Source organism: Vibrio sp. 10N.247.310.24 (assembly GCF_041467175.1).
Lineage (GTDB): Bacteria > Pseudomonadota > Gammaproteobacteria > Enterobacterales > Vibrionaceae > Vibrio > Vibrio tasmaniensis_A.
Map to the genome: position 1 here is coordinate 1 of NZ_JBFSUD010000023.1, position 57671 is coordinate 57671.

Annotated in this window: 52 protein-coding genes and 4 pseudogenes (1 of these 56 running past the window's edge); 16 read left to right on the forward strand and 40 right to left on the reverse strand. The window is 45.1% G+C overall.

Annotated features, from left to right (window positions below; all coding sequences use genetic code 11):
* Positions 1–484 precede the first annotated feature (484 nt).
* Both AB6E08_RS09470 and AB6E08_RS09475 read right to left on the reverse strand, forming a co-directional pair.
* Positions 485–1195 carry an alpha/beta hydrolase gene (locus AB6E08_RS09470; protein WP_065607929.1) on the reverse strand — a complete coding sequence of 237 codons (711 nt, stop codon included), beginning with the start codon at positions 1193–1195 and terminating at the stop codon, positions 485–487.
* A 223-nt stretch (positions 1196–1418) separates the two neighbouring features.
* Positions 1419–2282, reverse strand: a complete 864-nt coding sequence (locus AB6E08_RS09475; RefSeq protein ID WP_057623080.1) for a GyrI-like domain-containing protein — start codon at positions 2280–2282, stop codon at positions 1419–1421.
* 726 nt (positions 2283–3008) lie between these two features.
* Between AB6E08_RS09475 and AB6E08_RS09480 the strand changes: the two genes are divergently transcribed.
* The 6 genes from AB6E08_RS09480 to AB6E08_RS09505 all read left to right on the forward strand — a co-directional run bounded on the left by AB6E08_RS09480 (position 3009) and on the right by AB6E08_RS09505 (position 9829).
* Positions 3009–4190, forward strand: a complete 1182-nt coding sequence (locus tag AB6E08_RS09480; protein ID WP_372065212.1) for a cobalamin biosynthesis protein CobQ — start codon at positions 3009–3011, stop codon at positions 4188–4190.
* Positions 4183–5976 carry a ThiF family adenylyltransferase gene (locus tag AB6E08_RS09485; RefSeq protein WP_372065209.1) on the forward strand — a complete coding sequence of 598 codons (1794 nt, stop codon included), beginning with the start codon at positions 4183–4185 and terminating at the stop codon, positions 5974–5976. The genes AB6E08_RS09480 and AB6E08_RS09485 overlap by 8 nt, the downstream gene beginning before the upstream one ends.
* Positions 5966–6427: a Mov34/MPN/PAD-1 family protein gene (locus AB6E08_RS09490; protein WP_372065206.1), complete on the forward strand. Its 462-nt coding sequence runs from the start codon at positions 5966–5968 to the stop codon at positions 6425–6427. The genes AB6E08_RS09485 and AB6E08_RS09490 overlap by 11 nt, the downstream gene beginning before the upstream one ends.
* Complete coding sequence (locus AB6E08_RS09495) at positions 6417–6983, forward strand: hypothetical protein (RefSeq protein WP_372065204.1); 567 nt, start codon at positions 6417–6419, stop codon at positions 6981–6983. Before AB6E08_RS09490 ends, AB6E08_RS09495 begins: the two co-directional genes overlap by 11 nt.
* A 29-nt stretch (positions 6984–7012) precedes the next feature.
* Entirely contained in the window at positions 7013–7921 is a 909-nt protein-coding gene (locus AB6E08_RS09500; RefSeq protein WP_372065201.1) for an IS5 family transposase, read from the forward strand.
* A gap of 1548 nt (positions 7922–9469) precedes the next feature.
* The gene (locus AB6E08_RS09505) at positions 9470–9829 is read left to right on the forward strand and encodes a hypothetical protein (RefSeq protein WP_016790675.1); all 360 of its coding nucleotides are present in this window, start codon (positions 9470–9472) and stop codon (positions 9827–9829) included.
* A gap of 18 nt (positions 9830–9847) precedes the next feature.
* Here AB6E08_RS09505 and traI read toward each other — a convergent pair whose 3' ends face one another.
* The 3 genes from traI to AB6E08_RS23400 form a co-directional block, all read right to left on the reverse strand.
* Positions 9848–15625: a conjugative transfer relaxase/helicase TraI gene (gene traI, locus AB6E08_RS09510; protein ID WP_372065198.1), complete on the reverse strand. Its 5778-nt coding sequence runs from the start codon at positions 15623–15625 to the stop codon at positions 9848–9850.
* A gap of 93 nt (positions 15626–15718) precedes the next feature.
* Complete coding sequence (locus AB6E08_RS09515; RefSeq protein WP_305373652.1) at positions 15719–17242, reverse strand: hypothetical protein; 1524 nt, start codon at positions 17240–17242, stop codon at positions 15719–15721.
* A 616-nt stretch (positions 17243–17858) separates the two neighbouring features.
* Positions 17859–18032, reverse strand: coding sequence for a hypothetical protein (locus AB6E08_RS23400; RefSeq protein WP_231904586.1), 174 nt, complete (start codon positions 18030–18032; stop codon positions 17859–17861).
* Between the two features lie 77 nt (positions 18033–18109).
* On the opposite strand from AB6E08_RS23400, the gene AB6E08_RS23405 reads away from it, so the two are divergent.
* Positions 18110–18253, forward strand: coding sequence for a hypothetical protein (locus AB6E08_RS23405; RefSeq protein ID WP_372045998.1), 144 nt, complete (start codon positions 18110–18112; stop codon positions 18251–18253).
* A gap of 27 nt (positions 18254–18280) precedes the next feature.
* Here the strand turns inward: AB6E08_RS23405 and AB6E08_RS23410 are convergent, their stop codons facing one another.
* The 3 genes from AB6E08_RS23410 to AB6E08_RS23420 form a co-directional block, all read right to left on the reverse strand.
* Complete coding sequence (locus AB6E08_RS23410) at positions 18281–18676, reverse strand: type IV secretion system DNA-binding domain-containing protein (RefSeq protein WP_371692762.1); 396 nt, start codon at positions 18674–18676, stop codon at positions 18281–18283.
* A gap of 158 nt (positions 18677–18834) precedes the next feature.
* Positions 18835–19299, reverse strand: coding sequence for a type IV secretion system DNA-binding domain-containing protein (locus AB6E08_RS23415; protein ID WP_029225406.1), 465 nt, complete (start codon positions 19297–19299; stop codon positions 18835–18837).
* On the reverse strand, positions 19299–19622 hold the full coding sequence (locus AB6E08_RS23420) for a hypothetical protein (RefSeq protein WP_408059412.1): 324 nt from the start codon (positions 19620–19622) through the stop codon (positions 19299–19301). The genes AB6E08_RS23415 and AB6E08_RS23420 overlap by 1 nt, the downstream gene beginning before the upstream one ends.
* 344 nt (positions 19623–19966) lie before the next feature.
* Here AB6E08_RS23420 and AB6E08_RS09525 point away from each other — a divergent pair, with 344 nt between their 5' ends.
* Together AB6E08_RS09525 and AB6E08_RS09530 are read left to right on the forward strand one after the other, a co-directional pair.
* Entirely contained in the window at positions 19967–20584 is a 618-nt protein-coding gene (locus AB6E08_RS09525) for a DUF2913 family protein (RefSeq protein ID WP_017100254.1), read from the forward strand.
* Between the two features lie 157 nt (positions 20585–20741).
* The gene (locus AB6E08_RS09530; RefSeq protein WP_371705168.1) at positions 20742–21149 is read left to right on the forward strand and encodes an H-NS family nucleoid-associated regulatory protein; all 408 of its coding nucleotides are present in this window, start codon (positions 20742–20744) and stop codon (positions 21147–21149) included.
* A gap of 419 nt (positions 21150–21568) precedes the next feature.
* Here AB6E08_RS09530 and AB6E08_RS09535 read toward each other — a convergent pair whose 3' ends face one another.
* From AB6E08_RS09535 to traD, 5 genes and pseudogenes are all read right to left on the reverse strand, one after another.
* The gene (locus AB6E08_RS09535; RefSeq protein ID WP_102579742.1) at positions 21569–22138 is read right to left on the reverse strand and encodes a TfoX/Sxy family DNA transformation protein; all 570 of its coding nucleotides are present in this window, start codon (positions 22136–22138) and stop codon (positions 21569–21571) included.
* A gap of 604 nt (positions 22139–22742) precedes the next feature.
* Positions 22743–22928, reverse strand: coding sequence for a hypothetical protein (locus AB6E08_RS09540; RefSeq protein WP_198927411.1), 186 nt, complete (start codon positions 22926–22928; stop codon positions 22743–22745).
* A 184-nt stretch (positions 22929–23112) separates the two neighbouring features.
* Positions 23113–23655 (reverse strand): hypothetical protein, encoded by a 543-nt coding sequence (locus AB6E08_RS09545; RefSeq protein ID WP_017100250.1) that lies wholly within the window; start codon positions 23653–23655, stop codon positions 23113–23115.
* A 136-nt stretch (positions 23656–23791) separates the two neighbouring features.
* Positions 23792–24792, reverse strand: a pseudogene (locus AB6E08_RS09550) (IS3 family transposase); the annotation flags it as partial.
* A 123-nt stretch (positions 24793–24915) separates the two neighbouring features.
* The gene (traD, locus tag AB6E08_RS09555; protein ID WP_372065193.1) at positions 24916–27021 is read right to left on the reverse strand and encodes a type IV conjugative transfer system coupling protein TraD; all 2106 of its coding nucleotides are present in this window, start codon (positions 27019–27021) and stop codon (positions 24916–24918) included.
* Positions 27022–27105: 84 nt separating this feature from the next.
* Between traD and AB6E08_RS09560 the strand changes: the two are divergent.
* A pseudogene (locus AB6E08_RS09560) lies at positions 27106–27639 on the forward strand (integrase).
* Between the two features lie 187 nt (positions 27640–27826).
* Positions 27827–27901: pseudogene (locus AB6E08_RS09565) on the forward strand (S-adenosylhomocysteine hydrolase); the annotation flags it as partial.
* Here the strand turns inward: AB6E08_RS09565 and AB6E08_RS09570 are convergent.
* The 3 genes and pseudogenes from AB6E08_RS09570 to AB6E08_RS09580 form a co-directional block, all read right to left on the reverse strand.
* Positions 27893–28132: pseudogene (locus tag AB6E08_RS09570) on the reverse strand (IS6 family transposase); the annotation flags it as partial. The pseudogenes AB6E08_RS09565 and AB6E08_RS09570 overlap by 9 nt on opposite strands.
* Positions 28133–28249: 117 nt before the next feature.
* The gene (locus AB6E08_RS09575) at positions 28250–29512 is read right to left on the reverse strand and encodes a type II toxin-antitoxin system HipA family toxin (RefSeq protein ID WP_102421462.1); all 1263 of its coding nucleotides are present in this window, start codon (positions 29510–29512) and stop codon (positions 28250–28252) included.
* Complete coding sequence (locus AB6E08_RS09580) at positions 29499–29834, reverse strand: helix-turn-helix transcriptional regulator (RefSeq protein WP_017100095.1); 336 nt, start codon at positions 29832–29834, stop codon at positions 29499–29501. Before AB6E08_RS09580 ends, AB6E08_RS09575 begins: the two co-directional genes overlap by 14 nt.
* A gap of 426 nt (positions 29835–30260) precedes the next feature.
* Between AB6E08_RS09580 and AB6E08_RS09585 the strand changes: the two genes are divergently transcribed.
* Together AB6E08_RS09585 and AB6E08_RS09590 are read left to right on the forward strand one after the other, a co-directional pair.
* Complete coding sequence (locus tag AB6E08_RS09585; RefSeq protein ID WP_017100096.1) at positions 30261–30665, forward strand: nuclear transport factor 2 family protein; 405 nt, start codon at positions 30261–30263, stop codon at positions 30663–30665.
* A gap of 28 nt (positions 30666–30693) precedes the next feature.
* Positions 30694–31398: a TetR/AcrR family transcriptional regulator gene (locus tag AB6E08_RS09590; RefSeq protein ID WP_017103707.1), complete on the forward strand. Its 705-nt coding sequence runs from the start codon at positions 30694–30696 to the stop codon at positions 31396–31398.
* 713 nt (positions 31399–32111) lie between these two features.
* Here the strand turns inward: AB6E08_RS09590 and AB6E08_RS09595 are convergent.
* From AB6E08_RS09595 to yqfB, 3 genes are all read right to left on the reverse strand, one after another.
* Positions 32112–32501, reverse strand: coding sequence for an HIT family protein (locus AB6E08_RS09595; RefSeq protein ID WP_017100563.1), 390 nt, complete (start codon positions 32499–32501; stop codon positions 32112–32114).
* A gap of 445 nt (positions 32502–32946) precedes the next feature.
* Positions 32947–34097 (reverse strand): IS3 family transposase gene (locus tag AB6E08_RS09600; protein ID WP_371693082.1). Its coding sequence is split into 2 segments (ribosomal slippage): positions 32947–33854 and positions 33854–34097, totalling 1152 coding nucleotides; the frame shifts between segments, so codons are not numbered across the junction.
* An 84-nt stretch (positions 34098–34181) separates the two neighbouring features.
* Entirely contained in the window at positions 34182–34526 is a 345-nt protein-coding gene (gene yqfB / locus AB6E08_RS09605) for a N(4)-acetylcytidine aminohydrolase (protein ID WP_371693080.1), read from the reverse strand.
* A gap of 408 nt (positions 34527–34934) precedes the next feature.
* Between yqfB and AB6E08_RS09610 the strand changes: the two genes are divergently transcribed.
* Entirely contained in the window at positions 34935–35795 is an 861-nt protein-coding gene (locus tag AB6E08_RS09610) for a hypothetical protein (protein ID WP_016800229.1), read from the forward strand.
* Complete coding sequence (locus tag AB6E08_RS09615) at positions 35788–36498, forward strand: RES domain-containing protein (protein WP_016800228.1); 711 nt, start codon at positions 35788–35790, stop codon at positions 36496–36498. The genes AB6E08_RS09610 and AB6E08_RS09615 overlap by 8 nt, the downstream gene beginning before the upstream one ends.
* Positions 36499–36752: 254 nt before the next feature.
* Here the strand turns inward: AB6E08_RS09615 and AB6E08_RS09620 are convergent, their stop codons facing one another.
* The 21 genes from AB6E08_RS09620 to AB6E08_RS09720 form a co-directional block, all read right to left on the reverse strand.
* Positions 36753–37247: an NUDIX hydrolase gene (locus AB6E08_RS09620; RefSeq protein WP_241816736.1), complete on the reverse strand. Its 495-nt coding sequence runs from the start codon at positions 37245–37247 to the stop codon at positions 36753–36755.
* Between the two features lie 503 nt (positions 37248–37750).
* On the reverse strand, positions 37751–38281 hold the full coding sequence (locus AB6E08_RS09625; RefSeq protein WP_371708654.1) for a hypothetical protein: 531 nt from the start codon (positions 38279–38281) through the stop codon (positions 37751–37753).
* Between the two features lie 83 nt (positions 38282–38364).
* Positions 38365–41187, reverse strand: a complete 2823-nt coding sequence (gene traG, locus AB6E08_RS09630; RefSeq protein ID WP_372065184.1) for a conjugal transfer mating-pair stabilization protein TraG — start codon at positions 41185–41187, stop codon at positions 38365–38367.
* A 3-nt stretch (positions 41188–41190) separates the two neighbouring features.
* Positions 41191–42597 carry a conjugal transfer protein TraH gene (locus tag AB6E08_RS09635; protein WP_371714841.1) on the reverse strand — a complete coding sequence of 469 codons (1407 nt, stop codon included), beginning with the start codon at positions 42595–42597 and terminating at the stop codon, positions 41191–41193.
* The gene (trbB, locus tag AB6E08_RS09640; protein ID WP_372029375.1) at positions 42594–43007 is read right to left on the reverse strand and encodes a type-F conjugative transfer system pilin assembly thiol-disulfide isomerase TrbB; all 414 of its coding nucleotides are present in this window, start codon (positions 43005–43007) and stop codon (positions 42594–42596) included. Before trbB ends, AB6E08_RS09635 begins: the two co-directional genes overlap by 4 nt.
* 161 nt (positions 43008–43168) lie before the next feature.
* On the reverse strand, positions 43169–43954 hold the full coding sequence (gene traF, locus AB6E08_RS09645) for a type-F conjugative transfer system pilin assembly protein TraF (RefSeq protein ID WP_305373625.1): 786 nt from the start codon (positions 43952–43954) through the stop codon (positions 43169–43171).
* A gap of 153 nt (positions 43955–44107) precedes the next feature.
* A complete protein-coding gene (locus tag AB6E08_RS09650) occupies positions 44108–44290 on the reverse strand; it encodes a hypothetical protein (protein WP_017096425.1) in 183 nt (60 codons plus the stop codon).
* Positions 44291–44355: 65 nt separating this feature from the next.
* On the reverse strand, positions 44356–46083 hold the full coding sequence (traN, locus tag AB6E08_RS09655) for a type-F conjugative transfer system mating-pair stabilization protein TraN (RefSeq protein ID WP_372065179.1): 1728 nt from the start codon (positions 46081–46083) through the stop codon (positions 44356–44358).
* Between the two features lie 36 nt (positions 46084–46119).
* On the reverse strand, positions 46120–46833 hold the full coding sequence (gene trbC, locus AB6E08_RS09660; protein WP_305373620.1) for a type-F conjugative transfer system pilin assembly protein TrbC: 714 nt from the start codon (positions 46831–46833) through the stop codon (positions 46120–46122).
* A gap of 253 nt (positions 46834–47086) precedes the next feature.
* Entirely contained in the window at positions 47087–48097 is a 1011-nt protein-coding gene (traU, locus tag AB6E08_RS09665) for a conjugal transfer pilus assembly protein TraU (protein WP_016800096.1), read from the reverse strand.
* Positions 48098–48254: 157 nt separating this feature from the next.
* Positions 48255–48986 (reverse strand): type-F conjugative transfer system protein TraW, encoded by a 732-nt coding sequence (gene traW, locus AB6E08_RS09670; RefSeq protein WP_076647800.1) that lies wholly within the window; start codon positions 48984–48986, stop codon positions 48255–48257.
* Positions 48937–51486: a type IV secretion system protein TraC gene (traC, locus tag AB6E08_RS09675; protein ID WP_102488787.1), complete on the reverse strand. Its 2550-nt coding sequence runs from the start codon at positions 51484–51486 to the stop codon at positions 48937–48939. The genes traW and traC overlap by 50 nt, the downstream gene beginning before the upstream one ends.
* 23 nt (positions 51487–51509) lie before the next feature.
* A complete protein-coding gene (locus AB6E08_RS09680; RefSeq protein ID WP_017096872.1) occupies positions 51510–51881 on the reverse strand; it encodes a hypothetical protein in 372 nt (123 codons plus the stop codon).
* A gap of 13 nt (positions 51882–51894) precedes the next feature.
* Positions 51895–52290, reverse strand: a complete 396-nt coding sequence (gene traV / locus AB6E08_RS09685; protein ID WP_305373616.1) for a type IV conjugative transfer system lipoprotein TraV — start codon at positions 52288–52290, stop codon at positions 51895–51897.
* Positions 52287–53831, reverse strand: a complete 1545-nt coding sequence (locus AB6E08_RS09690) for a TrbI/VirB10 family protein (RefSeq protein WP_305373614.1) — start codon at positions 53829–53831, stop codon at positions 52287–52289. Before AB6E08_RS09690 ends, traV begins: the two co-directional genes overlap by 4 nt.
* Complete coding sequence (traK, locus tag AB6E08_RS09695) at positions 53821–54606, reverse strand: type-F conjugative transfer system secretin TraK (protein ID WP_017096434.1); 786 nt, start codon at positions 54604–54606, stop codon at positions 53821–53823. The genes AB6E08_RS09690 and traK overlap by 11 nt, the downstream gene beginning before the upstream one ends.
* Entirely contained in the window at positions 54593–55168 is a 576-nt protein-coding gene (gene traE / locus AB6E08_RS09700) for a type IV conjugative transfer system protein TraE (protein ID WP_016800090.1), read from the reverse strand. Before traE ends, traK begins: the two co-directional genes overlap by 14 nt.
* Positions 55169–55182: 14 nt before the next feature.
* A complete protein-coding gene (gene traL / locus AB6E08_RS09705) occupies positions 55183–55485 on the reverse strand; it encodes a type IV conjugative transfer system protein TraL (protein ID WP_372065171.1) in 303 nt (100 codons plus the stop codon).
* Between the two features lie 9 nt (positions 55486–55494).
* Entirely contained in the window at positions 55495–55782 is a 288-nt protein-coding gene (traA, locus tag AB6E08_RS09710) for a type IV conjugative transfer system pilin TraA (protein WP_102482413.1), read from the reverse strand.
* A gap of 78 nt (positions 55783–55860) precedes the next feature.
* Positions 55861–56226 carry a hypothetical protein gene (locus AB6E08_RS09715; protein WP_017098539.1) on the reverse strand — a complete coding sequence of 122 codons (366 nt, stop codon included), beginning with the start codon at positions 56224–56226 and terminating at the stop codon, positions 55861–55863.
* A 343-nt stretch (positions 56227–56569) separates the two neighbouring features.
* Positions 56570–56749, reverse strand: coding sequence for a TraY domain-containing protein (locus tag AB6E08_RS09720; protein ID WP_017097351.1), 180 nt, complete (start codon positions 56747–56749; stop codon positions 56570–56572).
* Between the two features lie 787 nt (positions 56750–57536).
* Between AB6E08_RS09720 and AB6E08_RS09725 the strand changes: the two genes are divergently transcribed.
* Positions 57537–57671, forward strand: partial view of a hypothetical protein gene (locus AB6E08_RS09725; protein WP_372065168.1) — the 5' portion only. The gene runs 699 nt beyond the window's last position; only the first 135 of its 834 coding nucleotides appear in the window; its start codon is at positions 57537–57539; its stop codon lies off the right edge, out of view.

Here is a 57671-nt window from a genome sequence, read left to right on the forward strand (position 1 = left end):
TTACGGGCACTTGTTGGAAGCTCAGGTATCATCAAGGTACGCAATGTAAACCTTTCAAACTTAGTTAGTAGTGATTATCCGAAATCTAACTATCTACTGAAGTTTGTCATTACGGGGGAGCTTAAAGTTTGTAACACGCCTCTGCCCCATTTTTAGTTTCGCCAAAAAGCCTACGTTCTCGGTCGGGTGGGTTTTGACCACATATAACTAATCTGACACCCAAAACTCACAAAGTCCGAAAAGTGGCCGTCATAGTGTTGTTCTTAGCTCAAATGAATTTGCTGATTTTTGCCCTGAAAATCGCACTGAAAGCGTTCCAAATATCCGCTTAGAGCGTTTTAGGCGGTCTGAGGGTTGTTTGGGATAGCAAAATCGCACATTTGTCATAATAGGAATAATGAACACTGAATTTAGAATTTGGTTTAAATATTATGTCGAAATTACGAATCCGTCTTAAACGTTGTTAGCCGTATTTTCACGGTGATTAATCCAAAACATATTTTTGACTTAAAGCAAACTTACTAATTTCTTCAGAATATTCCTGCAAAAATTTATTCTTATCGATCTGAGGCTCGGCGATATGTGGTGGTACTTGATCCATAAATGAGAAATGATCGCCACCTTCAATAACTCTCATTTCCACCATTTGCGGATTAGGAATGGTTTGAGCCAACCATTCCGTTTGGGCGCTCGGTGTAATCTCATCTTCTGAGCCAACCCACGCAAAAATGGGAATATTAACTGTGTCAAGCGAACCTGGAGCATAAAAAAACTTAGTTGGCGCAGCCAAAATTACCAAAGACACGAGTCTGTTGTCCGGTAAAATATCAACTATTTCTCTTGATCTCGTTTGCATCTCTGCGCCAGCTAAAGCGATAAGTGTAGCAGCACCAATCGAGTGCCCTATTCCTATCACTTTTGAATTAGGTTGTGTACATGCTTTTAGAGAGAGGGACAGTCGTCTTGCTCTAAGAGATAATTCAATTTTATTAGGAAAATGATTTGTAAGCATCTCAAAACATGGAGCAATTATTGTACACCCTGATTTTTTTAGTGTATCCAAAAGAGTTGAATATCGTTCAGGCATTCCACCTGCGCCGACAGAAAACAGTATAACTGGACTGTTTTGTTCACCAGACTCGTGTACCAAAACTTTAAATGGTTCACCGCCATCTTGTATTATCTTGGTTTGCATAAAATTTCTCCTAGGCTTTGCTATTGTGGATACACTTAGCTCTTTATATTCGGCGATGAGCCGTTCTTTCGTTTTGAGCTATTTTGGGACAGTCAACATGAATTTAAGGGCTTAAAAGACGGTTTAGTCTATTTAGATGGTAATATGACTCTTCCTTAATTGAGTGTAGATTTTACGTAACGCTCGTTGTGCGTAGGTGGTTGATTTACCATAATTGCATTTACTATTTAATTGGTAGGTAGATCTCTGTTAACAACCCACACTCATTAACTTCATGAGCAAAGTTTAAGTAACGGAAGAAACAAGGGGAGTCTCTTAATTCTTCGCCACTATCTGGCAGCCATTTATGGTACAAGTGATACACGGTGTTACTAATACTATCATGGCTTCCTTCATGGACAGCCATGGCGCATCTGCCACTTGGTATTGTTCCAGATTTTATTCCATAGGCGTTTGCTAGAACCTCTCCTCCGTGCAAGCCACAGATATCAAACTGAAACTCATCATCAGGCGTATCGTTTGGGTCAGAGTGAGGAATACCAAATGTTTCGCTGGTATTTATTGGAGATAAACCTGTTGATTTTCGCCAATTTATGAACTTGGCTACTGTCTCGTATACCAGTCTTGGGCTACCTTTATGTTCAATTAATGCAACTTCTCTTTTTTCGAAGTCTACGACTTGAACGTCCTTTACACTTTCTCCTGTTATCGGTGGATGATATTCATACTTTGAGTGCCAAGTACGCCACTCAGGCTGATTTCTAAATTGGGAAGGTGATTGTCCAAATATCCTAGAAAAAGCACGGCTAAAGGCTTCTAGGCTTGTGAAGTGAGCTTCAAAGGCAATATCAGTAACACTGTACTCTGACTCGAATGCTAACCTGAAAGAAGCGCGTTTCATTCGTGCCAACAACACATATTGCATAGCGCTAATCCCCATAAACGCTTTAAAGATACGATGAAAGTGGTACTTTGAACTGGCAGCTACAGAACTTAGCTGCTCAAGTGAGAACTCGCCATCTAGGTTACCATCTATAAAATCGCACACTTTTTTTATTTGTCGTTCATGATGTTTAATCACGCTCACTGCTTTTTATACTCCAACTTAAAAATCTTAGAAATGATAATACCCAAGAAGATTTTATTATGCCTGATTGAAATTGCTAGATGACGGGTAGTAGACAGTTTATGGAGGGCTAATACTTATGCTTAATTGCCATATCAACAAGCAATAACGTCATCTTAACTGCGTAGCACTCAGTGCTTACTTCTGTTTGTTTTCGTTGACGGTTAGCACCTCAGCAAAGAGTGTAATACAGCATTTTGCAGTACTAAAACTTATCCGTAGTTTTCTAATTTAAGTGGCTACTCTAACAAGGTTTTGTCCAAAAACCTCTCAGGTTGAATTTTTACCCGTGGCATTTTCTAACTAGAAAGTGCCCCAAAATCATTTTCGCACGCTTCATCTTCACTGGTTCTGTTGCTATCTCTTTAGCCCAATATCTTCTTACGAGTGTGAATATTTATTCAATTATAGACAAAGAGCAACCGTGATTGCATTTACGCTCGTTTGAATTGAGTTGCAAACACCACAAAACTGCCTTCATTCATTTACCTTAAATATGTAACTTATTTTTAAGTCATTTACAGGTATGCGTGAGTCATCTCACATTAATTTATTCAATGAAAACTTTTTCATATCCCACACTTTATTCGCGGAATTATCCTCCCCATATATTGTGATGCCGACTCAGAAAAAGTCCACATGGTGTGGACTCACATTAATATCATGCTGAGTGAAGGAGATTAGAATATGAGCACTCCATCTATTGAATTCTTTCCTGTAGATAACGGGGATATGACTTTAATAACAACAAAAAATAAAAAGCGAATTTTGATTGATTGCAACTATCGACAACCATCCGATGATGTCGTCGATGTTAAGTCAATGCTTAGAGAGCGACTAGATAGGAATGATGATAATCAGCTATTTATAGATGCATATCTGATTACTCATCCAGATCAGGACCACACTAGAGGCTTCAAGGAAATTTTCCATACAGGCTCCCCTGATGACTGGAAAGAAAAAGACGACAAAATAATTATCAATGAACTTTGGTCATCTCCAAGGGTGTTCCGTAGAGCAAGCCGAAAGCCCGAAAAGAATGGTAACGCAACCAATACTCTTACAGATGACGCTAAAGCAATTAACACCGAGGCTAAGCGTAGAGCCAACCTTTACAAAGCTAGTGGTACCGTTGGAGAGCTTGGGGACCGTATTGTTATACTGACTCATGATGAAGACGGCAAAACTGAAGGGTATGAAGGTATTGTTGCAGACCTTTACGATGAATTCATTGGGAAAAAATCCGGATTAGATGATGGTTCTATTGAAGGGGTGCTACTTGGTCCAGCAGACCGCCAAGATATTGATGATGAAGAGACAACTTTATCTAAAAATAACTCTAGTGCCATAGTTCGATTTACAATCTCAGACGAACAGGGATGTCCTAACTATTTCTTGAATGGCGGAGATGCTGAGGTTAAGTGCTGGGAGCGCCTCTACGACAACCTAAAAGAACAAGAGAACACTGACTTTCTTGAGTATGATGTTTTACAGGCTCCACATCACTGCTCATGGCACAGTCTGTCAGAAGACAGTGAATCAAAAGACACTGACCCTCAGCCAAGTAAAAAAGCTATCAATGCACTTGGTAATGCTTTATCAGATTCATTTATTGTTTCAAGTAGCCGTCAATTTGGAGAGAAAACCCCTCCTTCCCCTCTCGCAAGAAAAGAATATGAAAACATTTTGGATAATGTCGAAGGTCAATTCTTATGCGTCGCCGATGAGGAAGACGACTCTGGCAAACCTACATCGCTCCTCATCACATTTGAGAATGGCAAAGCTATTAAATCGGTCCCTCCTGTAGTTTTTTCGACCATGAGTGACCCAGAGACGGTGAAAAAGGAAGGCAAAAATACTTATGCGTAAACCGATCGGTGCTGCGCTGTTGTCGCTTGGGTCTGTACTGTTCAAGCGCTACAACGCACGGTTGCTGACCTCAAAGAAGGCAAAGGAGTGGAAACTTCCTTTGCCTCAAGAACACAGGGCATGGGTAATAAAAACGGATATAACTCTTGACGGTGAGCAACTCTCACTTGTTGTGCTAGCAAAAGAGACGTTCCCTTATGTGCCTCCGAAAATCTATGTTCGACCTCATACTTCCATTCTGAAGCACCCTCATATCGAAAATGGTGGGCGATTATGTATTTGGAGTAGTCAGGTAGCCTTTAATCCACATGACCATTCGTACATTCATACCCTAGTTAACGATGCTCATAAAATGGTTTCAAAAACAATCAAAGGTCAATTAGACGATGACTTTGAAAATGGATTCCTAAGTTACTGGACAAATGCAAACCCGCATACCATAAAAGTATCTAGTTTGAATAACTTACAGAGGACCCCATCTAGACAAATATATGTAGCTTATACCAAACAGAAAGGAGTTGTTTTTGCCGACAGTTCCCTAGAACTTAACTCATGGCTGGAAAGGGCTGGCGTCAAACCAAAGTACCGTAATATAACAACTAGCATTCTAATTAGTCTTGATAAACCTTGGAAACCATGCGAATACCCTAAAACATTGGGTGAAATCGAAGATATTCTAATAAAACAGGGATGGGCGTCTGATCCTTTAAATAAGTGTATAGCGGACTTATTATCAGTACCGAAACCTTTTCCGATATTTTTAGTGAGAGTTGAAACCACTAACGGTATAGCCTGCGTTGGGATGAGTCTTGAGACTAACGCTCTAGGTACAGGAAACCGAGGTAAAACATACAGGAAACCCATTTTAGGTAATGGTTATAGGCCTGGCAAGGTTTCTAATAAGGTTCTCTTAGGACGTAGTCGAAATATAAAACTGAATGGTGTCAATGTTGATCGTAAGGATATTAGTTGGATGCTGGGTAGAGATAGGAACAAAGCCTTAAAGGATTTAGGTGAAATCAAGATAGCAGTCCTTGGACTAGGTTCTGTTGGTTCAGGATTACTCCCTCTATTGGTTAGGTCCGGGTTTAAAAAATTTGTACTGGTAGATGGGGATATTCTGGAACCAGCAAACATCGGTCGTCATTGGTTAGGAGAGCAACATGTTGGCCAAAATAAAGCAAAAGCTTGTGAAGATGAACTTAATCGCATGTTTCCTTGGGTTGAAGTAGATTTATGCAGCCAGAGTGAATGGTTTAAAGATGAAGCAACTATTGAGGAAATAAAGGATTGTGATGTGATAGTGAGTGCTACTGGTGAGTGGGCTTCTGATTGTGCTATGAGAGATTTAACTGAAAAAGAAGATATAATCAGCCCTGTAGTTTTTTGCTTCACGGAAGCTCATGCTACCGCAACTCATTGCTTTGTAAACATGGATGGTAGCTTTGATTATTTTGATTTATTCGATAGTACCGGGATATTAAAGAGACCAGTAACGACTTACCAAGAGAGTACTGTTGAAGCGCTACCGTCTTGTGGAGGGTTTTATCAACCTTACGGGGCAATTGAATTGAGTTATGGACATGGAATGATCTGTGAAACGATCTGTAATATTGTCCACAGTGGAGAAGTAGATAGTAATTTGAAGCATACTGTTTGGGTTGGTCGAAAGTCTTTAGTAGAAAGTACCGGAGGTACTTGGAACAGCGATTGGGTTATGGCACATGGAGATCCAGAGCAAGGATCAAAAATTATCCGAGTCGAGGAGTTGGCAAATGGAGTTTAGTTCTCACCAACTAAGGGGGTTAAAAGTCGTCCTAACAGAACAAGCTGCTAAAGCACTGTGCGGCTATTTCCAAAAGAGGAGTGATAGTGAATCTGGTGGAATGCTTTTTGGTACCTTTAAGGACGGCTTAGTTGAGATTAAATCTATATCTGAGCCTAACTTTTTTGATCGGAGAGCTAAAACTCAATTTATCCTACACAAAGGCAAAGCAAACAAGACAATTGAAAGATTTCATAAAAAAGGGCTGCACTACCTTGGAGATTGGCATACTCATTCTGAAGAGTCACCAAGCCCATCAAGAGAAGATATCAATACAATAAGGAGCACGTTTAAAGAGTCTTCTCATCAATTAAGATTCTTTATAATAATGATCCTTAGCAACAAATCTCTAGACAATAGTTACTTATCACTTACAAACGGACATAGGGAATTTTTGTTTAATGCAACCTAGTAATGAGAACGAAGCACAACTGAGTGTCGATGTCGAACAAGGAGTGAAGGAAGATGGGTATTCCGTAGTCTGGGTAAGTCTATATTTGTTGGGGCTTCTTAGTGTTCCTTTTTCTTACTTTATTGCCTGCTCATACGCGGCATTACCAACTTGGCTCAGCAAGCATCAGTTGTTAGTTGAGTGTGTGCTTTTTGGCCTAATCGGTGGGTGTTTATATTGCTTGAGGGCCGTCTATCTGAATAGATGTGTTCGGAAAAGTTGGGATACAATTTGGTTGAGTTGGTATGTATTACGTCCCTTAGTCTCCTTAATTATGGGAGGAATGACATACTTCATGATCAACGTAGGCTTAATAGCTATTGGTGGAAAAGCCATTAGCTCACCCGAACACCTATTTTATATTCTCGCTTTTTTTTCAGGTTTGAACGTAGATGGATTTTTAAAGAAATTCGAAGGACAAATTTCGAAGACTACTGGCGTAAGGGAAAGTAAACAGAGCTCTTCAAGGGCGTTGTTGCCTAAATCAATTGAACCTTTTTCGAGTCCTGCGATCTGATCCTTTATGATGGTTAGAGCGGTGACAACATGGGTAAGGCGAAAAAGAAGATAACTAACTGGGCGGAGTACAATAAGGCTTTGTGCAAACGGGGCTCGGTTACGTTCTGGATAGATGATACAGCCGTAGATGCATGGCGATGCAAAACCCATCATGGTAAGCGTGGTAGAGGCTTTCAGTACTCTGATACAGCGATTGAAACTGCCTTGATGATTAAAGGAGTATTCTCATTACCATTACGTGCTCTTCAAGGCTTTATTGATTCTATCTTTGAGCTATTGGATGTTCCACTGACGTCCCCTGACTACACCTGTATCAGCAAACGCTCGAAGACAGTTCAGGTCAAATATCGCAATAAATCCAAAGGAGCTATTCGCCATATAGCCATTGACTCGACTGGTCTCAAAGTTTTTGGCGAGGGTGAATGGAAAGTGAAAAAGCACGGCGCCGAAAAACGCAGAACTTGGCGTAAACTGCACTTAGCTGTTGATGTAGAAACTCATGAGGCCATTAGTGCAGAAGTCAGTCTTGTAAGTGTTGGCGATAACGAAGTGCTGCCAACATTACTCAACCCTTTACGTAGAAAGATCCATACAGTATCTGCTGATGGAGCATATGACACAAAAAGTTGCCATGAGACTCTGAAAAATAAGGGCTGTACTCCGTTGATACCACCTCGAAAGAATGCGGCTCTTTGGGAAGATGGGCATCCCAGAAATGAAGCTGTAGAGGCTCTTAAAAACGGAACAATAACGGAGTGGAAATCTGAGTCTGGTTACCACTATCGCTCAATATCTGAGACCGCAATGTCTCGATATAAAGGACTAACCAGCGGTAAATTGAGCTTGAGATGTTACAACGCTCAAGTGGGAGAAATCATGGCGAATGTCAAAGCTATAAACAAAGTCATAGGACTAGGTATGCCTGTTAGAAGCTAACGATTAGTCAAATATGGCGTCGTTGAACCTCAAGCTGATTTGATCAACAACGCCCTCTTCAAGTAGCAATGGGTAACTTAATAACCACCTACTTTTAGCCGGTGGTTGTTATTTTATGTACATTAAGTGAGTATTAATTCAAGTTAATGGTATTGCGTGGATCTTTAGTAGGTTTTTTAATCTAACCAATAATTGTCCAACTCTGAGTCAGTATGTCGTCGCGACTCATTGGCGAGTGCCAATGATGTATTTTGTAACTGGAAGCAGTTAGCTTTGTCGACAAAAGCTGATAACAAAGAGAGCCAAAGCTGACTAAATTGATTAACCAATAACTTTCAATTTTTTTGGTTATAGTATGTGTAATATAAATCCCAATAATACTTGAGTTATTTTAAATGAAACAAGAAGTACATAGGTTTGAGCTATCAATAAATAGCACTATCTCTGAAGTCTATGGTCACTTTACTAAGGCAAATAGTGACCAAAGCCTCGATAGAATGTTTGAAGGTCTTCAAAAAAAACTCAGGAAAATTACCTGCTCAGTGAGAGAGAGGGAGTGTACTCTCATTAATGTGTACATTGCATACGGCAGAAGACAAGAGGACTTTGATGGTAAAGGGAAGACTTGTAAATCTTTTCCTACAAGGAGAATCGAAAGTATAATGAACACCCACTCTAACCTTTCGCCAGAAGACCTGCTAGGTGAGGCTTTACGATCTTTAGAGCATTGATCTGGAACTTTAACGCTTTCTAAATTAGCGCATGGTAGCTAAGAATATGAGCAGAAAAATTAAGAGTAATTAAACACCCTAGGTCAAAATAATGATAGATGTAGTTTACTCTCAAGAAAATGAATCTACGAAAGAGGTCAATGTGACCTCTTTTTTGTATTGATTTTAAAAATGATTAACTCGCTTATTGTCCAGAGGCGTTCTAGCGCTAATTTCAGTTAACTGTAATCTGTCATTTTTGGTCTGTATTTTGGGGGTTAAAGTGCCCCTGTATAAGAGAACTAGGCGTTAATGTAAAAACAGTGTGGTCAAATCTACACCCCAACCCCTTCCAATAGGGGCGTTTTTCATCGATAATTTAGTCTCTTAGCGAAAACAAAGACTAATTGGAAAGTGTTCCAAAAATGCCCCTGTATTTTCAATTCTTCACCACACACCACGCTAAATCGTAAACGATTTAAATGATTGTCTGTGATGAATTTAAAACCTATAAAAACAATGATTTATGCTTAATAGTGGAGGCGAAATAGAGCGTGAAAAAATTTTCAAAATCTCAACTAATTAGCCGCTGAAATCCCAGTGTGAAAATATGTAATTACATTGAATTATCATTGGCGCCTTTCTGTGTAAGGGATTGTGGTGATTTCAATCTAAATTCAATGGGATTTAATTAAATTGTTATTTATCCCTTTATCGGTAAGGTTGTAGCGGTTTTTTCAAAACTAAGTACAATGGGTTTACATTGAGAATTTATTGGATTTCATTGAGGCTTAAAGGTGGGCTTCATTGACATTCATTGAGGAGAAAAAGCTAAATTATGTCACGTTCTTACCCTTTACAAAGCTCCCTTCGAGGGAAGCTAGAGCAAGATTTTAAGAAGTTCAGAGACAGAGAAAAGTTAAGTGATGCCGAGGCAACTCGTCAGCTTTTTACCTTGGCGTTGCGTATCAAACTGAATGACAGTGACGATGAGCGGCCGTCGAACCGTGAGTTGATGGAAGAAACGTATCGTAGAGTTAGGCAGGTACAAGGCGTGCTAAATTTAAATTTGGCGCATAGCTTTGATGGGGAGGGGTATTATAAGAATAAAGCGGATTCGATTGAGCAAAGAAAATCCAACACCGCTTTGGTTGATAAAAGCGTCGATGAATATCTTGAAGGCGAAAAAAAAGGGTAGCCATTGGCTACCCTTTTATTATCGCTCTAACTCTCTGTCGATTTCTCTGTCTTCCCAATGGCTCTCTTTCTCTGATTGATTAAATTCCATCTCTTGCTGAGGGGAATATTCTTTTGGCTCAAAGTGTTCGAGTGATTGGCTGTCGGTTTCTTTTTTATCATTATAGTTGATGGTGTCTAATTCATTCTCTTGATGAGAAGAGTGTGCTTCACTTAATTCAATATCATGCGCGCTGTTATCCCTATCTAACTTATCAATGCACGATTTGATGTCATCTTTTAGGTTATCATCTGACATGAATTGAATGTCTCGGCCATGAAAGTTCTCGACGATTTTTTCAATGTTGTTCGGGTTTAAATCGTGATTGCCATGATTTAATACAATAATGATGTTCTGTCTCAGCTCATCGGTAGAGATGTTTTGAATGTCGTTCTTGTGATTGACATTAATAATATCAATCTGCCCTTGAGTTTGGTCTCGAATTAAGAATGAGTTTTCAATTGAGGTACTGATGATGGTGGTATTTAAATTCTCTCCTTGATGGAATTGGGTTAATTGTTTGGACTTTGTGCCTAGGGTTCTTGGGTTAATGTCTAGGGAGGTATCTTTATTTCCTTGAGTGTCTAAATAGGTCACTTCAATGGCTTTGGTTTCGCCTTCTTTATTGTGGATGTTGGTTAGCATTGCAGGGTGAAAGGATTTGTCTTCGGATGAATAGACCGCCGGGTGGAACTTAACCTGGTTATTTTCAATGTTATTGACACCGAGCTTGTTTAAGTACGTTTGGGCCAGTGTGTTATCCATCGGTAAGCTTTGATTGATATAATCTTTAGCCCGTTCTTCAAACTGCGCAATATGCCTTGGGGTGGTGCTCAGTAATTTGTCGTGTTTATTGTTTTCCTCCAATTGATATTTATCTGGCTCATTGAGCATCTTGTGCGCTTCATTCATCGCGGCTTTATAATTCATTTCCTTATGACTCATGATTAGGTTAATCAATGCGCCTTTTTCGCCTGTGGTGTAGTCTTTAAAATACCCGCGATATTCTCCGGTTAAGGTGACTTTAATGGCTGATTTACCAAGGCCAAAGGTTAAGTAATCACGGTCTGATTTAGATTGGTTAGGCTTGCCTAATAACTGAACGGCGAGACTTTCGGTGTATTTGGGTAGTTGCGTATTGATGTGCTCCCTAAATTTGTTGTAGTCAAAGTCACCGCTTTTATTTTGGAATCGGACGTCCTCATGAGGCAGAGCATTACGGTTAAAGTATGTGGTGTCTTTGGGTGGGATTTGGTTAAGGGTTTCTATTGCACTGGCTTTATGGCTCTCTTTAGAGAGCCAGCTTTTGACCAATTGTTTTGTGTTGTCGGTATAGAGCCGAATGTGCTGACTGGCACGAGTCACATCGATACCGGCGCGTCTTAAGTTGGTCAGTGCGCCTTTGCTTTGTATCGCGCTAATGACGTGTTGATAGGTGGATCCTTGCGCCATGTCTGCGGTTCGACTGTAGGCGTAGTCCCAGTGCCCGTCTTTAAGCGCATTAGGGTTAAGGCTGAGTGTTTGTCCTGTCTTAGATTGAGCGATAACACTGTCTGTATTCGCTTGCGTGATGCGGTACTCCACGTTGGCTTTAATGCCGCGCTCTTTATCGGTAAAACGGGTGATGATTTTATCGCCGGTTGAAAGTGGCTTTTCTGACGTAGAGAACAGGGTGGTGAAACGGTGATCACGGTTACGCGGTAAGAACGGCCTTGTCTTACCTGTACTTGCGTCTTGAAGTGTTACTACGCCATGCTCAGAGTCAACGTGAGTGATTGCCGCGTACTCACCGGGCTTGGTGCTCAGTATCAAGCCTTTTTGATACGGCATCATGGTGGTGAGCTCTTCCCCCGTCGCGCCGATTGAGCGTAGCCTCGTTGCGATGACGTTCTCTTTGCCTAACTCACTCTTTTTCATTAAACCGACACGGATGTGTTCGGTGATGGTGTCTCGCTCCTGGTTGGTGTACGCGATAATCAGTGTGTTGTCTCGCGTTTCGGGGGTGCGCTCTAAATAGTCTTTGGCGACCACATAAGGCAGCTTCTCTGTGGCGGTGAGCTGCGCTCTGAGTCGGTCTTTGTCGTTTTCATCCAGCGTAGAAATGACATGCTGGCTGTTGCCCTGGGTGTCAGGGGTTTGCTGCTGGAGTTTGTCTAGGGCGCTGAGCGGCTGTTTATCAATGGTGTTTTGCTGTGCATTGTGCAAGATGTCATTTTGTGGACGTACCATATCGGTCATGTAAGCGGTATCGATGCGACCTTGGCTCATGGCCAGCTCAAAGGGTTTACCGGCACTGAGTGACAATAACTGCTCTTTATCGCCCAATTTGACTGTTTTGGACTGACTGTCATTGACCAGCTTTGTGAACTCATCGGCTTGCTTGTTGCTGACCATGGAGCTTTCATCGAGAAAGAACAAGGTGTGTTGATAGTCACTGGCTTCTCGATTGCCTTGTCGGATGTCAGAAAGCAAACTGTCTAGCGTTTGCGCTTTCACGCCTTTGCTTTCTAGCTCTGCAACCGCGGCGTGCGTGGGCGCAAGACCGATGACGCTTTGCTCTGGCTGCTGGCTGGCTTCTTTGACTAACTGGATAAGTTCAATATTGGATTCAAGCATGGTGGACTTACCTGTACCGGCTAGCCCTTGGATGGCCACAAAGCTGTCCTTGGTGGTTGAGATAAGGGTGATGGCGTCCTTTTGCCCTTGGGTTAGGCGAGGCTTGGTATCGAGGAAGTCCTGCACCTGTTTGTGGGTAGCAAAAGGCTGATGTTGGTCTTTACCATCATCGATGTTTTGCAAGATGCGCTTTTCAGTCTCCAGCGCGGCGTGCGTCGTCCAGCGTGTGCCGTCACTGTACTCTGCAGAGAGGGTGTCGCTGCGTTTAGTCAGCTCTGTTTCAACCTGCTCTTTGGTAATAGAGCCTCCGGCTTCTTCAAAGGCGTAACGCACCGCTTCCACCACTAAGGCTTTTTGGCTAAACGCCGCTTCTCGCTCTGAGAGGTGGTTCAGGGCAAAGCTGACCGCTTTTTCGATGAGTGGGGCGTTTTGCGCTTTGGCGAGTGCTGACAGTGCCTGACTGACATCCTGCTTTAGCCAATCTTGGGTGGCGTCGTTTAGGTAGCGGTCGTTGACGTTTTGCGTCTGCAGTACACGCTCAATGGCTGACGGGGAGACCTGCTCTTTTTCAAGTGCGCTTTGGGCTTTGTCTGGTTTGTCGGTGAAGATATCAAGGCGCTCTGTTTTTTCAGTCAGGTCGTTTATCAGGGGCTTAGATAGGGTAAATGCTTTGCCTGACAGTAAAGTATGGGCTTTTGGCTCAATATGGTGGGCGCTATGAACGTAGTCGTATTGCAGCGGCGCGTCTTTTAAGCTCTCTAAGTTGACGCGCTGCGTTTCCCCTTTGCTCTCAAGCGTGAGGCTTTCTTTGTCAATGTGAGTGACAAGGTAGCTTTGGTTCGCGTCCAAGCCAGCAGGGAAGTGTTTGCCTAGCGTTCGAAGACGTTCGCCTTGGGCGATGTTGAGACTTTGCGGTTTATTGATTTGCATCTTCATGTGCTTAAAGGCGCGACTGGACGGGTCAAAGGTGTGTGATTGTCCATCGTGTTTGCTGAGTGCGGTCATGGTGTTGCTCTCTTTATCGATACTGGCGATGACAAAACTCTGAGGTTTGTTTTTCTCCCAATGGGTGAGTGTCATGCCTGGTTTGTAGTGTTGAACGAGGGGTTGTTGCGCTTTGGAGAGGGGGTGAGGGGTTTGAGTGAATAGGGTGGTTTCGTGTCTGGCGAGGGCGCCGGTATTTTTGAGCTGGCCCCGTATCGCTTCGGTTAACCGCCGCTGCTCGACGCTGGAAGTGGCAATCACTTGCGTGTTGGCTTTATCGGGGAGGTCGGCGTACACCCGCGCTATCCTATCGGTATCATTGTCATGCAGTTTTACGTTGGTGTTGCTGGCTCGCTTGCCAACCCAAGAATGACTCTCCACATTGCCTTTTTGATACAGCGAGATAGCGTTATTGGCTTTAAATCCCTGACGGCTTGATACGCGATTAAGCATCACCACTTTACTGCTCGATTGTTTGGCTTTATCGGTGAGGGCCAGCAACTCATTGGCACTCATCTTATTGGCGTCATCGATGAGCAAGATGTCTTTATTGGTCAGCGGCGTATCGCTTTGCAGTAAGCTATGGGTAGTGTGGCGCTGCTCTGGTGAAAAGAGCTGACCGACCCAGGCGCTGAGTGTTTGACTCTTGCGCTGTACGCTCTCCATGCCCTCAGTCTTGGCTTTCACGCTTTGGGAGACCAATTGGACACGCTTACCGCTGTGATTGCCTACATTGAGTAGCTGCTGCGCAATACCCTGTGATGAGCCGTGTACATTGACCACATGGAACTGTTTGGTGGAGTGGTACAGCTCGGTCAGTATACGCTGCTGGCTTTCAGGGATAGCGAGCTTGTTGAGCGTGTTCGATTCAACGTGGGTGCGCATGTGATGCGCACGACCTTGTGTGCTGTCGATAAGCGCTTGTTCGTTATCAATTAAGCCTTTGGTGGTGTATTGCCCTTTTTGACTGAGTCCTATCAAGTCGCCCTGTTTAATCATTGCATCCGCGACTTTTTTGATATCAAGGGCGTTGAGTTGCACGCCGCCTTTGGTGAACTCTGAGGCGGTGAGTTCAATGATTTTTTCAAGGTGTAACGCAGTGCTGTATTGCCCTAGATGGTCAATGGCTCTGCTGATCGCGGCTTGGGTTTCACCGAGTGGCGGGGTATTTTGCGCTTCCTTTACTTGTTGCGCCATGGTGACAAGCTCTGCGGGGTCATACCCTTGCTCTTTTACGGTGCTTTGCCACTGTTTGTTGAGGCTGTCACTGCTCTGGTAGGTTTTGCTTTTACGAGTATCGAGGTTTGCTACGTCTTTCGCCGCGCGCGAGTCAAAGCCTAAATCGAGTGTGCGTTGGTCAATTTGTTGTTTGCGAGTGGACGACGCATCAAGAATAGGCTGAGGGACACCGCTGATTTCGAACTGACCGTTGCCGACGCCTCGCGTGGAATAACCGAGGGTTTCTGCCTCTTTAGCTAATTGGCTCTGGTACAAGATACCGTAGTATTTTTGGAAGTTGTAAATGCGCTCGCCAGTCCCGTTAATCACGCCCCCTTTTTGTTTTAGGCTGGTTGATAAAGCGCGTAAATCTCCTTCTTTATCGCGCGTCATGTTAGCGGCTAGCGCGTGCGAATGCACTTGCATGTCATTTTCACGGCTGGTCTTATGGCGTACGACTGCAAATAGCATCGAATCCGTATTTTCGTATTCTTGAACGCCTTTCTCATGGGTGACTTTGACTTGTGCTACGTCTTTCTCCAGCTCTGTTAAGGCGAACTTCACGGCGTTATTGTGCGCTTCAATGAGGCGGCTATCTCCGCCAATAAGCGCAAGAACGCTGAGGGATTTGGGCGCAGAAAAGGTCAGGTCGAAGCCCGATTTATGATCATCTCGTTTTCCTTTAATGGTTTCACCGCCAAGACTGCCTGAGAGTACCGATTCTAGGGTGGCTTGCTCTACGGGTTTACCCGCCAGTCCCGCTTCGATGGCCAGCTTGCCATGCCAGAAGGTGTTTTCTTCTTGGTCTTTTTCCTTGAGGTAATAGTTATCGCCCGCGTTTTTTTCTAAAGAGACGTCAGGTAGGTCTTTGGGGTTTTCTTCGCTGAGATAATATTTGGCAGCGCCAGAAGCGGATTTTAATGGGCTAATAGAAAGCATGAGTATTTTCCTTATGCAACGCAAATTGCCGCTAGCAGCAAAACTGAGCGGTGAGTGGAGGTTAAGGGGGAAGTGGAATTAAAAGAGGTGTGGTTACAAAATGATCCCAACACAAGCAAAGGAATTGCTAGCGGTTAACGTTCGTTCTTCGTGAATGATGACGCCATTTTCATCAATGTGAATGGATGTAATGCCCGCTTTAAATCGGTCTAACGCTACAATTTCTTCATTGGTTAAATGCTTGCCATGAGTCAGGCATTCTAGATGGTTAAAGCTGTATTCATCGGCGGCCATCGCTAGTTTCGAAGAATCAGAATGCTTCATGCACTCATTGCCATACAGCCAATCTTGAGCACACTCTATATTTGGCTCTAACTGGTAAGTCATATGGTGGGTGACGCTTGCAAAAGAATGGGACTGGCTTGTCCATTTGTAGCTCACTTGAAAACAATCAACCTCATCGGGAATGACGGCATACCAACCTCGACTTTTGGGGGAGGTCTCTAAATAAACAGACACGTAGCGTTTGTTTGGCCAAAAGCGCTTTGTTTTTGGATTGCCGTTTGGTTTAGCCCAGTCGGGTCCTATAAATTCAAAATGAATGTCTGTTACCTTGTTGCTGGTCAGCTCAGGTGTCAGAAATATTCTAGGCGTAAATTGCAGGTATCGTTCCTTGGGGTATAGAGGCAGATGGATGTCGAGTTGGTGTTTAATGGCCGATTGGATCTCTGAGTGTGCTTGAGTGTAGCATTCTGACCATTCAAGACTTTTTGCCGCCTCAATGGGTGACATGCCCCGGGCATATAAATCGATATAGGGTGTCCAATCTATCTTGATGTATCGGTATGGGATTTTTTTGAGATGCGCTGCAAATGCCTTAAACCATTCTTTCCATTGGTCGTCATATTCGTGGGTCATTTTTCCGTTGAGATAATTAAGACCTTTGCGAGTAAAAGTGACGCACCTTTGATCATCGTTGAGTTCTAGGTAATTTTCTGAAATCAGTTGCTCTAAGATGTCTCTGATTAGCATGCCAGAGTGTGGGTAAACATCCAAAGCGCGCTCTTTTGCTTGAGACTTGCTCAAGCTCATTCGCTTTTCTTTCATGTGCGCTAGATACTGAGTGTTGATAGGGTCTACTTGGTAATTTTTTGTTCTTGGCCACAGCCAATCTAAAAGGTCGCGGGCATAGGCCGTATTCGGTCCTAATTCTAACGTATAGGACGTTGGCGCTTTGGGTAGGGGGGGAAGCTCTTCTTTATTGCCATTCATGGCGTTTAACTCTTCGGTAGTTAAGTTTCTTAGTATGACATGGGTAAAGCCTTCAATATTGTCGATGTGCTCCCCCAAGCTGACTCTGACACTTTGGATGAAAGGAATGATGGATGCTTGGTTAAATAGAATGTTGTGGGTTGGCTCGTGGTGCGTGACTGCTTGCGCTTTTAAGTCGTCCCAGTCGCCATAACCTACCGCTTGAGCGCAAATCGATAACCATGTGTTTTTTTCGGTGGCGTTGCCCTGAATGATTTCAGCGAAGGTAAGTTGATCGAATATAGTGTGTAATTGTTTCTTTAATATCGGTAGATGGTCAGAATTAAAGAGGGTCTTATTTGACATGGTAATTCCTTGATGAATGAACGTAAAAAAGCCTTGCCATTGCAAGGCTTGGAAGAGTGGTTGAGTGATTATTCGAGATGATGAGGCTCTAGGGTGTCGTCTCTATGGGGCGTTACGCTTTTCATCGATTTTCCTTTAATGAATCTCATCAATGATAGGGCTTACGTGCGCTTATGGTGCACTATAACTAAATATCTAGTCATGACTAAGATTGAGTCAGTGCACTTTTTGACACGCTGGGTGCCAAGTACATGAAAGTCAGGCCTATCGAATTCAATAAACCAAATAACGAGTACTTCATGCTGATGCTCAGGAGTAAAGCGAATACTGCAAAGGTGAGTACGATGTAGTGAGGAGTGTTGGGGCGTTTTTTAACAAAAAAACCACGATGCGCTTCAAACCATACAGTGATAAAAAGCCAGTGGACGCGATGAAAAGTTGCGTCCACTGAAATTGACTCTTGGTGATCTGCATAAGACAAAGTGCAAAAAATAAGAGTGAGACGACCAAGGTCTCGAAGATTAATCTAGACAAACTCGGTAACATAAAAATACCTAATACATTTGGTTTGCAATGACCTATTTCTGTCTTGTGTGGCTATCGACTATTTGATGCGCTATTCAACCATATCGCCCGCTTCCATCTCTATTTCCGGTGAGGTGGCTTGCTCTTCAATGGTTCGCTGCGCTTGCTCCTGGTACTCGAGATTGTCTTGATCCTTTGACTCGACCATCGCTTGCACGGTGTCACTTTGCATCGCTTCTTTCATTTGGCTTGCCTCGTTGAGCATTTATTCTTTTGAATCGAACTTGGCATGTTGTAGCTTGAGAAGTGGTTGCTGCGCTTCTTTGGATAGGTGAAGACTCGGTGCGACCTTTCGTAGTAAGTGGTTTGAACATGGGCTGTGACAATGTCACGCTACGTTTGTTGAAAGAAGGGCAGATGTCTTTCATGACATCGAACTCCAAATCCAGCTTAGTGATGAGATCAACACCTGGCGTACGTACGTAACACAGCAAATCATCCAAAGCTTGGATCTCACTCGGCGAGACCGCCGGGCCTTGTGACCGTTTGATGGCCCAATGACACACCGTCACGCAGCGTGTTCGCGCCGTACGACACGTTTTCTTTAGAAATATCGACTTCTTGCTCCCCCAAGTCTTTGGAAGAGATTTGCGCCATTTGTGCTGATGGCGCACGAAAGAAAAAGCGCGTGTTCAACAAATCAAACATCTCATCGGCGGCGTTCTTGCCATAGGTTTTCAGCAACTGCGCGTACGATTGGATACCAATTAAGTAACACCCGCCAAATTTTCGCACTTCGGCTGTGATGGAGCCGAGTTCAGGTAATTTATGCAGACTGGGCATTTCATCCATCAAGACCCAAATGCGGCGGTCTTCATCGGCTTCTAGCCCTAAAATGGCGTTGGACACGATAGCCAACCACATGGAGATGAGCGGTCGCAGTGACGCATGCTGCTGCGCGTTACTCTATAAGAACAAAAAGCCGGTCTGCTTATCGTCTTGTACCCAGTCTGTAATAGAAAACTTCTTCTGCAGCGCTTCGTCTCGATGCTCATCATCAAGGCCGTCTAAAAACGCATGCTTTTCATGTAGGTGGCCAATACCGATTTGATGGAAATCGCGGTTTTCTTGATGTCCTTCGATGCCAGGGCGGCGGCCTCGGTGCCTTCCAGAAAATTACCTAACGCTTCAAGCTCACTGGTCAAAATTAAACTCAATAGGCGTGCGGTCGTCGCGGGTTTATTGTCCTGGCTCATGCGAAAGGCGGTGGATGAAAAAATGGTGCGCGCTGAGTCAACCCAAAATGGATCGCCATCGCCGTGTTGTGGGATGAGGGCCGCGGCCATGTTCTCAAAGTCGGGGGCGTCTTTTGCGTCGCACCACACGTCCCAATTCGCGCATCGAGCATCAAACGGGTTCAATATGACGTCGGTCTCAGGGCGGTAGAATTTACAGGTGAACACACAACCTTTGTCGTAAATAATGGCCTTGTCGCCACGCTCTCGTATCCATCGCACCAGTTTGCGGATCATCACTGATTACCCGCCGCGCCCGTGGTGCCATCGCCATAACCGCGTTTACGGTTCACTTTAGCGCGCTTGATTTGCATCTTGGTTAATACTTGTAGCTCAACCAGACGAAAACCACGCACATGAAAGTCTTCACTCTGTTTCTCGCCTTGCTCTTTGAAAAAACGCTGCAGCAGATAAAAGATGAAGAATCCGACCAACATCGAAATGAGGTAGTAGACTTGGAAGTTTCGCCACTCCTCGGCGTGAATATCGAGAAGCACGACATTGTCAAGCTGAGACGCGAGCGTGGATTGGTAGCGCTCACCGTCCCACACTGGGTTCACCAAGTTGTCTAATAGCGTATAAAATATTCCGCCAGTAATAGAACTCCCCCAAAAGGCGTGACGCGAGGGTGGCCAATAACATCCCAAAACCAATGAACTTGATGATGGTGTTGTTGACTTGGAAGAACATTCGAATGGAATGGAAGATGACTTGGCCACCTCGGGTAAAATGATTGCTTTTCTTACGGGGACGCATCGTCGCTCCTTATTTAAGAGTTGGCGTTGAAGGTAAAGTGGTGAAATGAACGTATTCACTGCTATTCAAAGGAAAGGCGCGCTTACGCCATGATTTTCATTGGGGATTTGATACACTGTGCGACTGATTGGATAAACAGAGCGCTTTGATGAGTCAAAATTTAAAACACTACCTAGCTCTGGATGAGCTGGTTACCCATTCACTGCTGACGCTCTATTGCACTATGAGTCAGCAAGGTGGGTTTTGGACGGTAAAGAAACGCAATGCCTTCTTGGTGAAATACCTCAAACCGAAAGTAAAGCAGGCTCAATTCTCTGTGTGCAAAAACGACCTAAAAACCATGCTCACTATTGGTCGCCAAACCAGAGGCAATCTTGAGCAAAAGTTGTGGACGGTCAATCAACTGAACCTTGAGTATCAGGCTCGATTGTCACAGGCGGATGAACTCTATCTCATGCTGACAGACCTCAATGATCAGCACCAATTTCCTTCCGAGCTCGACCATCCCGACAAAGCGAGAGAGGAGGAGATCTTGTACATGACCCAGTCAGAAATTGAAGAAGGGTTTGATAAAGACAATAACCAAATCAAACCCTTGGTGATGACTGTCAAAACGACGCGCCTCAAAGCGCTGATTGAGGCCGTGCAAGCCCAAGGTGTCTATCGCGTAGAAATCGAGCATGTGGATGAGCATGAAGTGATTCACTTACTCTTGCATCGCATTTCCTCCCCAAAAGTGAGCGATAAGCACGTTGTTGGACAATGACCTCTTTATTTCTCCCCCTCTGTGCCATCTAAGCTTTTATATGAGACCCAGTTAACAAAGCATCACTACTTTCAAATGAATTTTGACACACACTTCGACAAGCATTATATATGCTGCCGCTTAGTCATATAAAAACTCAACAATAAATAGGCTTAACATGAACCCAATGATTAAAACGTTACTGAACATTCGCACTTTGCGAGCATTCTCTCGAGAATTAACTTTTGAGCAGCTTGAAGAAGCACTGGATAAATTAACAACCGTGTATCTGGAGCGCCAGGAAAGCGAAGAAGCTGAACGTGAAGCGCGCGCAGAAAAAGAGGCCAAAGTGGCTGAAATGGCAAAACAAATGTCAGAGAGTGGAATAGGGGTAGAGGACTTACTGGCAGAGCTCACTGGACAGCCAAAAACAAAAAAAATTCGTCAACCAAGACCCGCGAAATACCAATACACTGATGAGAGCGGCACTGAAAAAACATGGACAGGACAAGGTCGCACACCTGCGGCCATTCAAACGAAATTAGATGCGGGTCAATCCATTGATGATTTTTTGATTAAGCGCTAGTTTCTTTTACTCAAACAATGGCTTACTTATCATAGCCAGGCCTGCTGGGCTTATTTATCACGAGAGATAAGCCCACAATGACCCAACATTTCGACGAGAATGATACCTTACTGAAGTCAGAGACGGTATTTATGAAAGGGCTTGGAGACGCCAAAAAGCGCCCCTGCAGACGGCTATAACGGTCATACTTGACCCTTTGCTCAGCAAAAAGTCAGGGCAATGGACAGAGCCCCCATGACTTGGCGCTGGCAAACACATATCAATATTACAAAGCATTAAACGAAAGGTGGTTTAATGCTCTATTGCCCCTTTATATGGTAACAAGCCACGAAAGACTTACATCACCTTCAATTACAGTAATTATAAATAAAGAGGGCTTCAGAGCCTCGGCTCGTTGTTTGTCGTTTTTATAGATATAGTCACACAGTTTCAATCAAATGGATTAACTCATTGCGCCTTTGGTCAGAAACGACCGACCAGTGTACACCTTGTATCGCTCCCTCTAGAATCCAAAGCAGTTCAAGTTTAACGGGAACATTATGCGAAGCTCGAATGGCGAGGAAAGCGTTGGCTGCGCCAACACGATATAAACACTCAACAGAATCAATACCAGCCTTCCTGAGCATCCGTTCTGTGCTTGCTTGAAAGTTCGGTAATACTCTCAATTTAACGGGGAAAGATAAACGTTTTGATAACCCTCTATTCTGGGAATCGTTCAGTGCACATTTAGCTAATTGAAGCACCTGGTTACGATCCTTCAATACATCATTAGGTAGGATGTAATAAGAGGTGACAACCCGACCCGTCCGTTTTGTATAAGAAAAGGGCTGAAATCCACGCTTTTCAAACACTTTTTTTTGGCTTTCATTCGCTCTTATGCATAATCGCTCTTTCGCAACGAAAGCAAAAACTGTCTTATCTGAAAATAAACCAAATCCGCCGAACATAGAGTGCGATGTTATGCTTCCTAATGGTGATAATAGATCCATGTAATGTTTCAAAAAATTGTTAGGCATACTGATGAATACTGTAATGTTTAACCTCATTTTTAGAGGAGGTATGATTTAACTATTTTATGGGCTAATGCAAAGTAAAAGCATGATCGAGTTCTCATATTAACCGCCCATTTGGAACGCCGTATAACATGACCATAATACGGATAAAATACCGTTAACAAGCTTCTAGCATTTCAACTAATACGGTGCTTCGCGTCTCACCTCAATAACAGGAAAAGGGCTCAGAAGTAGAGGGTAAGTGAGAGACAAATATAAAATAACGTCAAAACCCGTCCGGTTCTTACTATCAATAAAGTAGCCCACTGAGACGGTCCACTAAAATTTCCTGAGACGAAATTAAAAAATAGGGGTTGGTCGCGCTCAGTGAGCTAGGGTTATCGATTAAAAACGAAAATACTTCTGACGTACTGCGTTTGTCTGGCTCACTCTACCTACTACATGCAGGCATATAGCAGGTGGAGCGAACCTTGATTTATTCCATAACACGAAAGTGGGGTGGGTAAATTCGTCCAACGTTTGGAAAGTGAATCCATTGAATGTTCTGCTTGTTCAGGGCTCTCACAAGGGTTGAGCGTTTTTATAACTCAGGAACAAATTTCTTAAGATCACGATGGAGATTAGCTGGGCAATCTCCAATTGCGCTCCAATAGTCAACAATACCTTTGATTTTGCCGATATCTGCATGACCGTTGTCATGCATAATTTTCATTAACTCTAAAGTCGGAATAGACTTCACTTCAAACGTTTCGGCTAACTCAGCCATGTCTTGATCATCTGTCACCACAGGAATATCTAACTCTAGCGCATACGCAATGTAGAGGGCATCAACCTTTTAGCGTCTTCTATAAGTAAGCACGAAATGTCGCCAGTCGTTGCCGTCGAGCATATCGAGAACAATGAGTGGTTCAGGTTGTTTTAACATGTCAGGGCCGCATCGTATTTTTTCATCATAGGTTATTGTATTCGATGATGGAGGGATAAATTGAGTGGCGAGTATGATGACCGTGATCATGACCATGTGTCGTGTTTGTTTGAGTAATCACGATGGTTTCAATTGTTGTGTTTTGTTGTGTCGTTGCCAGCGTCACTGTGCCAAAACCAAGATTTGGTAAACTATTATCCCATAAAAGAGAGCCTGAAAAGGGGCATAGCGCAAATACGCATCCGTTAGAGCCGCAAATCAACATACCTTTTTCTAGCAAGAGCGTAGTGGTTCCTAATGCCTGGTACTCTTTTCCTTGTGGCCGATTTCTCCACACTTCTTGTCCTGTTAATTGGTGAATGGCGATAATGTGACCATTGGTTGCGCAAAATAATAACTCTTTAAGGTATAGCGTTTTCGCGGTTTCTTTCTCTTCTGCCTCGATGGGGGAGTGTATGAAACAAGTAAATCCTTGCTGCGTCAGTTGACTTGCCTCCTCTTTTAATGTGCCATCTTCATTACTCAATAAAAGATATTCATTTTCTTTGTGTAGGAAAAGATAACGCATTAATCGCATTTCCATACAGGCAGTTGATGTGCTTTAGGGATAGGTTGGTTGTAAGGGTATTTCATTTGCAGTCCGTATTGGGCTTTTGGGTTCATAATTATTTTCCATTGTTGAGGTGTCTCGTCCTAAAATACGTTGACGGTGTTATGTCATGCTTTTTAAGCTTCTCTTGATAAAAACTAGAACAATACTGAAGCCCTCTCTCTTAGTGATGGATTGTCGCATGACGATAACATCGAGTTTTTACCGTCATATCTAAGGCCTTCACAACATCGCTCGCTTTCATTTCATTGCTGACTTCATAACCCATGATTTTAAGACTGAAGGCATCGGTAACCAATGACAAGTAATGAAAGCCCTCGATCGACTGAACATAAGTGATGTCGCTCACCAGAACCTCTCTGGTTTTGACGGAACGACTTCTTTTAGCAAGTTCGGATGTTTTTTCATCCAGTGCCTGCTGTTCGTTGTTTTGGTGTAACTCCGTTTCGGCTTAACGAGTAAGCGCTCTTCCCTGAGGTAATCAAACAAAGCATCACGCCCAAGTTTTACTCCCTTAGCTATCAGCCTAGGTTTCAATAAGAAATAGAGCTTACGAGTTCCTAGCCGAGGCATGAAGCGTCTTAGTTCAAGGACCATTCCTTTAACAGGAGCAAGCTCAGCCTGACGAGTTGCCTCACGCTTTTCTCTCTGTGACGGGATATATCGAGCAATGAGCAAGCTTTACTTAAGCTTAATTTCCTCTCCTTTTGAAGGCTTCTTGCTCCTTCGCTATATACTTTTTCTTAGCGACATCCCATGCTCAGCATCAATAATATCAACAACTCTGTTGAGAAGAAGGCACCTAAGACGTTCGTCTTCGAGCTCTTGTTCAAGTCGTTTTATTTTTTGGGCGGGTGTTTCATTCACTCTCGGTGATTTTGACATCGTGTTCTTCCTTGGATTGGTAGTCCAATCCATTTTGCCATGCTTTCTTAACCAAGTAAGAACGGTCGAACGACCTTGTATGCCGTAAATTGATTGGGCTTGTTTATAGGTCATATCGCCTTTTTCGATGGCGTCTACAATCTGTAATTTAAAGCCTAGTGTGTAATCACGCTGAGTGCGCTTAACGTAGTGTTTATTTGGAATGGTCATATGTGTAACACATTTCAGGACGGGACAGTGATTAACATCCTTGTTTAAATGCCCTCGACACCTAGTTTTTGATAAGTTGACCATTTAAGAGGGTATTTAAGTTCCTTAAAGCGCAATGGCTATTTATTCTACCATTTCTCCAGAGTCCATCTCGATATCTTGAGATATCGCCGACTCTTCAAGCTCTTGATGCGCGCGCTCTTGATGGTCATTGTCTGATTTGAGCTTTTCCGACTCCTTGCTGGCTAACGCTTTGACTGTCTCACTTCGTTGTGCTTGTTGGATTTGGTCGGTTTCCAGCTTCATCTCTTCCGGCGTTTCAAATTGCTTGGCTTGGATTTCTGTGAGTGCGTTACGCTCTTCTTCGTTGAGGAGCATACCTGGGGCGACACACTCAAAGTAAATCGCTTTTTGATACGCTTTGGTCATGGCGGGCGATGGGGTGTAATCACGTTTTATAAAGGCCGGTGTCACATCTCGCATCTTATCAAAGTGCAAATCCAGTCGAGTGATAAAGCTGCTTCCTGGTACGCGAAGGTAACATTGCAAATCATCCATGGCTTGGATTTCACTGCTAGAGATAACCGGTCGTGTCACCGTCTGGTGGCCAATCGATACCCCATCACGGAGTGCATTTGCACCGTAAGAAATGTGCTCTCTTGAGACATCCACCTCTTGCTCACCCAAATCTTTGGATGAGATTTGCGCCATCTGCGCTGATGGGGCGCGAAAGTAAAAGCGAGAGTTGAGTAAATCAAAAATAACGTCCGCGGTATTTTTTCCGTAGGTTTTCACGAGCTGCGCATAAGACTGGAGACCAATCACATAACAGCCCCCAAACTTACGCACTTCGGCAATGATGGTGTCAAGCTCAGGCAGTTTATGCAGACTTGGCATTTCATCCATAATCACCCAGATGCGGCGGTCTTCATCGTCTTTGAGTCCCAAGATAGCGTTAGAAGCAATGGCAAGCCAAGTCGAAATCAAAGGACGCAATGAGGCGTGTTGCTGCGCGTTACTCGATAAAAACAAAAAGCCTTTTTGTTTGTCATCTTGTACCCAATCGGTGATAGAAAACGGTTTACGTTTGGGCTCTCCTTTCGTGTCTTTGTCATCCAAGCCATCTAAAAAGCGTAGGCTCTTAATGTAGGTAGCGAGCACCGACTTAATGGAGATGGCTGTCTTTTTGATGTCTTTCGAGACAAGGGAAGCAGACTCTGTGCCTTGCAGGAAATTACCCAGGGTTTCAAGTTCAGACGTGAGTATCAGGCTAAGCAGCCTTGCGGTCGAGCAGGGCTTGTCATCTTGGCTCATGCGATACGCCGCACTTGAAAAGATAGTCCGGGCGGAGTCGACCCAGAATGGGTCACCTTCGCCATGCTGCGGGATAAGGGCGCTGGCGATATTTTCAAAGTCAGGGGCTTCTTTTGCATCGCACCACACATCCCAATTGGCGCAGCGTTCATCGAAGGGGTTGAGTAAGGTATCTTGGCTAGGGTCAAAGAACTTACTGGTAAAGGTGCAGCCTTTATCATAAATAATCGCTTTATCCCCACGTTTGCGTATCCAGCGCAGCAGTTTCCGCAGCATGACGGATTTACCGGCCCCTGTGGTGCCGTCAATCAGCATGTGCTGCACTTCAAACTCACGTTTAAATAAGGCCAGCCCATCCACTTTGAAATCAGAAATTCGTCCGTTGCCTACACCCTGTTTCTTGAGTTTCTTTGCCCGTTTTTTCAAATCATTTGTGAGCACTTTGGGTTCGGCGTATTGAAAGCCTCGAACGTGGAAATCTTCACTTTGCTTTTCGCCTTGTCGTTTAAAGAAACTCATGGCGAGCATCAAAATAGCGAAGGCAATACCGATGGCAATTAAGAAGTTGATTTGTATTTGGTGTATCACGTTATCGTAGAGGTCGATGAGTTGGGTGTTTTCCAGTTGGGAGGCGAGCGTACCAACGTAGCGTTTCCCGCTCCAGAACGTCGTGACTTCGCTGTTAAGATTGTGCCCAAAGCTGGCATAGATATGATTGCGCCAGTAGTAGAACACAGACCAAAAGGCGTTATCGGGCGCGCGTAGCCAGGTAAGAACGCCAGTGAGCGCTATCACCGACCAAATGGCGGCGTAGACTAAGGTATTGTTGACTTGAAAGAACATCCGAATGGAGTGAAAAGTAATTTGTCCGCCACGGGTAAAGTGGTTGCCGGACGCGCGTTTAGGTCTAGGCATCGTGGTTCCTTGAGAGTGAAATGCAGTACTTTTTATATAATTACCTGCGTATGCAGATGAGCTGGTTTAGATTGGAGGTCAATTATGTGGACGAAGAAAGGTCATCTAACAGGGCAGAAAAAGTCCTTCAAGCTTGAAGATATCTGGCGAATTCGCACTAGGCTTGAAATCGACCTTGCTCAATCTCGCTATCGATTGCAAGTTACGTTCTTGTGACTTACTTAGAATGAAAGTGAGGGATATCTCTTCTGGTGGTGCGATTCAAGATCGCGTGCTTTACAGCCAGAGGGGTACAGTTTGAGCTCACTTCACGCACTGCACAGCCAACTCTCTGCACCAGACTCTATTTTCCCAAGTCCTCGAAGGCAGGGTAAAGCAATTAGTTGTAGCAGTTACGCCACCATCATTTTCCGCTGGGTAACGGAACTCGGCTACGATCCCTATCTCTATGGTACCCACTCGATGCGCCGTACCAAGGTGACGTTAATTTAGGCGAGAACCAAAAACATTCGCGCTGTGCAACTATTACTTGGCCATGTTAAGTTGGATAATACCATTTGCTATTTAGGCGTAGAAATTGAGGAGGCTCTGAACATCTCTGAGGGGATAGACTCATAGTAAGGTTGGGGTGTTGATTTTAGAAAGGTCATTTTTAATGACCTTGAAATGATTATTATAAAACAATAGGTTAATAATATTTATTCGTTATTTTTGCCGTATTATCCCCTTTGAGTTTGCCGTATTTCTTCCTGTCATAATAAGGTTGCGTTATATTACGAACACGTATGAAAGTTAGGAGGTTCAAATGACAGCAGTTGATCGCGTTTATCAAAAGATAAAGCGCTCCAGACGCTATGTTTTTGAGCGCAAAGACTTTGATGTAGGTTTCACCCATTCGCCACGAGCCAGATACGGGCTTATTTCTACACCTCGCTCTGTGCTCTAATACTGGCGTAAATTTGATAACCCAACGATTAATAGTGGCCTGATCCACAACGACTCCGCGCTCCAATTGTATCTCTTCAATTTCACGATAACTGAGTTTATAGGCGAGATAATAACGTACGGTTTCGAGAATAACTTCAGAGGGGAAGTGGCAACCTTTAAACATTGAGATTCAGAGTATTAGGTAAAGATTGAGTAAATCTTAACCGACAACGCAAAACTTTGCGACAAAACCCATCATGTCGTACGGACATTGTTTATTTAGATATTCCATGTATTCTACTTAATGACCATCTTGCGGCTTTAAATGTTCCATTTCATTGAATATGTAGTCATTCAATATCACACGTTTGAAAAGTAACTTTCGCGTAACTTCAGGGACATCTACTTCGTTACACACGGATTCAAACTCTTGGGTAATCGTAGAAATTTGAAACCTAATAATTTCTTCTGCTTTTTCAGCCTTAATATTGAAACTTGGTGCTGCTTGCATACAAAGTGATAACAGAGATAAATTAAGATTTTCGAAGATCTTCATTCCATGACTCGCCTCCCCACCTGTACGGTTTTGTGGACAAATATCATAAGCCGGTGACAGGGATATTTTCTCCCCTTCTACAAAGAAAGCATGATTTCGAGCATGGTCATCCGTATTACCGATCAGTACATTAAATACCATCCGTGCAAATAGCTCTTGGCTATCAGAGGTAAAATCGATGCAATACTGCTTCATATTGTTCACTAGGTCTGCGTAAGATGCCTCTCTAGCCCATGTTTCATCTAAGCCTAAAACTGTCAGCCCGGACACCATTGAGCGACGACACCAAACGTCACCAACTAACGCTCTATCAAAGCGTCTTACAAGAAGAACATCTTTTCCTAATACTTTTTCAAAAATAACTTCGGCAACATTGAGTCCTGCTAACTTGGCAAGCCTCATTGCTACGTATTCTGATTGTACAACTTCGTAAGTATCATTTGATGCTGAAAACTTAGCAATATACTTAGCTTCATTACCAGTGATCATCGCTTTCGGGCGAGCACCTCCGAGGGATGTACCATGCATAAGTGCTCTATCCAAATCCGAAGAGATTTCCTTACCTTGACCGACGATTTCAGACGCATTGTATAATTCTTCAAGAGTTGCCGCATCAGTAGAACGATCAAAATACTCAGTGGCCGATTCTTGAAAATCGAGAGAACCGATCCGATCTGAAGCGGAATGCATCAAATACGTCATTTCGCCTAACTCAGCATCGTAGTCTTTGCCCATCAACCGAGAATTAATGACCCTACGTCCCCAAGCATCTGGAGCTGCATCACGCAAGCAAGAGAATATAGGCATACCTTGAACTGGTTCCTTAGTACCAGCAGAAAGCGGTAATTCATTTGAGTAAATTGGTTCTGCATCTGAACGTTTCAAGTAAGACTGACCGTACGTAAAATGTTGGCCAGTTTCATCAATAGTGAGTCTACCTGCTACCACAGGCTCTGATTGTCCTTTAAGCCATTTCCAAACGAAGCATTGATTACTAGAAGTCATCATCTAAAATTACCTTTTTCCTTCTTACTCGATTAGGCAGTAATGCCTCAATTTTCGCATTTGTTTTACGTTTAATAGCAAACTGGTTTTCATCGGGTTCAAATAAAGGAACACCTAATACCCAAGCAGTTTCGAAGTAGAGTCCGATACTTACAGACGGATCACCTTTAAGAATCTTTATCATAGTGGGCTTAGATACCCCAACTCGGGAACAAGTCTCTTCTACAGTGATTTTCTTTTCCTTACGCTGGATTGTAAGCATCGTGGCAAAATGAGTTAGTGCGGCACTAGCAACAGTGCTAACCTGAATGTTACCTCTTCCCATAGTAAATTAACCTTTACCGTAAATATAATAAGGTAAATATTAATTTACCAAAATTTAAATGTCAAAGTAATAGGTTAGAAATAATTATAGTAAAAACTATTTTACTATAAAAATCTTAAAGTGAATTGTAGTTTACAATAAAACAGTCATTGAAATGACTGCAATGAAAAACAGAGATCCTGTCTGAACTCTCTATTTAGTTATTGCTTTACCACACTTTGGTCGAGTAGACGACACCTGAGAAGCTTTTGGACAAAACCTTCCAATTACAGTCAATGATGCGAAATGTTTATGCATTTAATGCAGGAGTGCATTCATTGTTAATGCAGCACCTTTCATTCTATTAAACAGCTACAAACTCAAGCTTGCTCTCATTATTGTTCAGTGTACAATATAGTATTGCACACTGAACAATAGAGTAAAATCATGAATGCCAATACGATAGCAAACAAATACCTTGAAGCACTTGAAGAAGCAAACATTGAAAAAGTACTATCGCTTTTCACGCCAGATGCGTTGGTGAGTTCACCACTTTACGGTGAACGTAAGGCAGCAGACTTTTATCCTGAATTGTTTGAAGATACGAGCAGTTCAAAGCTAACCTTGAAGGGCGTAATGGAAGGGAAATCAACTCGTGACTGTACAGATTTGATATCTATCTGGTTCTACTTTGACTGGACACTTGCCAATGGTGAACCTGCACCTTTTAATGTTGTCGATGTGTTAGAAGTCGACAAAGGTAGCCGCTTGATTACCAAATTAAATATTGTTTACGATACTTTTAACATTAGAAGTTCGTTCAATCTGTCTAAAAAGCAGACCTCCCTTTAGCAAGTACTTTATAGATAGCGGTACCTTTATGAAAAGAAAAGCAAATACAACACCTCTCTCTAAGGAAATTATAATCGAGGTAGCACTGAATCTTATTGCGGAGAAAGGAATCGATACGTTTAGTATTCGAGACGTAGCTAAACGGTTAGATACCTATCCAACAGCTATCTATTGGTATTTTAAAAACAAAAACACACTGTTAGGTGAAATTGCAAATACAGTGATGTCTAGTGTCACACCTAACTACGGTAACCTGGATTGGCACGTCTGGTTGACCCTGTTATTCCAAAACTACAGAGGTGCAGTAAAACACCATCCCCACATCGCAGATTTGATAGGAGGGCGACTTCTGGCAAATGCGTATCAAGATCCTAGATTGCTAGATGGAATTATAGCTGCTCTTTTGGATGCAAATTGTCCGCCGTCTCATATAGTCCCTATGTACAACACAGTAATTGCATCAATGTGTGGTTTCGTAACCATGGAGTTCGGTCATTTACCGCTAGATAATGCGGATGAATGGGAAGCTAAGTTAAGAGGGGAGGCTAAGAAGGTAGAAAATAGTGAGTATCCAAACTTAACTCGTTTTCTACCTCAAATGATGAATGCTTCTTTCATTTTACGCTGGCAAAATGGCTATGACAAACCGATGGATGAGAGTTTTAATAGGTATGTTGATGTTTTTATAGATGGTTTGAAACACCAGATTAACGCACTAAACGAGATGCCATAGCAGGAATTTTATACCTTATGGTAACGTTAATTTCAGAAAGTATTGTGCTTAACTATGCACCTCATGAAGCCAATAAGACACTTTTGAGTTAGAAAGTGCCACGAGTCAAAATTCAGGTCTATGAAGCCTCTGGACAAAAGCTTGTTACGATCTACGGAGCACACTGTATTTTCTGATTACTTCAGGTATAGAAAACATGGTTAGGCAAAAGGCAAGACTTGACCCCATTAGTTCGTTCGTGCTGCCCAAAGGGCTGCAACGGGTTCGAGACTATGGATTTATGCATGGCAATGCGAGGCGGTTAAGGCTGGCTATCTTACTCTTGCTGGCACCACAGTGGATCTGTCCGATGCTAACGTCTCTCCCTGTGCGCAGCAAAGCCGTACGAACGTGCCCTTGTTGCGAGCACGAAATGGTGTGCGTTGGGATCACCCGACCGAGCTAGCCAGCTGACGAGCCGAAAGGTGCTCGCTTATAAGGATAATGGTGCAATGAACACCGCGGAGGTCTAACACGTAAAAGAGACACAGGACAACTATCGGCTTGGGCAGATCGTCAATGATCGGCTCAATGGCTTCATTCGGCTTGAAGACGCGAGGGGAGCCTAAACCCCTCTTGCTCAGACTGAGCAAATTACTAATAAAGGTGTCACCGTGACGGGCTTGTTCAACAACCAGATAAAGTGTCGGCTGGGCGACACTTATCCTTATTTGTTATAAGCGTGCCAGAGATTCGCGCAGTTTTTCTATGCTTTGAACTCCAATCTCACTACTTTTCCACCCAAATTTGTCACCATTAAACCTAGGAAAAATATGGAGATGGTAATGTGAAAGCTCATTGAATTTACCGTTATTTTGAATAAAAGATATACCATCTGGTTCAAAAGTTCGCTCAATACGTTGATAGAGGTCTCTGGCCACCGATTGAATTTCTGTAAGAACTTGGTCTGGTAATTCAATGTAACTTTCGTAAGGGTAGGTTGGGCAGATCAGTATGTGTCCAAAGTTAATAGGATCATGATCAGCGAAGGCTATAACATCACTAGACTCATATACGATTACAGCTTCAATTTCTCGATTAACTATTTGCTCTACTATTGTCATTTGACCTCTCTCGACCAAAGCTTATAACGCTTATTAGGCGACAAATTGTCGTCTTTCATCTTTCGGCAATGCCATCATTTTAATATTAACTCAACTGACAATCAATAAGTTATGACACATGAAGGGAAGTTAGATTGCAAGATGTCGCCTAATGACGAGAATGAACGGTTATCAACTCAATCGAATAAGTTTTAGTAGGGTAAACGCACGCCCTCTAAATTGTGTAGAGTATTTAATCTAAATGTTTTTGGGGCAGAAGTGTTTTAGAGTAGTCGCACTAAGGCACTGTGATCACCAAGCGATTCTGTCGTATCGTAACTACCAAGCGACTTTGTCATTCGCTTAATTACCGAGGGAAATTGACGGTCTCTATTTTTACGTAATCCTTTGACTAGTGCTACGAATTAGTCAGGGGTGATCTGCTCCAGCAGGACTGGACACTACATTAAGCGACATTTCGTTGTTCAAAGTTAATTGGGCTTAGATACCCAAGAGCACTGTGCCTTCTTGTTCGGTTATAATCAACCTCAATATATTCAAAGATCGTTTGACGCATAGTGTCTCTAGTCATGATCGGCTCATATTGGATCGCTTCAACTTTCATCGAGTGAAAGAAACTCTCTACGCAGGCATTATCCCAACAATTTCCTTTTCTACTCATACTTTGCTTTAAATTATAAGCAGTTATGAGTTCACGATAATCTTTAGAGCAGTATTGGCTTCCTCTATCACTGTGAATAATTACATCCTCTGGGAAGCCACGACGGAATAAGGCCATCGACAATGCATCACAAACTAGAGTCGCTGTCATTCGTGTCCCCATAGACCAACCGACTACCTGCCGTGAGTACAGGTCAATAACAACCGCTAAGTAAAGCCAGCCCTCACTCGTTGCTATGTAGGTGATGTCGCCCGCCCACTTCTGGTTAGGAGCACTCGCTGTGAAATCCTGTTCGAGTATGTTTGGTGCTACAGGCATTTTATGGTTGCTATCCGTTGTGCATTTAAATTTGCGGGCTGCTTTCGCCACCAAACTCTGGCGCTTCATACTGGTTGCGATGGTCTTAACATTATGTTTATTCCCATTCTCAGCTAACTCAACCTGAATACGTCTTGCACCATCTCTGCCTTTGCTATTTTCGAAAGCTTCCTTCACCTTTTCATCCAACACGTGTCGAGCTTGTAGACGCAAGTTGTCTTTATAGCGATGCTTGATCCAATAATAAAACCCACTTCGGGAGACCGAGAACACCTTGGCCATGCGATAAACGCTAAAGTCCACCATGTTCTCGAGCATAAATTCGTAGCAATCTATTTTAGATTCTTCGCGAAGTAGGTGGCGGCCTTTTTTACAATATCTAGCTCTTCAGCTTGTTCGGCCAGTTGTCGTTTAAGTTTGGCAACTTCAACGGCAAGATCTTTTTCTCTTTGGCTAGAATTGGTGTCTTTCGTTGCAGCTTTACGCCAGCCGTAGATTTGAGATTCATGTAGCGAGAGCTGCTTTGCGGTGGCAGCTACACCTACTTTCTCTGCTAACCTCAGAGCTTCGGCTTTGAATTCAGGAGAGTGGAGAATACGTTTCTTCTTGTTTGTCATGGTTCACCTCGTTAGTGATTGTACTCACTTAACGCAGTGTCCAAAACTACTGGTTCAGATCAGTTTATACTAAGGTGCCATGAGTTACCCAACAACTTTAAAGCTGACAAAATACAAACTAGATTCCGTTGGGTATATCTTTCGTAATAGCCATTTGAGCATAAAAACAAATGGTAAATTCTCCGCTTTGGCATGTTTTCTACAGAGCTTTTCAAACTCAACATTCTCAACATCAACTATTTCTAGTATGCAGATTTTCCGCTCATCTTCGAGAGTAAATGCTTCAACAACCTGTCCAGGGTAATAATGGCTTTCAGATTTATCTCTAATCGTTGCAGTTTTTTTACCAGAAAGAATCTGGCGCTCTAACCTAGTGAAAAATGTCATTCTATCCAATGATTTACACCAACTCTCTCCAATGTCTTCCAAGTTTACACCAGCATTAAATGAATCGGCAATAAGCTCTTTCTTTTTTAAGCTTCAATCTAAGCCAATGGACTAGTGAGGGAAATCATTGGGGATATTTTCTGTGTCGCATAACTTTTAATATGGAAAAGTCCGTGAACAGGATATGAATGAGTGAAAGGTCTACCAAATAATGGGGCACTTTCGAGCTAGAAAGTGCCAAGGGTAGAAATTCAACCTAAGAAACTCTTGGACATAAATGAGTTTATAAAAACCTTACATTAGCGATTCATGAATAACTACAGGTATGGCAATTTGTTTAACTTAGGGGCCAGTATTGATGGGGTAGCTCATCTCTAAAAGGCAATAATAATTTGCATAGTTGTTACTATGAATCTAAGGTGTACAATAATACCTAACGAGGCAGTATCCATGCGAATTTCTAGGGAAGCAGAGCAGTACATTCTACAATGTCAGTTAACGGCGTTAGAGGAACAAGAATACGAAAATGATGATCATGACAGTATTCAAGAGCCAGTGACCGTTAATAGCTTGAGAGAAGCAAAGCCTTTACTCGATAAGGGCATAACTGTCGTATTAAATGGGAAGCATTTGACAGCTAAAAACGGTCGTGTCTTTGCGGCTCCAGCTCATGTGATTAACCGAAGTGTAAAGCTTGGGTTTGAGGAAGCAGAATTAGTTAGTGGTGCCATGCGTGTGATGGAACATCATATAGCTCATGGTTCTGTTAAGCACATGTATCGCCTACTACAACAGGATGCTCAGAAAAGTTTTGATGACTTCAAGGAAGCCATTAAGCCACATACAAGTGCAGATGATACACAATATTTAATAGCAAAAGACTTGAACGAGATTGAAGCTAGAGCAAAAAACTTCCCGCTAATTACAGCAAAGCAAGCATCAGTACTGTTTGGAGAAGTAAGTGCTGCAAATCCTTCAAGATTGGTTGCTAAACTCAAAAAAGAAATGAAGCTACTCGGCTTTTATTTTGGAAATTCTCGTAATATCCAGATCCCAGCGTTTCAGTTCGACACTGAACGTCTTGGTGTGTACAAGCCAGTCGAAAGGTTGTGTCACATATTTGATGGGTTAAATGATTGGGGAGTGTATAAATGGTTAACAACTCACAATGATGATCTGGAGTGCACACCTGCTCAAGCTATAAGCCGACCCGAGCTTGAAGAAGATTTGCTATACCTAGCAGGTTTGTTTAAGTCTCAAAGCACATTGCGTGACTTAACCTTTGCTTCAGAAGAGCAAGACTATGAGTAAGGCGCCACCACTGCTGAAAATCGAACCTGGTCGTCATTTTTACCGTGCATTAAATAAGGTATATGACGACAATGGTGAGCGTGCTTACACAGCCATAGATCCGAATCCATTTCTACAAGTTAAGTTCACTAGTGATATTAGGGCTATCTACTCTGATGGTACGGTCACCGCTGGTCGCTTTTCGCCATTCCGCTCTAACGACAAAGCAGTCCCTGCTCTGTATATAGCACCAACTAGAGAAACGGCCTATTTTGAAACGGTACTACGACCACTTGCTACAGATTCAGTAGTAACGTTATCATCCAAAGAGTTTCAAAATCTCGCTGTGGCTACAATCTCTTTTAGAAAGGAGCTAACCTTTGCTGATTGTAGAGCTGCATATCTGAAAGGCGGGGCCGAAGCATTTTGGGATATTAGTTTTGATGATTTGTTTAACAAATCTCAGCTGAAATGCTTGGATATAGCAAGAACGCTAGCTAAGCACATTCATAATACCTACCCCAATGTAGATGGCTTAGTTTGGGATAGTGTTCAACAAGGAAATATTGTCCCAGTATACGTGATTTTTGGACCAAAGCGGGAGGGAGACATACATTTAGAAGTGGATGCTTTGGAGGATATCGCTACATGGAAGCCTTATTTACACCAAGCTGTACAGAATGACCACTTAACCATATCTTCAGATCTAGCATCGCTACTTTAAATGTTAGCGTGGCACTTTCGCGTTAAAAGTGCCACGGGTAAAAATTCAACCAGAGAAGCTTTTGGACAAAAGTTTGTCAGCGACTTTACTAAATTAGCAATTAATGAATAACTGCAAGTATGGCAAACGGCTTAAATTCAGGAAGTCCAGTATTGTTGATGTAGGTTAGATCGCACAATTTACTTATATAGAGGCATCGGGCTTGTTCAACAATCGGATTAAGCGCTGGCTTCGCAGCGTTAAATTCTTATTTGTTATGCTGCTATCTCACTTAGTTTGATGTACTTTGTTTCTAAAGGTAAATCTAACAAACCTAAACGCAAAAACTCTGGCTTTACATCCACTTCTGGCAACTCGTTCAATGAAAACCACCTAAACTCAAGATCGACGCCAGACTCAATACCACGAAAAGGTTCGTTCAATGGAAATCTATGAGGTTCGCTTAGTTGAACAAAAAAATAGTTAGCGATTTCATGATACTTTTTATTTGCATGTTCAAAGAAACTTTCAACGTGCCAAAGATGCTTCTTAACAGACGACTCTACCCCTAACTCTTCTAGTAGCTCTCGATTCAATGTAGCATCTGAGTTTTCGAAAAACTCAACTCTACCACCGGGAAGCGCCCAAAAAGAATCTCCGACAACTCTATGTAATAACACATGATTATCATGAACAATAACGGCAGCACTTCGAAAGTTAAATCGAGCATCACCTTGATCAAATCTCAACATTTTTACTCCTTGTAGCATAACGCCTTCTATATGACTCTGCGCCGCATTTTACGCCCATATAATGCAGACTTTCACCTATCACTTCAATTTGTAATCAATAAGTTAGTGACCACATTGAGAGGTTAGACTGCTAAGTGAAGCATAATTTCTAGATGTACTGAATTCGGATAACTTTTTGTAGGGTAAATTGCCATTAACAGGATATGAATGAGTTCTTGTTCTAGCTGATAAAGGGGCAGAAATGAGCTAGAGCTACTACTCTAATGATTCATTAGAACGAATAGCAGCGTACCGATGCGATCGCTGCCATTTTAAGAGGATACTTTATTGCTTGCTATTCATGGAAACAGGAACGTAATACTTTCTTGGGCTATATAAGGGGTTAAAGGAACGTTTTTGTGCCCAAGCAGCGGCCAATGAATACCTAGTCTAGAATAAAAACATTTAACCCGTTCCTACTCTCTCGTACTGGCCTTATACCTGAAATTACATTCACTCTCGATGGATATCCTATGCCGAGATTAATATTTCCAGCCTTGAAATTGCAAGGCTTTTGGAATAGGGCTGTAACAAGGGTATTCAGTTTGCAGACCATATTCAAAAATAACCGAAGTTGACATTGCAAATGAAGATGAATAATTATATCGAGTAAACCTTTCAGGATTATTCTTCGCCGTCTTTTCAAGCACTGTCCAGATCATATCTTCAAGAAATTCAGGGTGGCGATTCGGATCGAGTGCCATCAAATCACGCATACAGAACCAGTTATTACCTCCTAGCTCTTGTTGGCGGGTAGCATTGCCGAAATATGCTTCTTGTAGTGCTCGCAGATGAGCTTTCAGAATTTTTGATTCCAGGGTGTCCGTCTCGTCAATGTGCTGCAAGAAGTAGGGCAGTTTGGTGATGTCTGCCATTGCTCTTTTAGGCATAGCTAACGTTGCTGTGTCATATTGCTCATGTATCTCGCTCAGCAGTTGAGTGAGCTCGGGAGAGTGGGGTTGAGCTTGCACGCTCGCACAAGTAAGCAGCAGTAATGGTAAGACTGTTTTCATGGTCATTCCTCCTTTAGATACCTGATCATAATACCAGTATTTAGGCGGTGCATAAAGTTCTTTTTTATGCACCTAGTTAAGTATTATTCTTTCGAGTTTTGTGTGTATCTTGGCACCGCAGGATAGGCTTGGTCGGAGGTGACGTATTCCGTCCTTTCGGGTCTAGTGATCTCCTTTTCTACCTGCGACTTGACTGTCAGTTCAATCATCGGCTCAGGTTTGATGATGGGTTTCTGCGCTTCCTCTTGTTGAAGTTTTACATCATCGGTAACCCCATCAAAGCGCGCTTGATTAAAGAGTCCGCCCGTTCCCTTGGTATGCAGCATCTCGGTGCGGGTGTGTGCCACGGTATCGACGGTACTAGCCCATCCTTTCTCCATCGTGTTGTTTTGCTCGGGTGTCAGTTCTGGTTGTTGGGTTGGGGTGGTGGTTTCATGCGCTTTCTCCATTGTTGCCACAATCTTCGCCGTGTCACCATCGAGTCCCGCCATGGTGGTGAACTCTTCAGTGCGTGTGTAGTATTGCCATTGCTCTTTCGCCTCGGCAATATCTTCCGGTTGGTAAGCGGTCATTAGGCGTTGGACGTCTGGTTTGTGCGGAACTGTGTTCTCCAAGTAATTCTGGAAGCCTTGAATCGCGTTGGCCGTAAAGCTGGCACTGCCAGAGTCTAGGCGCGTTTGAGTATTCGAGAGGGCGTTCAAGTCCGATTGGCTTTGCATCACGCTAGCACCAAGAGACTTGGTGTTGCTGGCATTAATTGCAAAATCATGCGCAAACTGCTCAACCGACGTTCGGGTGTCTTTATTGTCCACCTGCGTGCCGGCACTGGTCACGGCATTGGCCCCTTCGGTGTATTGCTGCGTGGCTTGCTCAAGCTGCTGCTTTTGCTCGGCATTCATATTGCTGTAAGCCGTACGTTCATCATCAGACCATTTCACACCACCACTGACCCCTAAATTGAAGGGCGATGCCCCTTTGCCTGTTCCTTTACCTGTTCCTAGGCCACCCTCGAAGCCGCCATAGACACTTTGCAGGTAAGCTTTTGATTGGTCTTTCGTCCAACCCGTTTGTTGAATCACGCTGTCAACCGCCGTTTGCATGTCATTCATACCTTGGCTGACTTGAGTATTAAAGCCACTGGTATTGCCTTCACCGTAAGCCAGGTTTTTACTCACACTATCATGCCAGCGGTCGCTCAGCGCGGCGCCTCCTTGGATGGTTTGACTCAGTTGGGTACTGGTTTGTTCAAGGTTTTGCTGCGTTTGATTGCGGGCATTCGCCACACTCTCTTGCAGCATGCTTTGCGTGTTGGCGCTGATGTTGCCGCGACTGGTGGTTTGTGAGCTGTCGTAGGTGGTGCGCCCATCTCCGTGTTGTGTGGTCACCGAGCCGTCTGGGTTTTGGGTGTAGCTGTGACCTTGGTTGGCGAGGGTATTGGTATCAAACTTATTGGCATGGGTGTTGTTCATGCTGTGGTTGTCAATCTGCATACTGCCAAAATCCAGATTACCCGTGGACGCTGCAGCGCTCGCTCTGGCATTGGTCGAGTTAATCATGCTCGAGAGCTGGTAGTTCATGCTCGACATGACTTCTTGACCGCCTTTTAAAATGCCTTTGGCTATCATAGGGACGCCTATCATCAATATACCCGTGATCCAGGCGAAGCGGCTGTGAAGCTCATCGGCGGCGTTCGCGTTGGAGAGGACGAGCCCTCCGAACTTACCCGAGACATCCGTAGACAGAGATTCCAATCCCCAAAGCTGAAAGCCGTTGATGATGGCAAACAAGGCTGGCCACGTGGCCAAAAAGGCAAACGTCCCAAAATAGTTTTTTAACACCATCATGGTCAAGCCAGGAATGACCGCGGCACCTGCAACAAAGAAGCCTAGGCACGCGAACAACATAAACATCATGGTATGGAGCATCGGCAAGTATTCTCTTGCCATCAAACCTAATGACGCCCACATTGAGGTGGTTTGCAGTTTATTGGTGGTATAAGCGTAATTGAGCGCAGCTTGCGTTGGGTCAAGGCTATCAAGGTTGTAGCGTAGCTCGTTCATCAGCATGTTTTGTTTGATGGTGCTGGACGCGCTGGTACTCATTCTAAAAAATTTGTCGTAGCTGCGGGTGAGTGACTGCACCACTTGCGGCTTATAACGGTCCGCGTCTTTACCAAGCAATTGATGCGCTAACAAGCTCATGTTTTTATTGGCGGCATCATCAAAGCGCTGCTTGATGATAGGGTAAGCTTCTTCACATCGCTTGTAGGTGCTTCGGCCGCCGCCTTCATCAAGATAAAGGGCGCGCAACGGGCTTTGCCTAACGCCGTCTAAAAAGGCAAAAATATCAGGGGCGGTAAAGAGTTCATCCCAGGTGTATTTCCCATTGATTCTCACATCCCCAATCATGCAGTTATGAAAGTAGTCTCGCCAGAGTTTTTGCAGCGCCAGCTCATTAATCCTGGATTGTCTTGAGAGCTGATACAGCTCAGAGCCAAACAACATCCCAGTACGACCATAACGCTCATCGTCGGAGGTGGTGAAAATGCCTTCCACACCTTCGGCCATCCCCACCATGATAGAAGAGAAAAAGTAAGTAGGCACGGCCACGAGGTAAGGGACATTATCCACCTTGTAAGCCTTACCCGGTTGCGTCTTATCAATGATGAGCATGTCGGCTTTCATGTTGATAAGAAACAGGGGTACGGCAAAGAACACCACCATCCATTTGATGAGGTCTTTGGGGTTACGTGACAGCATGAAGATAAACAAACTGGTGATAAGCCCCAGCATCATGCACATCTGTAAGTAATCCCCAAAGGTATTGGTTCTAAAAAAAGTGGCCAGCGCATTAAAGGCTTTGTTGACCACTTCGCCAGAAGTGTAAGTGTAATATTCGAGTATCATAGGTCAGTTCCCATAAGCCGGGGTAGGTTTGGTGGTCGTGCTGATTTCTTTTGTGCTTTGCTGCGTGGTCTTTCTTTGCGAATCAATCAGTTGATTGCGGTTGTTGAGCGCCTCAATGGCGTTCTCGGCCAGCCCCGCGGTAAAGCGTTTGGCGTTATCGATATCACGAGTGATGAGGGCGATGTCATCCTGGCTGTTGTTGGTGTTGGCCAAGGATTGGCGGGCAACATTTAACATGCTCACGAGGTACTGATTAAGCAGCTCCACCGCTATCATTCGCGAGTAGTTGCTGGTATCGGGGGTTTGATTGGCGGATAAGTCGTCAATAAAGAACTTGAGTACCGGCGTTTGAATCAGCTCCAGAAAACCCTCTTGTTGACGCGTGAGTCTTTGGTCGGTGGCTATCTTTTGCAGTATCGATTCCAGTTGTTTGCGTATCTGGTTTTGTATGCCGTTAGTTTGACTTATGGATAAGTTATTGCGCTTGGTAATGGTAATGCACGCATCTGGGCCTGTTTTGCGACACTGATAAACGTCAGCCTTGCCCCCTTCGAGCAGCACGTTGACGAGGTTGTTGTTGTCGGTCAAAAGGCTAGGGTAATAACGCGGATTGCCGTCTTTGTCGTACACGTAAGAGCCTGACAAACTCATCATGAATTGCGCTAGATTTTTGTCGGAGGACAAAAAAGCGTTATTCATGATCGCAGACCAGACCACGTTGTGATTGGTTTGGGTCATGTCTTTCAGGGCTGGATCCTTTTTGGCGTCCTTTAGCTGACCCGCTGCTTTGCCTCCTGCGCCACATTCCTGCTGCCCTTGAACCCAATCTGAGAAGGCGTTGTTTTGTGTACCAAGCGTCGCGCAGACATGCTTTTTGGTAGCAGGAGCGGCAAAGGCGGCCAGTCCACCGATGGACGCTTGCGCGGCTTCACAAGAGTTCACCGATTGATTGAGATATTTGTCGGCAATGGCTTGGAGATTGTCCAGATTTTGCTTGAGCTGCGGTGCCCAGGTTTGCAGGGCTAAGTTGACAATAAAAGGAGGGGCATTATGAATAATGGCTTTGCCCAGTTTCACCAGTTGGTCTGAGCTGATGTGTGAAAATCCCCCCATAAACATATCAATGCCAGTGCACCCGGTACTGATGGAGGGGACAGTGACGCTGACCAACTGTGCATCGACAATTTGATTACGCACAAACAAACTGCCACCGGTGTAGTAGTTGGCCGATTGCCCTTGGTAAGCCGTCGGGGTTGAGACGTTGGCGTTGTACCCTGAGTTATCAAAAAAGCGGGCCAGCGAGTGGTTGGTGTCGGCGTGACTTACGCCTGATAAGCTGATGAGAAATAAAGGAATAACTCGCTTATTCACCGCAACGGTGGACAAGTGGTGGAAAAGTGAGCGCTTCATTGGAGAGCCTCCTGCACTCGCGGATCGTTAAGGGCGTTCTGAATGCTTTTGGCAAGCGTGCTTTCTGGTACGTCTCCAATGCTCAGACGTGAGAACTTACGGCTGTTCACGTTCATTAAGAAGGTCGCAGGCATGACCGTTTTTCCCTGGCCTGGGAAAAAGGTCTTGCCTATCTCTGGTGTGACAGGAATAGGGACCTCAAACCCTGGAAGGCCCGGCCCATCAACAGAGAAGGCGTAAACCGGCAATTGAAATCGCTCGCCAAGACGAGTGATTTTAGGGGCGGTCTTATGGCAGTACGGGCAGGTGCTTTCAAAAAAGAACACTAGGGCATATTGGTTTTGCATGGCAGCGTGTGCGCTGGCGGCATGAATCAAAAAAGCAAGCACAAGGGTACGAAGAAATGGCATAGCGCCTCCTTACGTTTTAGGAAGAAATAAAAGAAAGTGAACATCCTTTAAGAGAGCGGCATGGACGAAGTCGGGGGATGTCGTATTAGACGTTGATTTAAGGTTGGGTTTATTGGCCATACTGGTTCTGTTTATGGCGTTTTTACATGGGTTGAGTGGCTTTAAAAATTCGATTGCTCAAAGTCGGTGGCGACGTTGTAAAAGCGCCCAATTAAATCATTTTGGCTTATCCAGCCGTACGCCAGTGGCTTCATCTCTCCAGTGCTTGGATGCACCAAAATCAAGGCGGGCGTAAAAGGCACCGTGACTTTTCCTTGGTTGTGGCGGTTTTCTTTGAGGTGAGTGATGAAGGTTTCATCATTACTGATCCCAAGGAGCTCAAAATGGTATTGGTCAGCAAACGCTTGAATGGACGGGGCGAGTTGCTGGCTTAGCGTATCTTTTCCTTCATAAACAAAGAAAAAGCCCCATCCGTCTTGTTTCATCTTTTCAACCGCGTCGGTTTTCTTCTTATCCTCCAGTGCTAAATACACTTGTCTTGCCGCTTGCTCTGTCGGATGGTCTTTGGTGTAAGAGAACTCAGGTCTTTCGAGCAGCAGCGCTTTAAAGGTCATGCCTAATTGGTCGGTTTGGTCCGTGATAAAATGATTCAACGCTAAAAATCTCGCTAACTTGTCTTTATCTTTAGGGTGAAGGACGGCATCGTTTTGCGCTTCGATATGCACCGAGTGAAACCAGGCCATTTGTTCGGTCGCCGATAACGTTTTAGGGCTTGAGACAGTCGTTTGAGTGTTATTTGGCAGTGGCTTTGGTTTGGGTTTGTCGGGCCTTGCTTTTGGTTCGTTGTACCATCGCCACCCTGGAGGAGGTTCCTGAGCAAGAGCGGGATGGAGGTGAGCAAGCAGCGTTAGGGTAATGACGTAAAGCCATGTTTTTTTCATCATCATAGGCCTTGGTTAAGTGCGGCAAAGCGATTAAGAGGTTACACACTTGGGTCTTTCGCGTAAGTGGCGCATCTGCTGTGGTGATGGATTGCGCAGCGTGAGTAAGTACTGAAGGTATTTATCGTGCAGCAAAGCGTGGTGTTTCGACCACATACCTTACTCACTACTAAAGTAGTGAGTCTGTTTCTCAATGTTTTCTATCAGCTCTCGATATTCATCCAGCCTTTTCGTGATGTCGGGATAGTGGTCTAGCTGTTTGATGTGTATCACATCACTTGGAATGAGGCGTAAAAGCGTCAAGGTGTTGAGTAAAAAATTTTGAAGGGGTTTGATAAGCATAACGATGTCCTTCTTGAGCATTGAGGTGTGTATGTCATGGTGTGCCGTTGGTATAGAGCCGCCTGTTATCCGCCCGTGGCACTTTGAAGTCGTTGCTTGATTTCATCAAAGTTGGGGAGCTTGGTGTTGGCACGCATTTCCGGGTAGAACTCTTTAAAATCAATGTGTTCAAAATTGATTTGACCCAGTTCTTCGGGCGTAATGGCGGCGCAGGTGGGATTTTTAGCACTGCCTAACCGTTTACCCAGTTGCTGAAGAGACCCTTGCTCTTGGATGATTTTGGCCAGCTTGTTGTCGTAAACGCAGTAACTGCGCTTTTTACGGGTGCAGACACCCAGCACTTTCTTGGCGCAGTATTGCCCCACGTACAGGGTTAAGCCTTTCTCTTTGGCTTCCCCCAGCGCTTCTTCCGCTTCGCTGCATTTCGCTCCCAATCCTTGCCCCCATCCTGAGTCTTTACAACAATCGTTGAAGCCCGCGAGTTTCTTACTGCACTTCATCGGCTTTCCCGTGAATATTTTGGGTGGGTCGCCGATGTCTTTCACGGCTTCGGCAAGCCCTGCCAGTGCCGCAACGGACTTATCAAAATTGTTATTCAATTTGGGCGCCTCCTCGTAACACTCCCCGTCAAGACAGAAGGAGTGCTCCCCACATTGCAGATCAGTGGCTCGGCATGTCTTCTCAACACAACGCTTTGTGACCTCTTGCTCGATGCACACCCCATTTTGCTTAAGGCGGCAATGTTGAGTTTGAGTCGTACAGTCTTTCGGGAGGTTTGCGCAGGTATTAGGGCGGTCACAATGATGGTCTATCCGATATTTCCAACAATTGAGCGTGGTGGGAATACCATTAATGGTGCGGGTGGCTCGACCTTCAATGCATTGCTGATGAGTGACATTGCACGAATTCATCAGGCGGCATTGTGTTCGCCAGGTCATGGTGTTCTTGATGCAGTTCCCGCCGGATAAGGTGAACCCGTTTGAGCAGCTTAGCGTGGCTTTTTTCGTTTGTGTGGTGGGTCGACAAATCTCGTAGCGTTTATCCCAGTGTTCGCTCGCTTGCCAATTAACGTGATCGGTCTGTTTTAACTCGCCAAGCGTGTAGCCTTGGTTGGGAGAGACTTGCTTCCCGCCCCATAAATACGTGGTTCCTGACGATGAAAAAATGCCATCACCTCCCGTTTGCCTCACATAATGTTTATTATTGTATCGGCATTGTGGGAAGGGGCGTTGGCAATCAATCCCTTGTTTTGTCCAGCCGGATGGACAACGGTAGATCACCTTGCTGGTGACCACGGAGGCGACAGGGACTTTGTCACACGGGACCGGGTTGTGAGTCGGTCGGTGACATTGTTTTGTGATGTTATCGATGACGCATTGGGAGCCGCTCTCACAATCCACATAGGCATTTGAGATACCATGAGTGATTTCAAAAGCATTCTCTTGGCCAAGTAAGGCAAAGCGCATCGCCGGGTCGTCTTTAACATCGGGTCGACCTTTATTGAAGTTCGCGTTGATGTCTTGAGCCAATCCATTGGTCACAAACTCTGTCCCTTTTTGTGCATTGATATCACCGTCTGACAGTCTTGACTCTTTTGGACTGCGGATCTCTTGTCGACACGTGGCGTCTTTGCAATAGTCATCGACATTGAGCGGAAGCGCATGAGGCGTGAGAGCTTGGCTTGCCGTTTGCTTCGCCCAATTGGCGCTCTCGGTAAAGGTGTGTTGTTCGCTGGCAAGAGCGAGAGTAGATAAAAAACTGAGCGTGAGCGCAGCCCAGAGGTCAATGCGCATATAGAGCACCTCATCAAAAATTGGGGTGAGAGAGGGTTATTGGGCATAGAGCGTGCGCAACAGTGGGTGAATGTTTTGCTGCGCATCCCCGGCCGCGAGGTAATCCAGAGCTTGGTAAAGTGAAATGTTGCCGTAAAGGATGTCGTAGTCACTGGCTTTGCAAGGCTGCTTAGGTAAGCAGCGGTTTTGTTTGACCGAAACAAAGGCCGGTACGTGCTGAATATCAAATTGCTTAAACCAATCGGGGCTGATGGAAAAGCCGCTTTGAATGGGCGCCTTATTGGGTGAGCGTATCAAGGCCTCGATTCGCTTGACCGTGGCCGGAAAACCTTCAGGTAAGACACCGCGTATCACCAGTGGCACGCCTAAGTGGGCACTTTGCATCAGAAGCTGCTTGAGCGCGGTCTTGGGCATGGTGAGTGACACAAACACCATCACCCCTTTTGGGGCTTGGTCAGGGTGGCGCGTGGGTTTTTGTCGCCCCAATAAAGGGGAAAGACTCTCTTCTTGTATCAAATCTTGAACCTTGCGGCTGAGAGTCAGCGCTTCTTCTCGATAAGCCTGGGCTTTATTTTGTATGTCGTCCGTAGGCCACGTCTTCGCCGCCTCCGGTTGTTGAGTCATTTTTTGCTCAAGCTTGGCAAAAGCTTTGAGCTCTTGCTCAGTGTAAGCCTGGGTGGGTAACGCAATAAAAAAACACAGAAAAACAAGAGAGCGCCTAAAGGTGCTCTCAAAAGATGGAATGGTCATAGTAACCTCTTCATTATGGCCGCTGAAAGGGTGGGTAGAGGGTGTGAGCGTTTTGGAAGCTGATTGACAGCACCTTACGAGCATTGAGATCGCGACAAAACGAGAAGCAAAACTGCGAGAGCGGGAAACAGCAGTAAATGTGCTTGTTGTTGGCGATCTCTGTTTTTAAAAAATCGGTAAGGGAGTCAGGGTGACTGGCAATAAATAGGTCCGTTTCATTTTTGTGGGGAAGAATGGGCATCATCGCGTCACCTTATAAAAAGACACAGTTGCGCTTTCGCCATTGTACAAAACCAAAGTTATCCCCTGTCACCGGGTTGTCATGGCCGGCTTCCCAGAGTGTGGTTGTCGTGGTGTACGGGTGACACCAGGCGGCATCGGGAATAGGCCCTGACATTTGATACCGATAACGAGATTTTGGCAAAATAGGATCGGGATATTGATAACAAATCGCGCCATCTTCGCCGCGCGTCTCCCAGATGATTCCTTGCCGGTGCAGTTTGTAGTTCAGCTTTTCCATCAAGAGTGTCGCCGCCTGGATGGGCGTGTCTCGATAGTTGGTGGTGCCGGTGAGCGGATAGGCACTGCCCTGTGAGCCTAAACACCAAAATAAAGCATCAATAGGTAAGGCAGCGTTAGTGGAGGTCAACAGGGCTTCGGGCACGCAAGCAAGCTGCGCAACCAAGTTACCAAACAGTAACGCTTCGGGATTGAGAATGAGGGATAACTCATCGTCGTCCCAAAGTGGGTCAATTTCCGTCATGTAGGCCACATCAAAAACGTCCGTGGCCATGCAGGCGGTGGATTGCATCAGTTGCAGCCAATAAATGACGGGGTACTTATACCAATGGGCGTGATAAAAGCCTCCGTCACTGCTGTCACTCTCACGGGCGGTCACGCGCCCACCGATACGCTGAGTGTTAGCGCCGGACATTTGCACGCCCATGTTCACCATACAGTAAGGGACGCGCGTGATATCGGTTAAGGCATAAGGCTCCCAATAGCCAATGTTGATGCCTATTTGCACAAAGATAGGCGGCGGTTTAGGGCAATAAGAGATAGGCAGTGTGGGATTGGGCGTATCGGGGTACTTAGAGGGCATGACGGTGGCTGAGCCTATCGTCATCGGAAACAAGCAATCCCAACAAATATCGGTCATGGGGTTAATAAAACGGCTTTTACACGCCGCACTGGCTGCTAGGGTTGATGGGGCAATAAAAACCAATAGGCAGCACAACAGTAAACGAAAGTGTCGTTGTGTCATGGGGTGTCCTTTTTCCACGCCGAGCGTGGTACTCCTTTTGTCTCGACAAGAGGCTTCGCCCCATTATCGCCGCCAAAAGCGAGCTTGGTTAAGAGAAAAAAGCGTCATACTGGAAGCATGATCAAGGGAGGTGCGCACTTCCAATGCGATGTCATTGTTATTGCTCTATCGCCAAGGGGTGCAAACCCGATACGTTCACCTCATCGATGCGCCAGCGCGTGCCTTCTTGGTAGGCAATCGCTGGGACGTGAGTAATGTTAAGCGATTGGGTTAAGTGGCCTTGCTGCGCAAAATACATTCTTGCGTCCAATAAGGTCGCCATTTTATTCGGGCTGCCTCCTGTCAGTACCCACTTGATTGGCTTGGCGTTTTGATACTCGCTGGCGAACCTTCGTTGCTGCGCGTCTCTGGCATCAAAAAAGACCAGCACCTTACTTAACTCAAATCGTGGTAGAACGTTTTGACCGTCGACCTTTGGCCAAGTGCGGGGTTCAAAGGGGTTCACTCTGGTGCCCGCTTTGGCAATCACGGCTCCTGTAGTGGGGGCGATAATGTCTTTAGGGAGGGTGATGCTTGGGTCAACGTAAAAGGTGCGGGGGTTGATCGTGGTGGTTAAGCCTGCAACGGGCGGTGGGTTTTCAATGCTTTGCTTGGCGCGCTCCGTGAACTCGTTTTGCATGTCCGCTAATTGACCACTGGCCTCAAACCCTTTCAGTCTTTGGTCAATCCACTCCAGCATGTCAATCTCACCGATGGGGAAGATAGGGGCCACTTGGCCCAAGTTCTTTCCAGCGGCATTTGTCGTTGCCAGTCCAGCGACCAAAAGAAAAAGGGGGGATTTAAGCGCTCGCCCCAATGGCTTGATTAAAGGCGTCAATGTCTTTGCCATAAAAGTGCCTAGAGGTTTGCTCAATGGCGCGCTCCAGTGAGTGGCCTTGTTTATAAAGATTTTCACAATACTCAAACTCCTTAGGCTCGGTTGAGAACATGGCGCGTTTCACCGGAGAGGCGAAAAAGCGGTGATAGGTGACATGGCCACCCGCTTTGATGCGCGCACTGCTGTATCCCGCTTCGGCAGACGGAGCGAAACTTTTAATGAGGCGCTGCTCAAACGGTGAGAAGGCATCCGGGTTTTGGATCAGATACTCATCAAACCCTTCCCCTTGACGAAGAATGATGTGGATATCGGAGTTGTTGTAGCAGGCTTTGGCTTCCTCGTTGCTAAAGAAGTCTTCAATCCCTTGAGTCACTGTACAAAAAGCGCCGCCGAACTTACGGGCGGTGCGATAACCGGTGTTGATGAACTCCCTCGCTTGCTCGTTTGCCCCAGAGAGGAGGCTCCAGGCTTCTTCAATGATGCACAGCTTTGGGGTAGAGCGAGAGCCAGCCAGGTACATCTGCTGGTTAATCGACACCATCAACGCAAAAATCACGGGTCTGAGCACAGCAGGCGGAAACCCATCCAGCTCCAGCGTGGTGATTTCCACACTGGGGTCGAGCATGGAGGGCTTGTTGAACACATCTTTGTACATGCCGTCGGTGCAGAACTTTTTCAGTTGCACCGCAATGTCTTTGATGCGTCGGTCGCTTTCTTCTCCAGCAATCTCAATCAAGGCGTCTCTGACATCATCCACCAAGGCTTGATTACCTTTACGCTCCCATGCCGTCACTATCGCATCGCCTAAGACGCTTTGTTGAAACGCCGTCAGTGGGACGTAGGGTGACGCGATGGTGGCAAACAACGCCGTGATATTATCGAGCGCTTCCATCATGGGGTCGACCGGTCTACCGTCATCATCCACAAACTCAAACTCAGCACTTTGCATGGCGCCTAAATGCGTGAAGGGATTTAAGAAGATGTTGGCGTGCGTCATGTACGTCCCCCCAAGGCTGAGCGTCAATTTTTTATAGCTGGCCCCTTTATCGAGGATCCACACTTTACCGCCCATGGCGTAAACCGTTTCGGCAATCTCTTGAACCAGAAAGCTTTTCCCTGCGCCTGAGCCGCCAGTCAGTGCGATATTTTGGTTATCACTGCCACAGGTGAAAGGGTTAAAGAAAGAAATTTGCTGGCGCATCGTGGGCAGTAATACGCCGCCTTTTAACTGACAAAAATCCATGATGAGAGGGAAGAGGTTCACCAGATTAGAGCTTTTTAACGTGCGAACTCGGCCGGCTTTTTTACAATCGCCCCACAACCCTTCGCTCATCATAAAAGGCAACGTTGAAAGCAGCGCTTGTGGCTGATTCATTTTCAGGGGAATGATATCAAGGCCAGCATGGCTGAATGACTCCTTCGCCGCTTGGGTGTCTTTTTTCTGGTGGGTCTTATCGGTAAACAGGGAGACCGTGAGTACCATAGACGCAATGGTAAACTCTTTAGACAACAGACCTTTTTGTAGGGCTTTTCGCTCTTTGAGCTCATCTTCCGCTGTTGGAGCCAGCAGCGCCATTTGGCTGTTCACCGTCTTGGTTAAGTCTTTTATCTTATTATCGTTATCCGCATTTTGCTTACCGGTTGGCTCATTACGAAAGCTCAACGTGACGCGGTGAGGGCAAGTGATATTACGAGAAACGTTGCGAAGAGAAGAAAAGGCCTCAGGTAAGGCGTACAAGCGATAATCCCCAGGCAGACGAGAAAGTCCCAAATTGACCAGCCGTGTGCGCACCTCCTCCCCTTGGTCATTGGTATGACGGGTGGCGATATGGCCACGATGCGTTAACGCTTCGGTATCGGGAGAGAGGGCTTGCAGGTTCAAAGGCTCTAACGGGTTGTAGCCTTTTTCCTTTGGCCGGTCTTGTCGTTTATCAAAGTTTAAGATATCACTCACATCGGTCAGCAACATCTCAGGCGTGACGGGCAGTAAATCAAAACCAAGCTGCGCCAGTCCTGTCTCTAGAGTCATTCGCGCATCAAGCAGCTCTTGTGGGTCTTTTTCCGTGGTGGAGACAAAAAAGAACGCGTCGTAATCGCGCAAATCAAAGCGATTGTTTTTTTGTCGGTGTAAAAAACCGTGCTGCGCGGCGTAGTGGGCGTAAATGGCGTCATCGTTAGCCAGCTTCTGGCAGATACCGCCTCGCTGACTGAGTAGAGCTTGGTTTCCTTCGAGATAGTGCGCCACTCGGTTGTGACCAAACAGCTGCACTTGATAGTCCCATTTATCTCCTGCAGGCAAATCCCCCATGAGGTGGCTTAACGACTGAATTAAATCGTCGTTAGCGCCCCCAAGGACACTGATTTTAAAGCCAAAACCGCGAGAGTGGGTATTGTCGAACACCCGCTCAATGGGATCGTAATCTCGATACGGCAGTTCATGGTGAAGGTGGTTTTGGGCTTGCTTGGCCTCTTGAAATAAGGCGGATAAGCCACTGCGTGAGGTGGAAAACATGGGGGGACCCCTTTTTCTATTTTTTACCAAAACAAAGACAATGGCCAACTGACACTTTGCATTGCTTCATCACTGAGTTGAAGGCGGTGAGCAAGCTCACGATGCCCTTTTTTTTGTAAGCATTCGTATAGGCTGAGTTTGAGTGGAGAAAGGCGCGTCTCTGAAGCGATCTCTTTTTCGATTTTAATGTTAGGGTGCACGGCACAATCTTGGACCGCTTGATGGAGCGCCCCCTTATCTAGAGAGGGCTGAGACTCGATGTAGCGCGCCACAACGTGATCTCTGGCGTCATCGTGCGAGGTGATAAACTGCGCCACTTGTGCCAAGGCGCTGCTCAGTAATGCGCCCCATAATATCGCGCCCGTGATAACAATGATTTTTAAGGTTCGTTTCATTATTTTTTCCTAATCAATCTTTCCAAATCGCGCGCGCAGGGCGCCCAGACCAACGGCTATCGTCTAAGACAAAGTAAACATCCATCGTATCGATGTAGTGATTGTCTTTGTCGATGAAAGGGAAGACGGTGAGTTTTTTAACGTCTTCTTGGCTTCGCTCTGGCTCCCCCTCTCGATTGCGCCTTGGCAGTAAGGTAAAGGCGGAAGGTGGGGCGAGACGCGCTTGAGAAGAGACCGTGGCGTTACCACTGCCTCCGGTATAACCGTATAGGTTGTCTCGAACTTCGCTCATGGTGACGCAACCTGAAACGCCGCCGACCTGATCGCAACTGTATTCGCTCTCAAAGCCCGCGCTACAACCGGTCAGACCTAAGAGTATCGATAGTGAAAACAAAGCGTGCCTATTCATGGTGATTCCTCACGCCCAAAGCCCACGCGGCTTAACCCTTGTTGGGTGATTTTTTGCGCTAATGGGTTGATGGGGGCGGTTTGAGTGGTTGGTGGAAAAGAGGAGGCGTTGGTGATGACATCCAAGAGCTGATTGCTGTTGGAGACTTGCTCACGCTGCTCATTCATGCGCGTTTCGTATTCATCGGCCAGCAATGGATCTAATGGAAAGCCTTCCAAAAAGACAATATTGACGATGGCACCAGGATTGACTTCCACTATCGGATGATAGAGTTCGGCCAGTTTGATGTAGTAGTCCGCCAATTTGCTGCCAACGTTCTCCGTGGCGCCGCCAAGCAGATTCAAGCCAATTTTATCGCTGTTGATGCTTTGACTTGGGCCGAGCGCCGTCGGTGTCGTGGTTTGTGCCAGCGCTTTACCTGCATCCCCTACGCCTTGCAAGATCCCCGCAATGCCGGCCATTTGAACGATCTTACCGTTTTTCAAAATGGTGGTACCGCGAATACCATTGCGACCAAAGTTAAACACGGTCGCATTGACGGGGATATCGAGAATATCGCCATTGGGTTGTATGCAGCTCATTCTACTGGTGCGAGCGACGCCGCGGCTGGATGAGATCTCACCGTAGACGGCGCCGGTGATCGTGCAATCCTTCAATTTAGAGGCCTGACCGTTGGGTAAGACCCCCTGATTGACTGTCTGAAAGACAATCGGTGAGGTATCCCCTTGTCCAGAGACGCCCCCATTAGCATCAGCGCCGCCGGTAATTACGGCGGTCACAAAGGTGCCGGTTGGCACGTAGTTATCGGTCGTGCGACGGGATTGTTTCTCCTCGACACTGGCTTGCCAGTGAAATTCAAAGCTATCAAAGGCATCACCACTAAAGGCCACATCATCTTGCTCTTGGTACTGGAACTCATTCACCTTGGCGTTATCCATGTTGCTATTAATGGCCGGTCTTGGGGGCAGTTTGTATTGGCCAAAGGTGTCTCCCTGGTTGGTCTCGATGCCGTGTTGAGTCGAAGGATCGCCTGCCTTGAGGGGTGAGGCTAATTGCGTCTCAAGCTGCGCCTTGAGCGCGTCAACTTCATCGAGCTTTTGTTGCATCTGCTGCTCAAGCTCTGTCAGTTGCGATTTTGTATCGCGCTCATTGGCCTTTTTAATGTTCTCTAACTCAGAGGTTAAGCTTTGTCCAAAGCGACTTAATGTGCCTTCAAACCGCGCTAAGCTTTGTTCTATTTGGTTGATTTTGTCTTGTTGAAACGTCAGGGCGGACTGGTTGTCTTTGTCGGTAAAATCATCGGTGACGACAGCGCCAAATCCGACATCTTGAATGCCCTTGCTTGGCGCTTGGGGAGACAGTGTTAACCGCCAAACAACAAAAGCCAGGGCGGTCAATATCAGCAATACCGTGAGCGTAATGGTGCGATTGCGCTTTCTTGTCACGGCATTGATCGTGCCGCCGTCTTCAAAGTCCCCGTCGGTGTCTTTGAAGACGCGTTTCTTAAAACGGCCCAAGGCGTCTTTTTGTTTATCGAGCATGGGTGGCGCCTCCTCCAGTAATGAGATAGAGCGTGGTAGTTTGCCCAGGTTTTAATTGATAGGCATCGAGCGCGGCTGAGCGTGCGGAATAGCTGTAGAACTGCGCGGTGGTCAGCGCCATGTCACTGCGGCTTTGATTTTTGAGCTGATAAACCACCCCAGAATAATGACGGCCCACGAAGACCGTTTGAGGGATGATGGCCAGCGACGCTTCATCTTTGGGTAAGGTTTTGGGATCAACGTCGTGACGTTTAAAACCAGCAATGGGAGCGCCATCATGGACAAAACGTATCATGGCTTTGGTGAGCGCTGTCATGGCGGCGGGATAATCCGCCGCCTGCTCAATCGGGCTTTGCTGCTCTTTGTAATTTTGCGACCAAACAAACTCCGTGACCAAAGATGGTGTAGCTTTGGGGGTAATAAACAGCGCAAACAATCGCCCTTTCTCTGTCGTCAGGTGCGCGGTAAACGGTAAGGGAAGGTTAATTTTTAAGGTGATGGAGCCGGAAGCGTCTTTTTGGTTGCCCGTTGAGGTGCAAAACCCTTTCGGGCAGACGATCGAAATAATACGGTCATTGTTGACCAGTAAACGGTTCACGTTAATGGAAGAGAGTGACAAGGGGATCGTGTCGCCTTCGTCAAACTCATAGCTCACCATGGCGGCATTTTCAGCCAGGGCAAAAGAGGGGATGAAAAAGACCACCCAAAGCGCGATGGATAAAAAATAAGGGTGCCATTGCTGCGATGGGGTGAATGATTGCTCATAAAGATTCATCGGTGTTGACCTCGACTTCTTCAATGGAGAGTAAACCTATGACGCCTTGGTCATAGCTAAAGTTGACTTGATACCACTTCATCTCCGGATCTAGTGCGCGTTGGCCTACGTGCTTTTGGAGTTTCCCGTAGAGTTGTACTTGGAGAGTGTCGAGAGAAATTCGGACCAACTCGACAGAAAATTGGCTGCTGATGTTATCTTTTTTAACCACCGTGGCTTCTCGAAGCAGCTTAGGTTGAACGTTGTACCAGCTTGTCTCGTCTAAATATTCAAGTAACTGACCAAACTGACGTCCAACGCTTGCCGGCGTGATGTTGAGTTTCAGGTAGAGAAGATAATCCGCCATTTGCTCAAGATAAGGTTCATCGACCGCGCCATCTGACACCGTAAAGGCTTGAGAGAGGGTGGGCGGGACGAGGGTTCGGCTTTGATGGGTAAGAGCTTGATAACTGGTGTAACCCAACACCAGGTTAGTGATAAGCATGACAAGAAAACCTGCACTCAAAAAAAGATTGAGGAGGCTTTTGACGGCCAGCTTATCCCGTTTAACAAACGGATCCATGATGAAGGGTCTCCTTAGAAAATCCAGTAACGACGACAGGCTGAGGGGGTACGCTTAAAGAGGGTGGGATGGACAAAGGAAGCCCCCCACCAATAAAGTGACAGGGTAACGATGCTGTCACCGTATTGCGCTTTGATGTAACGTAATCCCCCAAACCAAGCCAGCGATAACGTCAGTCCTATCATTTCGTGTTTAAGCCAGAATGAGAGGCCAAAAATGCAGAGGGCAGGCACGAGTTCATCAACTGGGAACCCGAGCCAGCGACGACCTTTGTTCATGTGTTTTGGAATAGAAAAAAACTGATGAGGGTCTTCCATTGTGACTCCTTAGCCTAAGCCGACGAGTGGTGCTCCAACATTCCACAAGACTGAGCCACCAATGAACCCGCCAACGGCCGCAAACCAGTTACGGCTCATCAGTCCAGTAACGACCGCCCCCGCAAGCCCAGTCCCCAGCATCGCGGTTTCAACCGCAGAGCCTTTGCCCGCCGAGTCTTTCATGGCTTGTTTACCTGACGCGAAGATATCGGCAGCCAGAGCGGGCTGAGTGATAAGAAGTGTCGAGACAGCAACGCCAAGCCCGACAAGGAGGGTGCGCTGGGTGCGTGTTTTCATAATAAATATCCTTATTGAGTGATAAATTTATCAAGTACATGGTCAGGATGGAGGGAAAGGGGGCTCCCTCCCACATCCTTAAGAAAACATCGAAGATTTCGCGTACTTCAAACCACGATTACGGCTCACATGTTGCTTCCAATTTTGAGCGCTAATGATGGTGTTCTTAAGCTTCCGATAACGTTTTTTACAAGCATTATTTGAGGTTGGGAGAGTGAGACGATTAACTGACTGAGCTTGTTTTTGAACCGCAACCAAATGAACGCCCTTCCAACAGAAAGGAAATGCAAGGTGCCCAGTAAAAGGCAACAAAGCGGCAAACGCCATGTGTTCACGCCCAACCGTTCCCAGTTCTTTGACGCTGACAAAATCACCTTGTTCAACAAAGTGGCCTAATAAACTCACGGCCTCATCTTCACGACAATATCCGTAGATAATCTGCATCGTTCACACTCCTTGTTAGGACATTGTTTTGTTCTTTTAAAAAACAAAACGATGGGCTCTCTTTCAAGAGCCGTGCTACAAACTGGCTTGAGCATTCTTGTAGTAGAATGCGCACATCCAAAGGATGTGGTGTCTGGTATTCCCAAGTAACTCTATTTCACCACTCAACCAGCGTGCTTAATTGAGTAGAAAAACAGCCTTGGACGTCGCCCCAGAGAGGGCTCCTGAATTTGTTAGGCATATTACGCAGGCCTGCGCCCCTCTGCGGCGCTTTTTGCAATCGTGAAGGCAGCCCACCTTCGAGGCCATCTGAGGTAATAATCCCAGACGGCAATCTCATTCGTTACAGCGACCAATTAGGAAAACGTTTGAGGTGATCTTCTAATCGAAGTTTCCCTTCGCGCTTTTTGGCCCGCTCTGCTCTTTTCGCCGAGAGCGTTAACGTTTTATTCGCCTTTGATGAGAGATTAAAAGCGATACCGACTTCCTTGTTCTCAACCCTACATTCTGATTTAAAATTCATACAAAAGTCTTCCTAAATAGAAAAAACCGAAACGCTCTCGTTTAGACCGAAACATCAATGATGTCATGTAATCGCTCACTGGCGTCTAATTTTGTTGAGTTTGTGACTTACTTATCATTTCTTGAATTTAACATAATCTAAATAATACGCACCAAATTAAGGTGCTGATTTTAAAGAAAATAAATGGGTTTTTAATGTTGGCGCTATTGTTATTAGACATAATTAATATATTAATTATTTTAATTTCACTCCCTCAATGTGCTATAAATTTTTCTAAGGTTATTTGTTATCTTTTTGTTATTTATCGGTTTTTTATCCGTGCGTATTATTTAGATTATGTAAAGGGAAAAACCACAAGGTTACTTAAAGATTGAAATATCAGGCGACGCTGCGCTATACTTGCTTTAGGTCGTTAAGGTTAAAACACACTACATTGGCTGCTAACCAGTAGTGCCCTATGTAGTGTGTTTTTTCTAAGATTTAGAGTGTGTTAGAGGTGGTACTCTGACCATATAGCACTTGCAAAAAAGCCGTCTCCCCAACAGTAGACGGCTTTTTTGTGTCTAAAAAACCAGCGTTTGATTTCTTTTCTCGGTTGAGATAGGTTGAAATTTCACCGTTTGGACGACCAATCCGAACAGCTCTAAAAACTGTTGGACCTCAAAATATGACTCCTTTGACTCAGCCTTGGCGTGGGCTAAAGCCCAAACAACACATTCTCAATCACACCGCTTGTTTATCCCTCGGGATGAAGTGCTATGTGTTTTAAACGTGGACGGTGAATGTTATGAAGACGCCTGGACACGACTCCTCCCCTCCCCCGCTCGATAAATCGAGTTACGATGCGCAGTATCGCCGTAAGCGTAAGGCTCGCAAACTGGATTTGATTGAATTGTATCAACGTGTCGTTGAAGAAGAGAAC

Excerpts from the sequence above, each read along its gene's own strand:
- traI (WP_372065198.1), bottom strand. The coding sequence starts at position 15,625 with ATGCTTTCTATTAGCCCATTAAAATCCGCTTCTGGCGCTGCCAAATAT.
- AB6E08_RS09515 (WP_305373652.1), bottom strand. The coding sequence starts at position 17,242 with ATGTCAAATAAGACCCTCTTTAATTCTGACCATCTACCGATATTAAAG.
- AB6E08_RS09535 (WP_102579742.1), bottom strand. The coding sequence starts at position 22,138 with ATGGATCTATTATCACCATTAGGAAGCATAACATCGCACTCTATGTTC.
- AB6E08_RS09485 (WP_372065209.1), top strand. The coding sequence starts at position 4,183 with ATGCGTAAACCGATCGGTGCTGCGCTGTTGTCGCTTGGGTCTGTACTG.
- traW (WP_076647800.1), bottom strand. The coding sequence starts at position 48,986 with ATGGCAAAGACATTGACGCCTTTAATCAAGCCATTGGGGCGAGCGCTT.
- traC (WP_102488787.1), bottom strand. The coding sequence starts at position 51,486 with ATGTTTTCCACCTCACGCAGTGGCTTATCCGCCTTATTTCAAGAGGCC.
- AB6E08_RS09610 (WP_016800229.1), top strand. The coding sequence starts at position 34,935 with ATGCGAATTTCTAGGGAAGCAGAGCAGTACATTCTACAATGTCAGTTA.
- AB6E08_RS23400 (WP_231904586.1), bottom strand. The coding sequence starts at position 18,032 with ATGCTCAACGAGGCAAGCCAAATGAAAGAAGCGATGCAAAGTGACACC.
- trbB (WP_372029375.1), bottom strand. The coding sequence starts at position 43,007 with ATGCCATTTCTTCGTACCCTTGTGCTTGCTTTTTTGATTCATGCCGCC.
- trbC (WP_305373620.1), bottom strand. The coding sequence starts at position 46,833 with ATGACCATTCCATCTTTTGAGAGCACCTTTAGGCGCTCTCTTGTTTTT.
- AB6E08_RS09635 (WP_371714841.1), bottom strand. The coding sequence starts at position 42,597 with ATGAAGCGCTCACTTTTCCACCACTTGTCCACCGTTGCGGTGAATAAG.
- traE (WP_016800090.1), bottom strand. The coding sequence starts at position 55,168 with ATGGATCCGTTTGTTAAACGGGATAAGCTGGCCGTCAAAAGCCTCCTC.
- AB6E08_RS09480 (WP_372065212.1), top strand. The coding sequence starts at position 3,009 with ATGAGCACTCCATCTATTGAATTCTTTCCTGTAGATAACGGGGATATG.
- traF (WP_305373625.1), bottom strand. The coding sequence starts at position 43,954 with ATGATGATGAAAAAAACATGGCTTTACGTCATTACCCTAACGCTGCTT.
- AB6E08_RS09490 (WP_372065206.1), top strand. The coding sequence starts at position 5,966 with ATGGAGTTTAGTTCTCACCAACTAAGGGGGTTAAAAGTCGTCCTAACA.
- AB6E08_RS09625 (WP_371708654.1), bottom strand. The coding sequence starts at position 38,281 with ATGAAAACAGTCTTACCATTACTGCTGCTTACTTGTGCGAGCGTGCAA.
- AB6E08_RS09530 (WP_371705168.1), top strand. The coding sequence starts at position 20,742 with ATGAACCCAATGATTAAAACGTTACTGAACATTCGCACTTTGCGAGCA.
- traK (WP_017096434.1), bottom strand. The coding sequence starts at position 54,606 with ATGAATCTTTATGAGCAATCATTCACCCCATCGCAGCAATGGCACCCT.
- AB6E08_RS09500 (WP_372065201.1), top strand. The coding sequence starts at position 7,013 with ATGGGTAAGGCGAAAAAGAAGATAACTAACTGGGCGGAGTACAATAAG.
- AB6E08_RS09545 (WP_017100250.1), bottom strand. The coding sequence starts at position 23,655 with ATGCGTTATCTTTTCCTACACAAAGAAAATGAATATCTTTTATTGAGT.
- AB6E08_RS09495 (WP_372065204.1), top strand. The coding sequence starts at position 6,417 with ATGCAACCTAGTAATGAGAACGAAGCACAACTGAGTGTCGATGTCGAA.
- AB6E08_RS09620 (WP_241816736.1), bottom strand. The coding sequence starts at position 37,247 with ATGCTACAAGGAGTAAAAATGTTGAGATTTGATCAAGGTGATGCTCGA.
- AB6E08_RS09715 (WP_017098539.1), bottom strand. The coding sequence starts at position 56,226 with ATGCAGATTATCTACGGATATTGTCGTGAAGATGAGGCCGTGAGTTTA.
- AB6E08_RS09720 (WP_017097351.1), bottom strand. The coding sequence starts at position 56,749 with ATGAATTTTAAATCAGAATGTAGGGTTGAGAACAAGGAAGTCGGTATC.
- traD (WP_372065193.1), bottom strand. The coding sequence starts at position 27,021 with ATGCCTAGACCTAAACGCGCGTCCGGCAACCACTTTACCCGTGGCGGA.
- traV (WP_305373616.1), bottom strand. The coding sequence starts at position 52,290 with ATGAATAGGCACGCTTTGTTTTCACTATCGATACTCTTAGGTCTGACC.
- AB6E08_RS09505 (WP_016790675.1), top strand. The coding sequence starts at position 9,470 with ATGTCACGTTCTTACCCTTTACAAAGCTCCCTTCGAGGGAAGCTAGAG.
- AB6E08_RS09650 (WP_017096425.1), bottom strand. The coding sequence starts at position 44,290 with ATGCTTATCAAACCCCTTCAAAATTTTTTACTCAACACCTTGACGCTT.
- traL (WP_372065171.1), bottom strand. The coding sequence starts at position 55,485 with ATGGAAGACCCTCATCAGTTTTTTTCTATTCCAAAACACATGAACAAA.
- traA (WP_102482413.1), bottom strand. The coding sequence starts at position 55,782 with ATGAAAACACGCACCCAGCGCACCCTCCTTGTCGGGCTTGGCGTTGCT.
- AB6E08_RS09585 (WP_017100096.1), top strand. The coding sequence starts at position 30,261 with ATGAATGCCAATACGATAGCAAACAAATACCTTGAAGCACTTGAAGAA.
- AB6E08_RS09690 (WP_305373614.1), bottom strand. The coding sequence starts at position 53,831 with ATGCTCGATAAACAAAAAGACGCCTTGGGCCGTTTTAAGAAACGCGTC.
- AB6E08_RS09525 (WP_017100254.1), top strand. The coding sequence starts at position 19,967 with ATGAGTCAAAATTTAAAACACTACCTAGCTCTGGATGAGCTGGTTACC.
- AB6E08_RS23415 (WP_029225406.1), bottom strand. The coding sequence starts at position 19,299 with ATGATCCGCAAACTGGTGCGATGGATACGAGAGCGTGGCGACAAGGCC.
- traN (WP_372065179.1), bottom strand. The coding sequence starts at position 46,083 with ATGCGCATTGACCTCTGGGCTGCGCTCACGCTCAGTTTTTTATCTACT.
- AB6E08_RS09590 (WP_017103707.1), top strand. The coding sequence starts at position 30,694 with ATGAAAAGAAAAGCAAATACAACACCTCTCTCTAAGGAAATTATAATC.
- AB6E08_RS09680 (WP_017096872.1), bottom strand. The coding sequence starts at position 51,881 with ATGAAACGAACCTTAAAAATCATTGTTATCACGGGCGCGATATTATGG.
- traG (WP_372065184.1), bottom strand. The coding sequence starts at position 41,187 with ATGATACTCGAATATTACACTTACACTTCTGGCGAAGTGGTCAACAAA.
- traU (WP_016800096.1), bottom strand. The coding sequence starts at position 48,097 with ATGACACAACGACACTTTCGTTTACTGTTGTGCTGCCTATTGGTTTTT.
- AB6E08_RS09595 (WP_017100563.1), bottom strand. The coding sequence starts at position 32,501 with ATGACAATAGTAGAGCAAATAGTTAATCGAGAAATTGAAGCTGTAATC.
- AB6E08_RS09615 (WP_016800228.1), top strand. The coding sequence starts at position 35,788 with ATGAGTAAGGCGCCACCACTGCTGAAAATCGAACCTGGTCGTCATTTT.
- AB6E08_RS09575 (WP_102421462.1), bottom strand. The coding sequence starts at position 29,512 with ATGATGACTTCTAGTAATCAATGCTTCGTTTGGAAATGGCTTAAAGGA.
- AB6E08_RS09540 (WP_198927411.1), bottom strand. The coding sequence starts at position 22,928 with ATGGCTGAGTTAGCCGAAACGTTTGAAGTGAAGTCTATTCCGACTTTA.
- AB6E08_RS09470 (WP_065607929.1), bottom strand. The coding sequence starts at position 1,195 with ATGCAAACCAAGATAATACAAGATGGCGGTGAACCATTTAAAGTTTTG.
- AB6E08_RS09580 (WP_017100095.1), bottom strand. The coding sequence starts at position 29,834 with ATGGGAAGAGGTAACATTCAGGTTAGCACTGTTGCTAGTGCCGCACTA.